The sequence below is a fragment of the Acidocella sp. C78 genome (assembly GCF_907164655.1).
On sequence record NZ_CAJQZK010000082.1, the window covers coordinates 1 to 50,890 of the forward strand.

The following is a 50,890-nucleotide window of genomic DNA, read 5'->3' on the forward strand; positions in this document are numbered from 1 at the left end:
GCGCGCATGTGCTGATCGACCAGTTCACCGCGCGCGGGGCGGATCATGACATGATCCTGCACGACCTGCTGACCCCTGCGGCGCGCCGGCTCGGCGTGTTGTGGGAGGAGGACCGCTGCGATTTCGCCGCCGTCACGCTCGGCATGGTGCGGCTCAACCAGATCCTGATCGAGAGCGGGCCGCCGGCGGACCTGCCGGGCGGAGGCGCGCGGGTGGCCGGGCATGCGCTGTTCGCGGCGGCGCCGGGCGAGCAGCACACATTCGGGATCGCGGTGCTGGCGGATGTGTTCAGCCATGCCGGCTGGCTGGTGAGTGCCGAGCCGCGCAGCACCCGCGCGGTGCTGCTCGGCATCGCGCGGCGCAACTGGTTCGACGTCATCGGCCTGTCGGTGACGACGGACCGCTGGCTGAAGGGCCTGCCCGCCATCATCCGCTCGCTGCGCGCCGTCGCGCCGAACCCCGACCTGCATGTGATGGTCGGCGGCAAGGCCTTTCTCGACTATCCGGAACGCTGCCAGTTCGTGGGCGCGGACTCGATGGCCGCCGACGCGCAGGACGCGCTGCGCCAGGCCGGAAGGCTGACGCTCAACCGCGAGGCGGCGCGGCGCTGAATTTTGCCCTGAACGAGACGCATGTCAGTGCGCATTGACGACCAGGGTAGTTGAAAGTTGACACCAGGGAGGATACTTCAGACGTCTCGAATATATATACAAACGGCTGAAAGAGTGGTCCGAGATGAAAGCCTTCAAATCGCCCGGCAAATGGCTCGTCGGCATGAGTCCGGACATTGTCGGCATGATGATTGCGACGATGGCGGATATTGCGCTGATCGTCGACCGGAAGGGCGTGATCCGTGACATCGCGGTGCAGAACGCCGGACTCGCGCGCGAGTTCGCCGAGATTTCCGACTGGGTCGGGCAGCGCTGGGCGGACACCGTGACGGTGGAAAGCCGTGACAAGGTGGCGGCGATGCTGCGGGCGGCGGGCGATGACCAGGCCGCGCAGCCGCTCGCCTCGGACCGGCACGTGAATTGCCCCGGCCGCGACGGCCGCGACGTTCCGGTGCTGTTTTCGGCGCTCGCTATCGGCGAGAAGGGCAGCGTCGTCGCGTTCGGGCGCGATCTCAGGACCATCGCCGTGTTGCAGCAGCGGCTGATCGACGTGCAGCAATCGCTGGAGCGGGATTATTCGCGGCTGCGCCATGTCGAGACGCGCTATCGCATCCTGTTCCAGAAATCCTCCGAGCCGATGCTGGTGGTCGATGGCGCGACGCAGCGCGTGGTCGAGGCCAATCCGGCGGCGCAGCGGATGTTTCACGGGCAGGGCAAGCTGGTGGGACGGCCCGTCGCCGACCTGGTGGAGCCGGGCAGCCGGGCGGCGCTCGACCAGATGCTGGGTGGGGTGAGCCGGGCCGGCCGCGCCGACGACACGCCGATCCGCCTGCTCGGGCAGGCGGAGCCGGCGCATCTCTCGGCCTTCGTGATCCGTCAGGGCGGCGGGCTGCACTTCCTCATCCGCCTGGCGCCGGCGCCGCGCGCCGTGCGGCAGGACGTGCTGGCGGACAGCCGGGCGGATCTGCTGAAACTGATCGACAACGCGCCGGATGGCTTCGTCGTCGCCGGTCATGACGGGCGGGTGATCGCGGCGAACGCGGCCTTCGCCGAGATGGTGCAGGCGGCGTCCGCCGAGCAGGTCGTCGGGCATTCGCTGGAGCAGTGGCTCGGCCGGCCGGGCGTGGACCTGCCGGTGGTGACCGCCAATCTGCGGCAGAACGGGTCCGTGCGGCTCTATCCCACCACCTTGCGCGACGAGTTCGGCACCGAGATCGAAGTCGAGATTTCGGCGGTGTCGGTCACCAGCGGCGGCAAGCCCTGCTATGGTTTCGCGATCCGCAACGTCGCCGGGCGGGGGACGCCGGAGCTGATGCGCCCGAGCGCGACGCGGGCCGTGCCGCGCTCGCTCGAACAGATCGGCGAGCTGATCGGCCGGGTGTCGCTCAAGGACATCGTCCGCGAGGCGACCGACGTGATCGAGCGGCTGTCGATCGAGGCGGCGCTCGACATCACCGGCGACAACCGGGCCTCGGCGGCCGAGATGCTCGGCCTGTCGCGACAGAGCCTTTACGTGAAGCTGCGGCGCTACGGCATGATGGATGCCGCGCCGGCCAGCCCCGGATAGGCCGAAGGGGGAGCGATGGCGTCAGCGAAAGAGCCGAACCTCACGCTTGCTCCCCTGCGCGTCGCCCCTTCATCCCTGCCCGCGCCGCGGGTCTGTCTCGAACTTCTCAAGCCGGTCACGTGGTTCGCCGCGATCTGGGCGTTCGTGTGCGGTGCGGTGTCCTCCGGCGCGCCGCTGGCCGGGCGCTGGCCGGAGCTTCTGCTCGGCATGGTGCTGGCCGGGCCGATGGTCTGCGGCACCTCGCAGGCGGTGAATGACTGGTTCGACCGCCATGTCGATGCGATCAACGAGCCGGACCGGCCGATCCCCTCGGGGCGGATGCCGGGGCGCTGGGGGCTTTATGTCGCGCTGATCTGGACGGCGCTGTCGCTCGCGGTGGCGGCCCCGCTCGGGCGCTGGGGCGTCGGCGCCGCGGTGTTCGCCCTGCTCGCGGCCTGGGCCTACAGCGCGCCGCCGCTGCGGCTGAAGCGCAATGGCTGGTGGGGCAATGCCGCCGTCGCCCTCTGCTACGAGGGGGTGCCGTGGTTCACCGGGGCGGCGGTGATGCGCGGCGCGCTGCCCTCCGCCCCGGTGCTGTGGCTGGCGCTGCTCTACAGTTTCGGCGCGCATGGCATCATGACGCTGAACGATTTCAAGTCGGTCGAGGGGGATCGGCGGAGCGGCATCAGGTCGCTGCCGGTGCAGCTCGGCGTCGGCCCGGCGGCGCGGCTCGCCTGCGTGGTGATGGCGCTGCCGCAGATCGTGGTGATCGGGCTGATGATCGCCTGGGATCACCCGCTCGCGGCGTTCGCGGTCGGGCTGTTGCTGGCGTGCCAGCTCGGGCTGATGGGAAGGCTGCTGCAGCGCCCGCGCGAGCGCGCCCCCTGGTACAACGCGACCGGGACGACGCTTTATGTGATTGGCATGCTGGTCTGCGCTTTCGCGCTCGCCGGCGGAGGAGCGTGAAATGGCCGCGATAGAGGAATACGACGTGGCGGTGATCGGCGGCGGACCGGCCGGGGCGACGGCCGCCGCCACGCTGGCGCGGGCCGGCCGCGCGGTGCTGCTGCTCGACCGCGCGGGGCGGATCAAGCCCTGCGGCGGCGCGGTGCCGCCGCGGCTCATCCATGAGTTCGACATCCCCGATCATCTGCTGGTGGCCCGCGCGCGGGGGGCGCGCATCGTTTCGCCGCGCGGGCGGCAGGTGTCGATGCCGATTGCCGGGGACGGGTTCGTCGGCATGGTGGACCGCGACGTGTTCGACGAGTTCCTGCGCGCGCGGGCGGCGCGGGCCGGCGCGGTGCGGCGGACCGGGCGGCACGAGCGCATCGAGCGCGCGGCGGACGGGCGGACGCTGGTGCATTACCGCGCCGGCGAAATGCGGCACACGGTGGCGGCGCGGGCGGTGATCGGCGCCGATGGCGCGGCCTCGGCGGTGGCGCGGCAGATGGTGCCGGCGGCGCGCGCGGCGCGGCGGGTGTTCGCCTATCACGAGGTGATCCGCGCGCCGGCGGCGGGTGAGGCGGCGGCCGCGGGCTGGGACGGCAAAAGGTGCGACATCTATTACGATGCGCGGGTTTCGCCCGATTTCTACGCCTGGATTTTCCCGCATGGCGAGACCGCGAGCATCGGCACCGGCAGCGCGGTGAAGGGGTTTTCGCTGCGCGGCGCGGTGGCGGCGCTGCGCGACGAGGCCGGGCTCGGGCAGGCGGAGACGATCCGCGCCGAGGGCGCGCCGCTGCCGCTGAAGCCGCTGGCGCGCTGGGATGACGGGGTGAACGTGCTGCTGGCGGGCGATGCCGCCGGGGTGGTGGCGCCGGCCTCGGGCGAGGGGATCTATTACGCGATGCTCGGCGGGCAGCTCGCCGGCGAGGCGTCCGACGCCTTTTGCGCCAGCGGCGATGCGCGGGCGCTGCGCGAGGCGCGGCGGCGGTTCATGGCGGCGCACGGCATGGTGTTCGCCGTGCTCGGGATGATGCAGGATTTCTGGTATGCCAGCGACCGGCGGCGGGAGCGGTTCGTCGCCATCTGCGGCGACGCCGACGTGCAGTCGATCACCTGGCAGGCCTATATGGAAAAGGCGCTGGTGCGGGCGAAGCCGGCGGCGCATCTGCGTATCTTCGCGAAGAACATCGCGCATCTGACCGGGCTGGCGCGGGCATGAGCGCGCTCGGGGGCGGCTGGGAGCCGGTGCTGGTCGCGGCGGGCGCGGCGGCGGCGACGGCGCTGGCCGGCGGGCTCGCGACGCGGCTGGGCGCGTGGTACCGCCAGCTCCGCAAGCCGTCCTGGCAGCCGCCGGAATGGCTGTTCGGCCCGGTCTGGACGCTGATTTTCGCGCTCGCCGCCGCCGCCGGCGTGATCGGCTGGGAAAGCGCGCCCGCACCCGGCGCGGCCGGGCGGCTCGTGGTGCTGTTCGGGCTCAACGCGGTGCTGAACATCCTGTGGAGCGTGCTGTTCTTCACGCTGAAGCGGCCGGACTGGGCGCTGGCCGAGCTGGTGGCGCTGTTCGCCTCGATCGCGGCGATCATGCTGGCGATGCAGCCTTATGCCGCGGGGGCGAGCCTGTTGCTGCTGCCCTATCTGTTGTGGGTGGGTTTCGCCGGCGTGCTGAACCTGACGATCGTGCGGCTGAACCGCCCGTTCGGCGCCGCTCTGGGGGCGCGCTGACATGGGGCCGTATCCGTTCAGCGCGATCGTCGGCCAGGACGAGATGAAGGAGGCGCTGCTGATCGCGGCGATCGAGCCGGCGCTGGGCGGGGTGCTGGCGCTGGGCGATCGGGGCACCGGCAAGTCGACCGCGGTGCGGGCGCTGGCGGCGTTGCTGCCGGCGGTGAGTGCGGTGGCGGGCTGCCGCTATCGCTGCGATCCGGCGGATCGGCGGCGGCTCTGCCCGGAGTGCCGGGTGCTGCGCGTCGGCGGGCGGTTGCCGCGCGAGCGGGTGCGGGTGCCGGTGGTGGATCTGCCGCTCGGCGCCACCGAGGACAGGGTGGTCGGTGCGCTGGACATCGAGCGGGCGCTGGCCGATGGCGTGAAGGCGTTCGAGCCGGGGCTGCTGGCCCGCGCCAACCGGGGGTTTCTCTATATCGACGAGATCAATCTGCTGGAGGATCATCTGGTGGATCTGCTGCTCGATGTCGCGGCCTCGGGCGAGAACGTGGTGGAGCGCGAGGGGCTGAGCCTGCGCCATCCGGCGCGCTTTGTGCTGATCGGCAGCGGCAACCCCGAGGAGGGCGAGCTGCGGCCGCAGCTGCTCGACCGGTTCGGCCTGTGCGTCGAGGTCCGGACGCCGACGGATATCGACGAGCGGATCGAGGTGGTGCGGCGGCGGGACGCGTTCGAGCAGGACCCGGCCGGCTTCGCGCGGCGCTTCGCGGCGGCGGAGGCCGGGCTGCGCGAGGCGATCGTCGCGGCGCGGCGGCTGCTGCCAATGGTCGCGGTCGCCGACGAGGTGCTGGCGCTCGCCGCCCGGCTGTGCGTGGCGCTCGGCACCGACGGGCTGCGCGGCGAGCTGACGCTGCTGCGCGCGGCACGGGCGAAGGCGGCGCTGAAGGGCGCGGTCGCGGTGACGCCGGCGCATCTGCGGGCGGTGGCCCCCGCGGCGCTGCGCCACCGGCTGCGGCGCGATCCGCTCGATGAATCGATGGCCGGCGCGCGGGTGGATCGCGCGCTGGACGAGGTGTTCGCCGCATGAGCCCGATGCCGCCGCCGCGCCCGGCGCGCAGCGCGGCGGTGGTCGCGGCCCTGTTCAGTCTTGATCCGGCGGGGCTGGGGGGCATCTGGGTCCGCGCGCCGTTCGGCCCGGCGCGGGACGGGTTTGTCGAGCATGTCCGCGCTTTGCTGCCGGCGGGGGCGGCGATGCGGCGGGTTCCCGCCGGGATCGACGACGGACGCTTGCTGGGCGGGATCGACCTCGCGGCGAGCCTCGCCGCCGGGCGCAGGGTGATGGCGGCCGGGCTGCTGGCGGAGGCGGCGGGCGGCGTGCTGGTGCTGCCGATGGCCGAGCGGCTCGACCGCGCCCTGTGCGCGCGGCTGGCGCTGGCGCAGGAGGGGCGGTTCGGCGCCATCGCCCTCGATGAGGGGATCGGGCCGGAGGAACGGCTGGCCCCCGCGCTGGCCGACCGGATGGCCTTCGCGCTCGATGCCGCCGACCTCGCGGCGCCGCGGGCGCGATCGCGCGGGCTTGGCGCGGCGCGGCGGCGGCTGGCGCGGATGCGGATGGGCGATGGCGTGGCCGAGGCGCTCTGCCATGTGGCGGCGCAACTCGGCATCTTTTCGCTGCGGCCGGTGATCCTCGCCATGCGGGCGGCGCGGGCCGCCGCGGCGCTGGCCGGCCGCCGCAGCGCCGGCGAGGAGGATGCGATGCTGGCGGCGCAGCTCGTGCTCGCCCATCGGGCCACCCGCCTGCCGGCGGCGGCCGAAGAGGACGCGCCGCCCGAGCCGCCGCCGCCGGAAGGCCGCGACGAGGAGATGGATTCGGCGGCGCCGGAGACGCCGGGCGAGCAGGCGGCGGACCGGGTTCTCGACGCCGCCCGCAGCGCCCTGCCGCCCGAACTCCTGGCCGCGCTGCTGCTCGGCCAGGGCCGCCGCGGTCAAGCGGGCGGGCGCGCCGCCGCCCCTGCCGCCGCGACGGCGGCGCATGGAAGGCCGCTCGGCGCGCGGCCCGGCCGGCCGGGGCGGGAGCATGGCCTCGCCCTCGTCGAGACGCTGCGGGCCGCCGCCCCGATGCAGGCGCTGCGCCGGCGCGAGCGGCCGGATCATCCGGGGCGGGTGATCGTGCTGGGGGGGGATTTCCGGGTTCGCCGGCATCAGGCGCCGGTCCGCTCGGTGGCGATTTTCGCGGTCGACGCCTCCGGCTCGTCGGCGCTGAACCGGCTGGCGGAAGCGAAGGGCGCGGTGCAACTGCTGCTGGCCGATTGCTATGTGCGGCGCGACCAGGTGGCGCTGCTGGCATTCCGCAACCGTGGCGCGGAGCTGCTGCTGCCGCCCACCGCGGCGCTGGCGCGCGCGCGGCGGAGCCTTGCCGCGCTGCCGGGCGGCGGGGCGACGCCGCTGGCCAGCGGGATCGACGCCGCGCGCGACATCGCTCTCGGCGCGCGGCGGCGGGGCAACCGGCCGCTGCTGGTGCTGCTGACCGATGGCGGGGCGAATATCGGCCGCGACCGCCAGCCGGGCCGCGCGGCGGCGGCGGCGGATGCGCGGGCGGCGGCGTCCGCCTGCGCCGCGGATGGAATTCCCGCCCTGCTGATCGACACCGCGCCGCGGCCGAACGCGTTCGCCGCCGAACTCGCCGGCGCGATGCGGGCGCGCTACCTGCCGCTGCCCTTTGCCGATGCGCGCGCGCTGAGCCGGGCGATCCGCGCGGAGCAGGCCGCATGAGCGCCGCGCTCGCGCTGTGGGACCGGGTGTTCGAGGCCGAGGCGCCCGACTGGGAGACCGATGGCGGGACTGGCCGAACCGCGCGGCGAGCCGCTTCGTGACCGCCGGCGGGTTGCGTTTCCATGTTCAGGTGATGGGGGCGGGGCCGGTTCTGCTGCTGCTGCACGGCACCGGGGCGGCGACCCATTCCTGGCGCGGGCTGGCGCCGCTGCTGGCGCGGGATTTCACGATCGTCGCGCCGGATCTGCCGGGCCACGGTTTCACCGCGGCGCCGTTCTGGCCGCGCATGTCGCTGCCCGGCATGGCCGGCGCGATCGCGGGCCTGCTCGATGCGCTCGGGGCGCGGCCGGCGCTGGTGGCCGGGCATTCGGCGGGGGCGGCGATTCTGGCCGAGATGTGCCTGCAGGGGCGGATCGCGCCGGCGGGCCTGGTCAGCCTCAACGGCGCGCTGCTGCCGCTGAAGGGCGTTGCCGGGCAGGTATTCTCGCCGCTGGCGCGGCTGTTCGCGCTCAACCCGCTGGTGCCGCGCGTGTTCGCCTGGCACGCGGCGGACAAGGCGGTGGTGGCGCGGCTGCTGCGCGGCACCGGATCGCGCATCGATGCGGCGGGGGCGGAATTCTATGCACGGCTGGCGCGGCGCAGCGGCCATGCGGGGGCGGCATTGATGATGATGGCGAACTGGGACCTCGCACCGCTGGCCGCGGCGCTGCCGCGTCTCGCACCCAGCTTGCTGCTGATCGTGGGGACGGCGGACCGCTCGATCCCGCCGGCCGACGCGCGCGAGATCGCGCGGCGTGTGGCCGGGGCGAGGGTGATCGAGCTGCCGCGTCTCGGCCATCTCGCGCATGAGGAGGCGCCCGAGCGCGTGGCCGGCGAGATCGCCGGTTTCGCGCGCGAGATCGGGGTGCTGGCGGCATGAACGTGATCGCCCGTCAGGACGTGGGAGCGGAGGCGATGTCGAGGCGGCCGCATGCGGTGGTGATCGGGGCGGGGTTCGGCGGGCTGGCCGCCGCGATCCGGCTCGGCGCGCGGGGCTGGCGCGTCACCGTGCTGGAACGCTGCGAGCAGCCCGGCGGCCGGGCCTCGGTGTTCCGGCAGGACGGGTTCGTGTTCGATGCCGGCCCGACCATCATCACCGCGCCTTTCCTGCTGGAGGAACTCTGGGCGCTGGCCGGCGGGCGGATGGCCGACGATGTCGATCTGCGGCCGATCGACCCGTTCTATCGCATCCGCTTCGATGACGGCTCGCATGTCGATTGCTCCGGCCATCATGATGCGATGTGCGCCGAGATCGGCCGGCTCGCCCCGGGGGATGTGGCCGGCTACGAGCGCTTCATCGCGATGACCGAGGAGATCTACCGGATCGGGTTCGAGCGGCTCGGCCACGTCCCGTTCGGCCACTGGACCGACATGGCGCGCATCCTGCCCGACCTCGTGCGGCTGTCCGGCCATCGCAGCGTTCATGGGCTGGTGGCGCGGCATGTGCGCGACCCGCGGGTGCGCGCGGCGCTGAGCTTCCATCCGCTGCTGGTCGGCGGCAATCCGTTCCGGGTCAGCGCCATCTACGCGCTGATCCTGCATCTGGAGCGCCGGCACGGCGTGCATTTCGCGATGGGCGGGACCGGGGCGATCGTCGCCGGGCTGGCGCGGCTGATCGGGCGGCAAGGCAATCACATCCGCTGCAACACGCCTGTGGACCGCATTCTCGTGCGCGAGGGGGCGGCGTGCGGCGTCGAACTCGCGGATGGCAGCCGGATCGCGGCGGATATCGTGGTCTCCGACGCCTGCACCGGGTTTACCTATGGCCATCTGCTGCGCGGGGTGGCGCGGCGGCGCTGGACCGACCGCAAGCTCGCCGCGGCGCGCTACTCGATGGGGTTGTTCGTCTGGTATTTCGGCACCGACCGGCAGTTCGGCGAGGTGCCGCACCATACGATCGTGATGGGGCCGCGCTATCGCGGGCTGCTCGACGACATTTTCGAGAAGAAGCGCCTGGCGCCGGACATGAGCCTCTATCTGCATCGCCCGACGGCGACCGATCCGGCGCTGGCGCCCGAAGGATGCGACGCCTTCTACGCGCTCGCGCCGGTGCCGCATCTGGGCGGCGGCCAGGACTGGGAGCGCGAGGCCGAGGCGTTCCGCCAGCGTGTCGAGCGGCGGCTGGCGGAGACGGTGATGCCGGGGCTTGGCGGGCACATCGTCACCTCGCGGGTGATGACGCCGCGGGATTTCGCGACCCGCTACGATTCGACCTGGGGCGCCGGCTTCGGGATGGAGCCGGTGCTGACCCAGAGCGCCTGGTTCCGCCCGCACAATGCGAGCGAGGATGTGCGCAACCTGTTCCTGGTGGGCGCGGGCACCCATCCCGGCGCCGGGGTGCCGGGCGTGCTCTCGACCGCGCGGGTTCTCGATACGGTGGTTCCCGATGCCGATACGTTCGTCTGATCCCGACATCGCCGCCTGCGCCGCGCAATTGCGGCGCGGCTCGGTCAGCTTTCATGCCGCCTCGCTGCTGCTGCCGGCGGCGGCGCGCGCCGCGGCGACCGCGCTCTACGCCTTCTGCCGCGAGGCCGACGACGCGGTGGACCTTGCCGCCGACAAGGCGGCGGGGGTTGCGGCGATATCGGCGCGGCTGGAGGCGATCTGCCGCGGCGCGCGGCTCGATGATCCGGTCGATCGTGCCTTTGCCGCGACCATGGCGGCGCACGGGATTCCGCGGGCGCTGCCGGAGGCGCTGATCGAGGCTCTGGCCTGGGACGCGGCGGGGCGGCGTTATGCGACGCTCGCGGAGTTGCGCGCCTATGCGGCGCGGGTGGCGGGGTCGGTCGGGGTGATGATGGCGATGCTGATGGGCGTGCGGGACGAGGCGAGCCTCGCTGCTGCCTGCGATCTCGGCCTTGGGATGCAGCTGACCAACATCGCCCGCGACGTGGGCGAGGATGCGGCGGAGCGCCGGCTCTATCTGCCGCTGGACTGGCTGGACGAGGCCGGGCTGGAGCCCGAGCGGTTCCTCGCCCGCCCGGAATTCAGCCCGGCGCTGGCGCGGGTGATCGGCCGCCTGCTCGACGAGGCCGAGCGGCGCTATGCGGCCGCGGGAAGCGGCATCGCCGCGCTGCCGCTGGCCTGCCGGCCCGGCATTGCGGCGGCGCGGCGGATCTATCGCGAGATCGGCCGGCGCCTGGCGGCGAACGGGCTCGACTCGGTCACCACGCGCACCCGCGTTTCCGGCCGGCGGAAGCTCGGGCTGGCCGCGCTCTCGCTGGCCGATGCCGCGACCGCGGGGCTGTGGGCGCCGCTTGCCGGGCCATCTTCCCCTTGTCCGGAAGTGCGCTTCCTGATCGATGCGGCGGCGTCGGGCGGCGAGGCGGTGGGGGCGGCGGCGCGGGTGATCCTGCTCATCGACCGGCTGGAACGCGAGGAACGCACGGCGCGGATGAGGGCGGCCGGGGCGCGCCTCCCGCTCGTCTGCGGTGCGGCGGAGCCGGCGTGATGGCGGCCTGGGCCGGGCATTACGCGACCTTTCTGGAGTTTTCGGGCATCGACGCGCTGGTGCTGGCGGCGGCCATCTGGTCGCTCGTGTCGGTGCGGCGGAGCCTGCGGCGGGACCGCGAGCGCGACGGGTCCTAGAGCATCATCTGATCCTTTCGGATCGGCTGCCTCAATCTCAGATGAACCGGCGCGGCATGCGGAAGGGCAGCATGAACTGCACGGCGGGGTGGACCAGACGGTCGCAATCCAGCGTCTCGTGCACGGCCTCGACTTGTTCGCCGCCGAGCGAGGCGGCGATGCGGGCGCGGGCGTAGAAGGGCGTGTCTTCGAGGTTGCCGATCAGGGTGGCGGCGCCATCGCTGCGGGTTTCGCGCGCGAGGCGCCAGCGCGTCGCCGGCAGGGCGGCGATGGGCGGGGGCGTGAAGGCGGTGGCACCGCCGGCGGCGGCGAAGGCGAGGGCGAGCGAGGTCTGCCCGCCGTCGCGCCGCTCCGCGTGGTAGAGGATGGCCGCGCCCTGCCGGGTTGCCGCGCGCGACCAGTGCCAGCGCCGGAAGGCGCGGGCGATCGGCTCGTCGCCCTCGTTGCGGTCGAGATAGGCGTTGCCTTCCCAGGCGAGGTCGGGCTCGGTGAAGGCGACACGGATGCGCGCGCAGGGCGCGAGCGGCTGCCAACGGTGCCGTCCCGCCGCATCGAGCGTGTAGAGGGCGCTCTCCAGCGCGTGGGGGGTGAGGCGGAGCGTGCCGCGCACCCGGCGCGGCAGGGGGTTCGACCATTCCGCGATCTCGGCCGCAAGCCCGCCGGCATCGAAGGTGAGCCGGCTCGGGCCGATGACGAGGCTGGCGGCCTCGGCCCGCAGGCTGTGGCGGCGGCGCTCGGTCATGGTCCAGCGGTTGGCCCGCGGGCCGTAGAGGGCGAGGTTGATGGCAACGAAATCCTCCGGTGCCGCGCCGTCGGGGGCGAGGCGGCGGGCGGCGGCGTAATAGGGTGAGAACACCGAGCCGATGAAGGCGATCAGGGTGAGGGCGTGGCGCCCGTCGTCGCTCAGCGCGTCGACATACCACCAGGCATAGCCGCCGCGCGGGACCGGGCGGTCGAAGCGGATCATTCCGCGTCCGCCAGGATGGCGGCGGCGGCGAAACTGCCGGAGAGGGCGGCCATCGGCAGGCCCGGGCCGGGATGCGCCGAGCCGCCGGCGAGGTAGAGCCCCGGCAGCGCGGTGCGCGCCCGCGGGCGGGCGAAGGGATCGCGCCAGCTGGCGAGATCGCGGCCATAGAGCGCGCCGCCGGCGCCGGGGAACAGCCGTTCGAAGCCGGGCGGGCCGGTGACGGCACTGCCCACGATGTCGAGCGTGAGGCCGGCGGCGGCGAGGCGGGCGCGCACACGGGCCCAGCAGGCGGCGGTCGCGGCATCGTCCGGCATGGCATTGTCGCCGAGCGGCGGGGCGTTGACCAGCACCAGCAGCCGTTCCGCGCCGGCGCCGCGGGGCCGCTCGCCGGGCGCCTGCCCGCCACGGTCCTGGGCGCAGACATAGATGGTCGGGTCCGGCGGCAGGGCGCCGGCGGCGAGGGCGGCGAACTCGGCGGGGTAGTCGCGGCTGAAGAACACGTTGTGGTGGCTGAGCGGGAAGCCGCGCGCATGGGCGACGACCTGCCAGGTCACCGCCGAGAGCGAGCGCGGGGCGGCGGCGGCGCGGCCGAGGGCGGCGCGGGCGGCGGCGCCGAGGCCGCCGGCGCCGATCGCGCCGATCTCGCCGGCGGCGATGACCGTGCGGCCGGCGACCTCCGAGCCATCCGCGAGGCGGACGCCGCTGACGCGGCCGCCATCGGTCAGCACCTCGGCCACAGGCGCGCCGAGGCGGAAGCGCGCGCCGTGGCGGCTGGCGGCGCGCATCAGCGCGGCGGCCAGCATCGTCATGCCGCCCTCGATCGTCCACACGCCGCGCTGTTCCGCGTGGGCGATGAGCATCAGCGTCGCCGGCGCGGCGAAGGGCGAGGCGCCGGAATAGGTCGCGTAGCGGGCGAAGAGCTGGCGCAGCCTGGGATCGGTGAAGCGGCTGCCGAGGACCGACCACAGGCTGGCGAAGGGCGAGGCGCGGCCGAGGGCCAGCAGGCCGGCGAGGCCGGTGCGCCGGCCGAGGGCGAGGAGACCGGGAGACGGGTTGCGCATGAAGGCGGCGTCGAGCGCATCGTAGAGCGCGCCGCTGCGGCGGCAGAAGGCGGCGAATTCGCGGGCGGCGCGCGGGCCGAAGGCGGCGAGGATGGCGGCCTCGCTCGCGGCCGGGGTTTGCCGCAGGTCGAGCCGGGTGCCGTCCTGCCAGTGATGCCGGGCGATGACATCGAGCGGGGCGAGGCGAAGCTCGGCCGCGAGGCTGGTGCCGGCGGCGCGCAGCAGGTCGTCGAACACGTGGCGCATCGTGACCACGGTTGGCCCCGCATCGATCGCGCGGCCGGCGACGGTGACGGCGCGCAGCTTGCCGCCGGGTGCTGCCGCGCGGTCGAACACGGTGACGCGCCGGCCGGCGGCGGCGAGGCGGATGGAAGCGGCGAGGCCGCCCATGCCGGCGCCGATGATCAGGACGGTCGATGGGTCTCGTGCGGGTATCGCGGGGTCCTCCGATAGCGGCCGAGTATCCGAAAATACTTGACGGAGTGTCAACCAGATCGCACAGTTAAAAGCGACAATAAAAAGTGACACACGGCTTAACCATCGGAGGTCCGTCATGGATGCCATGTCGCTCATCGAATCCACCCTCACCACGGCCATGCTGCGGGCCGAAACCGGCGGCGGACCGCCGAAGCTGGCGGCGGCGATGCGGCACGCGGTGTTTCCGCGCGGCGCGCGGGTGCGGCCGCGGCTGTGCCTCGCGGTGGCCTCCGCCTGCGGGGCCGACCGGTTCGACGCGGCGGTGGCGGCGGGGGCGGCGCTGGAATTCCTGCATTGCGCCTCGCTCGTGCATGACGACCTGCCCTGTTTCGACGATGCGGCGACGCGGCGCGGCCGCCCCTCGGTGCATGCCGCGTTCGGCGCGCCGATCGCGGTGCTCGCGGGCGATGCGCTGATCGTGCTGGCGTTCCAGACCCTCGCCCTCGGCTGCGCGGTGCAGCCGGGCCCGGTTGTCGCGCTCAGCGGGATCGTCGCCGAGGCGGTGGGCATGCCGGGCGGCATCGTCGCCGGTCAGGCCTGGGAGAGCGAGGACGAGGTGGATCTCGCGCGCTATCAGCGGGCCAAGACCTCGGCGCTGTTCGCGGCGGCGGCGATGGCCGGGGCGGCGAGCGCGGGCGAGGACCCGCTGCCGTGGCGGGCGCTGGGCGACAATCTGGGCGATGCCTATCAGATCGCCGACGATCTCTGCGATGCTGCCGGGGATGCGGCTTCGTGCGGCAAGCCGGTCGGGCGGGACGACGCGCTGCACCGGCCGAGTGCCGTGCGGCGCTTCGGCATCGAGGGCGCGCTCGATCTGCTGGACGAGGTGGCGGAGCGCGCCGCGGCGTCCATCCCCGATTGTCCGGGGGTGGCGGCGCTGCGTGCGCTGATCGTGCAGGAGGCGAAGCGGCTGGTGCCCAAGGGGCTGGCGCGCGCGGCGGCCTGAGGCGCGCGCGGTGACGGCGAGCGCCGTGCGCGCCGGTGTTCCGCCGGTGTCGGGCTGGCGGCGGCGCTGGCGGGATCTGCGCAACCGGCTGCTTGCGAACGGCACCTTCCAGGATGTTGCGGCGCGTTTTCCGCCGACCCGGTTCGTGGCGCGGCGGGAGGCGCGGGCGCTGTTCGATCTGTGCGCCGGCTTCGTCTATTCGCAGACGCTGGCGGCGTGTGTCGAGCTTGACCTGTTCGCGCTGCTGGCGGCGGGGGCGGAGCCGCTCGACCGGCTGGCCGCGCGCTGCCGCCTCGCGCCCGCGGCGATGCTGCGGCTCGCGCGGGCGGGGGCGGCGCTGCGGCTGCTGGAGACCGATGGCGCGAGCGTGGCGCTCGGGCCGCTGGGTGCCGCGCTGCTGGCCAATCCGGGCATCGCGGCGATGGTCCGGCATCATGCGCTGCTCTATCGCGACCTCGCCGATCCGGTCGGGCTGCTGCGCGGCGAGACGGATGCGACCCTTGCCGGGTTCTGGCCGTATGAGGGCGGCGACGCGCCGCGGGCGGCGGCCTATTCGCAGCTGATGGCGGCCTCGCAGCCGATGGTCGCCGCGGGGATTCTCGCCGCCTGGAATTTCCGCCGGCACCGGCGGATTCTCGATGTCGGCGGCGGCGATGGAAGGTTTCTCGAGGCGGTCGCCGCGCGGGCGCCGGACCTGGAGCTGATGCTGTTCGACCTGCCGGATGTGGCGGCGCTGGCGCGGGCCCGCTTCGCCCGCGCGGGGCTGGCCGGGCGGGCCGGCGCCCCGGCCCGCGCCTATGGCGGCGACATGCGCGCCGACCGGCTGCCGGAGGGGGCGGACATCGCCACCCTCGTCAGGGTGCTGCACGATCATGACGACGCGGATGCGACGGCGATCCTGCGCAATGTCCGCGCCTGCCTGCAACCGGGCGCGACCCTGCTGATCGCCGAGCCGCTGGCCGCCGCGGCGGGGGCGGCGCCGGTGGGCGATGCGTATTTCGGGTTCTATCTGCTGGCGATGGGGCGCGGCCGGGCGCGGCGGGCGGCGGAGCTTGCCGCGATGGCGGAACGCGCCGGCTTTACCGGGGCGCGGCAGATCGCCACGCCGCAGCCGCTGCTGACCGGGCTGATCGCGGCGCGGGCCGGGTGAGCGCGCGCGACAAAAGACGCGTTGACTGTAAGTTTAGATTGACATTTTATTTTGTACTTGTAAGCTGACATTTACAATACGACCGCACGGCTCGCGGCACTCCAGAGGGGACGTGCCTTGCTCGACAGTCTCGCCATCATCATCGAAAGGCCGTTCGACCTGTCGCTCCGGCGGGTGAGGCTCGATCCGCAAGCGGCCACGGATGTGGTGGTCGAGGTGGCGTGGTCGGGGGTGAGCACCGGCACGGAGAAGCTGATTTTCACCGGCGAGATGCCGCCCTTTCCGGGCATGGGCTATCCGCTGGTGCCGGGCTACGAGGCGACGGGCACGATTGTCGCGGCGGGGCGCGAGGCGCGCGGGCGGCTGGGCGAGACGGTGTTCGTGCCGGGGGCGCGCTGCTTTGGCGAACTGCGCGCGCTGTTCGGCGCGGATTCACGACATTTGGTGGTGCCGGCCGAGCGGGCGGTCCGGGTTCCCGCCGCGCTCGGCGAGGACGCGACCCTGCTGGCGCTGGCGGCGACCGCTCGCCATGCGATCAGGGTTGCCGGCGGAGCGCCGGAGCTGATCGTCGGGCATGGCGTTCTCGGCCGGCTGATCGCCCGCCTCGCGACGCTCGATGGCGGCGCGCCGGTGGTCTGGGAAACCAGGGCAGCGCGGTTCGCCGGGGCGCGAGGCTACGAGGTGCGGGCCGCGGCGGACGATCCGCGACGGGATTATCGCACGATCATCGACGCCTCGGGCGATTCCGCAATTCTCGATCTGCTGATCGGCCATCTCGCGCCGGGGGGGATGATCACCCTCGCCGGGTTCTACGCCGCGCCGCTCGGCTTCGCCTTTCCCCCGGCCTTCCTGCGCGAGGCGCGGATTTCGGTTGCCGCGCAGTGGCGGCCGGAGGACCTCGCCGATGTCGCAGCGCTGGTCGCGGCGGGGCGGCTCGACCTGTCCGGTCTGGTGACGCACCGGGTGCCGGCGGGGGACGCGGCGGAGGGATATGCCGCCGCCTTCGACGACGATTCCTGCCTCAAACTGCTCATCGACTGGAGAGACATGACATGAACGCAAGCGCCGGCCGCACGGCTCCCGATACCGAGATTGGCGCGAGCGCGAATCCGGCGAAGAAGACGCAGATCATCGCGATCTACGGCAAGGGGGGGATCGGCAAGAGTTTCACCCTCGCCAACCTGTCGTATTCGATGGCGCAGCTCGGCAAGCGGGTTCTGCTGATCGGGTGCGACCCGAAAAGCGACACGACCTCGCTGCTGTTCGGCGGCAAGTCGTGCCCGACGATCATCGAGACCTCGGCGCGCCGCAAGGCCGCCGGCGAGGCGGTGGAGATCGGCGATGTCTGCTTCAAGCGCGACGGCGTGTTCGCCATGGAGCTGGGCGGCCCGGAAGTGGGGCGCGGCTGCGGCGGGCGCGGGATCATCCACGGGTTCGAGCTGCTCGACAAGCTGGGCTTTCACCAGTGGGATTTCGATTACGTGCTGCTCGACTTCCTGGGCGATGTGGTCTGCGGCGGGTTCGGCCTGCCGATCGCCCGCGATCTGTGCCAGAAGGTGATCGTGGTCGGCTCGAACGACCTGCAATCGCTCTATGTCGCCAACAATGTCTGCTCGGCGGTGGATTATTTCCGCAGGCTCGGCGGCAATGTCGGCGTCGCCGGGCTGGTGATCAACAAGGATGACGGCACCGGCGAGGCGCAGGCCTTCGCCGAGGCGGCGGGGATTCCGGTGCTGGCCGCGATTCCGGCGGATGAGGATATCCGCCGCAAATCGGCGAATTACGAGATCGTCGGGCGGCCCGGCGGGCGCTGGTCGCCGCTGTTCGAGGCGCTCGGCGTGCAGGTGGCCGAGGCGCCGCCGATCCGCCCGACGCCGCTGAGCCAGGACGCGCTGCTCGGCCTGTTCAAGGGCGACGCGGTGGGCCGCGGGGTGGTACTGGACCCCGCCAGCCTCGCGGACATGTGCGGCTCTGACGTGCTGAACCGGCCGTCGCTCGAAGTCGTCTACGAGGGGGCCTGATCATGTCGCCGCCGGAGGGGACGATCGCGCGGCCGCAGGAAACCGGCTGCCATGGCGGGCGGGAGACGATGCGCGAGGCCGCCCGCGCCGCCGGCAAGTCCGCCGTGCTGGAGCGGCTCGCCGCCGATTACCCGCAGGGGCCGCACGACCAGCCGCAATCGATGTGCCCGGCCTTCGGGGCGCTGCGCGTGGGCCTGCGGATGCGGCGGGTGGCGACCATCCTGTCCGGCTCGGCCTGCTGCGTCTATGGGCTGACCTTCACCTCGCATTTCTATGGCGCGCGCCGCAGCGTCGGCTACGTGCCGTTCGACTCCGAGACGCTGGTGACCGGCCAGCTCTTCGAGGATATCCGCGACGCGGTGCGGCGGACGGCGCAGCCCGAGGGGTATGACGCCGTCGTCGTCATCAATCTGTGCGTGCCGACCGCTTCGGGCGTGCCGCTCGACCTGCTGCCGCGGGAGATCGACGGCGTGCGTATCATCGGCATCGACGTGCCGGGCTTCGGCGTGCCGACCCATGCCGAGGCGAAGGACGTGCTGGCCGGGGCGATGCTGCGCTATGCGCGGCGGGAGGCCGAGGCCGGCGCGGTGGCGCGGCCGCGCGCGGGCCTTGCCGAGGAGCGGCGGATCACCCTGCTGGGCGAGCTGTTTCCCGCCGATCCGCCAGGGGTCGCGGCGATGCTGGCGCCGATGGGGCTCGGCGTCGGGCCGGCGGTGCCGGCGCGGGAGTGGCGGGATCTGTATGGCGCGCTCGATTGCGTGGCGGCGGCCGCGGTGCATCCGTTCTACACCGCCAGCGCGCGGGAATTCGAGGCCGCGGGCCGCTCGCTGATCGGCTCGGCGCCGGTGGGTGAGGAGGCGACGGCCGACTGGCTCGACGCCGTCGGCCGCTGCGCCGGGATCGAGGCGGCGCGGATCGACCGGGCGAAGGCCGCGGCGATCGCGCCGGTGCGCGCCGCCCTCGCCGCCAATCCGGTTTCGGCGCGGATGCTGGTTTCCGGCTATGAGGGATCGGAGCTGCTGGTCGCGCGGCTGCTGATCGAGGCGGGGGCGGAGATCCCCTATGTCGGCACCGCGCTGCCGGCGACGCCGTGGAGCGAGGCGGACCGCGCCTGGCTCGCCCAGCAGGGCACGCATGTGCAGTTCCGCGCCTCGCTCGAACAGGATTGCGCGGCGCTGCGCGACATCCGCCCCGATCTCGCCTTCGGCACCACGCCGCTGGTGCAGGCGGCGAAGGAGGCGGGTGTGCCGGCGGTCTATTTCACCAACATCGTGTCATCGCGGCCGATCTTCGGCGCATCGGGCGCCGCGGCGCTCGCCGCCATCGTCGCGGCGCAGACGCGCGGGCGCGAGCGGTTCGGCCGGATGATCGGGTTCTTCGCCGGCGATGCGGCGCAGGCGGAGGAGGTTTCCTGATGCTGGTGCAGGATCATGACCGGGCGGGCGGGTATTGGGGCGCGGTGTATGCCTTCGCCGCGATCAAGGGGTTGCGCGTCGTCATCGACGGGCCGGTGGGCTGCGAGAACCTGCCGGTGACGGCGGTGCTGCACTATACCGACGCGCTGCCGCCGCACGAGCTGCCCATCGTGGTGACGGGGCTCGACGAGGAGTCGCTCTCGATGAGCGGCACCGAGGGGCCGATGAAGCGCGCCGCCGGGATCGGCGACCAGAAGGTTCCCGCGGTCGTCGTCACCGGGTCGATCGCCGAGATGATCGGCGGCGGGGTGACGCCAGAGGGCTCGAACCTGCGGCGCTTCCTGCCGCGCACGATCGACGAGGACCAGTGGCAGTCCGCCGACCGGGCGATGGTGTGGCTGTGGAACGAGTTCGGCCACGCGAAGGCGAAGCGCGCCGAGCGGAAGGAGGGCAAGCCGCGCGTCAACATTATCGGGCCGATCTATGGCACGTTCAACATGCCCTCCGATCTCGCCGAGATCCGCCGCCTCGTCGAGGGGATCGGCTGCGAGGTCAACCTGACCTTCCCGCTCGGCGCCGATCTGAAGGACACGCCGAGACTCGCCGATGCGGACGTGAATGTCTGCCTCTATCGCGAATTCGGCCGCAAGCTCTGCGAGGCGCTGGGCAAGCCCTATCTGATGGCGCCGATGGGGATTTTCGCGACGACGAATTTCCTGCGCACGCTCGGCGAGCTGACGGGCGTGGACCCCGAACCCTTCATCGCCCGCGAGAAGGAGACCACGATCAAGCCGATCTGGGATCTGTGGCGGAGCGTGACTCAGGATTTCTTCGCGACATCGTCGTTCGCCGTGGTCGCGACCGAGACCTATGCCCGCGGCCTGCGCCGCCTGCTTGAGGAGGATCTCGGTGTGGCGTGCAGCTTCGCGATCGCCCGCCGCCCCGGGGTGAAGCCGGACAATGACGCGGTGCGCGCGGCGATGGCGGCGAACCCGCCGCTGGTGCTGTTCGGCTCGTATAACGAGCGGATGTATGCGGCCGAGCGCGGCGGCCGCTCGGTCTATATTCCGGCGTCGTTTCCGGGCGCGATCATCCGCCGCGCGACCGGCACGCCGTTCATGGGGTATGCGGGTGCGACCTACGTCGTTCAGGAATATTGCAACGCGCTGTTTGACGCGCTGTTCAACATTCTGCCGCTCGGCGCCGATCTCGACCGGATCGAGCCGACGCCGGTGCGCGCCGATGCGGGCGAGGCCTGGGCGCCGGATGCGGCCGCGGCGCTGGACCGGCATCTTGCCCATGAGCCGTTCCTGATCAGGATTTCCGCGGCCAAGCGGCTGCGCGACCGCGCCGAGCGGTGCGCGCGCGAGGCGGGTGCCGCGCGCGTCGAGGCGGCGCATGTCGCCGTGGCGCTGCGCGAGACGGTGCCGGCGTGATCGCTTCAGCCGACAGAGCCGCATCTGGGCCGAGCCCGGTGCTGCCCCTCCTGCTTGCCCCAGCGGCGAGGCTCCCCCATCGGCCGCCCGCCGCACGGCGCCGGCCGTCCCCCCGCGCGGGGTTCGCGCGGAACTGGCAGGCTCGGGCAACCGCGCCGGCCACAACGAGGATAACAGTCTGATGTCCATGACAACGCATGATCGGGAAGGGTCGTTATCCGGCCTGACCGAACGGGAGGCGAAGGAGTTCCACTCGATCTTCATCGCCAGTTTCATCGGCTTCACCGTCATCGCGATCATTGCCCACTTCCTGGTGTGGCAGTGGCGCCCGTGGATCCCGGGTCCGCACGGCTATGTCACCGGGTTCCTGGATAACGCGCATATCGGGGTGAAGATGCTCACCTCGCATATCGGATAAGGGAGGACAGACCATGTGGCGCATGTGGCTTCTTTTCGATCCGCGCAGGGTGCTGACGGCGCTTGGCGTGTTCCTGTTCGCGCTGGCGATCCTGATTCACTTCATCCTGCTGAGCACCCCGCGTTTCGACTGGCTCGGCGGCGCGCCGGCGATGACGACGATGCAGCAGCAGTCGGCCATGCCGGCAAACAAGTAACGGGGGCGGCAAAACCCTTCAGATGATCCCGGCGCCGGTCGGCTCGTGCCGACCGCGCCGGGGGAGGGGCCCCAACCGAATGGTGAGGAACTGCCCGATGGCACTGCTCAGTTTTGAAAGAAAATACCGCGTCCGCGGCGGTACCCTGATCGGCGGGGACCTGTTCGATTTCTGGGTCGGGCCGTTCTATGTCGGCTTCTTCGGTGTGACCGCCGCCTTCTTCATCATGCTCGGCACGGCGCTGATCATCTGGGGTGCTGCGCTCGGGCCGACCTGGAACATCTGGCAGATCAGCATCGCGCCGCCCGACCTTTCCTATGGGCTCGGCCTGGCGCCGCTGGCCAAGGGCGGGCTCTGGCAGATCATTACCGTCTGCGCGATTGGCGCCTTCGGCTCATGGGCGCTGCGCGAGGTGGAGATCAGCCGCAAGCTCGGGATCGGGCTGCATGTGCCGGCGGCGTTCAGCGTCGCGATTTTCGCGTATGTCACGCTCGAGGTCATCCGCCCGCTGCTGATGGGCGCCTGGGGCAATGGCTTTCCCTACGGCATCATGAGCCATCTCGACTGGGTGTCGAACACCGGATACGCCTATCTCAATTTCGAATACAACCCGATGCACATGGTCGCCGTGACGCTGTTCTTCACGACGACGCTCGCCCTCGCGCTGCATGGATCGCTGGTTCTGGCCGCGATCAACCCGCCGGCGGGCGAGACGGTGAAGTTCGCCGAGCACGAGGACACGTTCTTCCGCGATTTCATCGGCTACTCGATCGGCACGCTGGGCATTCACCGGCTCGGCCTGTTCCTTGCCCTCGGGGCGGGGTTCGCCAGCGCCACCTGCATCCTGCTCTCCGGCCCGTTCTGGACCCAGGGCTGGCCCTCGTGGTGGGGGTGGTGGCTGCATCTGCCGATCTGGCAGTTCGGCGGTCATTGAGGTGCGCCATGCAAGTTCGCACCGTTCATAACCTTCAAGCAGTCCGGGGGCTCGGATGATCGAATATCAGAACATCTTCACGCGGGTGCAGATCCGTGGGCCGCTGCATGACGGCGTTCCGGCGCCGGCGGGTGTGTGGGGCCGGCAGGGCAAGCCTTTCTTCAGCTACCTGCTCGGCCAGATCGGCAACGCCCAGGTCGGCCCGATCTATCTCGGCTCGCTCGGCGTCGCCTCCATCGCCTGCGGCCTGATCGCCTTCGAGATCATCGGGCTGAACATGATGGCCTCGGTGAACTGGAACCCGATCCGCTTCGTGCGCGACCTGCCGTGGCTCGCGCTCGAACCGCCGCCGCCGGCCTACGGGCTGCGGCTGCCGCCGATGGACCAGGGCGGGTGGTGGCTGCTGGCCGGATTCTTCCTCACCACCTCGCTGCTGCTCTGGTGGCTGCGGGTCTACCGGCGCTCGAAGCAGCTCGGCCTCGGCACCCATACCGCCTGGGCCTTCGCCTCGGCCATCTGGCTGTTCCTCGTGCTCGGCTTCATCCGCCCGCTGCTGATGGGCAGCTGGGGCGAGGCGCCGCCCTTCGGCATCTTTCCGCATCTCGACTGGACCGTCGCGTTCTCGTTGCGGTATGGCAACCTGTATTACGATCCGTTCCATATGCTCTCGATCGTGTTTCTCTATGGTTCGGTGCTGCTGTTCGCGATGCATGGCGCGACCATTCTCGCCGTCAGCCGGTTCGGCGGCGAGCGCGAGGTGGAGCAGACGGTCGATCGCGGCACCGCATCGGAGCGCGCCGCGCTGTTCTGGCGCTGGACCATGGGGTTCAATGCGACGATGGAGAGCATCCATCGCTGGGCCTGGTGGTTCGCGGTGCTGACCACGCTGACCGGCGGGATCGGGATTCTGCTGACCGGCACCGTCGTCGACAACTGGTTCCTGTGGGCGGTGAAGCACCATGTCGCGCCGGCCTATCCGCACATCTACGGCCACATCGCCGATCCGGCGCAGGGTGCGGCAGCGGGCAAGGGGACACTGCCATGAAAGTCACGATCACCCTGCTCGCCCTGATCGGCGGCATGACGGCGATGGTCCTCGGCGTGCTGACCTTGCAGCCGCCCACGGTGCGCTCGGTACAGCGCGGCTATCGCGGCACCGGCCAGCAGCTCGAATACAGCCCCGCGGTGATCGCCGCCGCCTTTGCCGCCAACCAGGCGCCCTCGGCCCTGCCGCAGAACAATGCCGGGCCGCCGGCCGGCACGATCTACAAGAACGTCCAGGTGCTCAAGAACGTTCCGGCCGGCGCCTTCGCGCGGATCATGGTCTCGATGGTGCAGTGGGTCGCGCCGAAACAGGGCTGCGGCTACTGCCACGTCGCCGGCAATTTCGCGTCCGACGCCAAGTATCAGAAGCGGGTCGCGCGGCGGATGCTGGAGATGACGATCTTCGTCAATGCCGACTGGCAGACGCATGTGAAGAAGGTCGGCGTCACCTGCTATACCTGCCATCGGGGCAACAACGTGCCGAGCCGGGTCTGGTTCGAGGGCGTCGCCCCGCCGCACGCCGGCGGGCTGATGGCGACGCATAGCGGCGAGGCGCGGCCCTCGGCGGTGGCGGATGGCTCGGCGCTGCCGGCCGACCCGCTCACGCCCTTCCTGCTCGGGCATGAGCCGATCCGCGTGACCGGGACGACCGCGCTGCCCGCCGGCAACCGCCACTCGATCCAGCAGACCCAGTGGACCTATGCGCTGATGATGCACTACGCGACGGCGTTGGGGGTGAATTGCGATTTCTGCCACCAGACCCGCGCCTTCGCCGACTGGTCGGAAAGCACACCGCAGCGGGTGACCGCCTATTACGGCCTGCACATGGTCCGCGCGCTGAACAACGACTACCTGCTGCCGCTGACCGGCACCTTCCCAAGGGCCATGCTCGGCCCGGCCGGCGATGTGGCGAAGGTGGACTGCGCGACCTGCCACCAGGGTGTGTTCAAGCCGCTCTATGGCGCGCCGATGGCGGGCCAGTTTCCTTATCTGCGCGGCCCCGCCGCGCTCGCCCAGCCCGATCCGAAGGCAGCGGCGGCGCATGGCGAGGACAACCCCGCGATGATCACCATGGCGTCCGCCCCGGCTGCGGGCGGCGCCAAACCCACAGCGTCCCCCGCCCCGACCGGGGCGGGTGCACCGGGCCAATAACGCCGCGGCTCCCCGGCGTTCGCCCGACACTCGGCGTGGGTCGAAAGGCCCACGCCTTTTTCTTTGGCCCGGGTTTCGATTGCGCGGGGGGCCAGCGCGGCGGATGGGCAGCATGGTGCGCCGGGCAGGACTTGAACCCGCAACCAAACCGTTATGAGCGGTCCGCTCTAACCATTGAGCTACCGGCGCCCAGCGCCTGTATGGCGTCGGGGCGGGGCAATTGGCAATATCCCTCCGGACGGCTAGAACGCGCGCGACATTATTCAGGAGGTTCCGCCATGGACGTTTCCAAGATCCCGGCCGGCAAGGCGCCGCCGTCCGACATTCATGTGGTGATCGAGATTCCGCAGGGCTCGGCGGTGAAATACGAGGTCGACAAGGAGAGCGGGGCGGTGATGGTGGACCGTTTCCTGTTCACCCCGATGGCCTACCCGGCGGCCTATGGGTTCATTCCGAACACGCTCGCCGACGACGGCGACCCGGCGGACGCGCTGGTGCTGGTGCCGGCGGCGGTGGTGCCGGGTGCGGTGATCCGGGCGCGGCCGATCGGGGTGCTGCGGATGGAGGACGAGGCGGGGCAGGACGAGAAGATCGTCTGCGTGCCGCATGACAAGATCCACCCGCAATTCTCGGGCGTGACCGAGGTGGACCAGCTGCCGGCGATCACGCGCGACGCGATCGAGCATTTCTTCACCCATTACAAGGACCTGGAGAAGGGCAAGTGGGTGAAGGTGACCGGCTGGGAAGGCCGCGAATCCGCCGAGGCGGCGATCAGCCAGAGCCTCGCCCGCGCCGCGAAGTGATTCTGCTCCTCCCGTCCTGGTGAGGGACGGGAGGCTTTCCTGCCCAGGTGAGGGCGGAGCGGCCTTTGAGGCCGTCAGGCCCCGGTTTCCGCCGCGAGGATGGCTTCGAGGCCCTCGCGGTAGGAGGGAAAACGCCAGGGGCGGCGCAGCGCCGCCCTGGTGCCCTCGCTCCGCACGATGCGGTTTTCCGACCAGAAGGACAGCGCCATCGGCGACATCTCCCGCCGCGCCTCGTCGAAGGGGATCGGCGGCGGCGGGGCGATGCCGAGCAGGGACGCGGCATGGGCGATGACATCGGCGCTCGGGGCCGGTTCGTGATCGGCGAAGTGAGGATGCGGACGCCGCCGGTGGCGGTGGCGATGGCGGCAAGGGTGCCGCCGGCGATGTCGTCCACATGGATGCGGCTGAATTTCTGCGCCGGCCGGTCGATCCGGCGGGCGGTGCCGGCGCGCAGGTCGTCGAAGGCGGAGCGGCCGGGGCCGTAGATGCCGGCGAGGCGGATGATGTCGACGGCGCGGTGGTCGTTCGCCAATGCCGCCCAGCTCTGCTCCGCCTCGATGCGGCGGCGCGTGCGCGGCGAGCCGGGGGCGGGCGGCGTGGCTTCGTCGACGGTGCCGCCCTGGCGGTCGCCATAGACGCCGGTGGTGGAGAAATAGCCGATCCAGCGCAGCGCCGGGGCGGCGGCGATGGCCTCGGCGCAGAGGGCGAGGAGCGGGTCGCCGGCCTCGCCGGGGGCGGCGGTGAGCAGGAGGTGGGTCGCTTCCGGCAGGGCGGCGGCGGCGGCGGCGAAGGGGATGAGGGCGACGCCCTCGGGCGCGGATCTACCCGCCGGGTCGCGGGCGGTGGCGATGACGGCGAAGCCCGCCTCGCGGGCGGCGATGGCGACGGCGCGGCCGGTATAGCCGAGTCCGGCGATGAGCAATGTGGCGGTCATCTCTTGTGCGGAAGGTGCTCGGGGAGGGAGGCGCGGTCGGCGGCGGCGCGTTCGAGGCGGTCGCCGTGGCGGCGGGCGAGGACGACCATCGCAAAGCCGATGGCGACGATGACGACCGCCGCGGCGGCGCCGAGCGGGCCGGCGAAGCGGTTGATCTGCTTGCCGAAAATATAGGCCACGCCGCCATAGACGCTGGCCCAGACGAGGCAGGCGAGGATCTGGAAGGCGATGAAGCGGCGCCATTCCATGACCGTGACGCCGGCGAGCAGGGCGGCGAGGGCGCGCATCACCGCGAAGAAGCGGCCGAAGACGACGATCTTGCCGCCGTGGTTCTCGAACAGCCAGTGGCCGGCGCGCAGGCGGCGCTCGGTCAGGCCGATATGGCGGCCATGGCGGAGCAGCATCGGGTAGCCGGCGTTGCGGCCGATCCAGTAGCCGGCGGCGCCACCGGCGATCGCGCCCGCGGCGGCGGCGAGGATGAGGACCGAAATGTCGATCCGGTGGGTGGTGCCGGCATAGATCGCGGCGGAGACCAGCGCGGTTTCGCCGGGCAGCGGCAGGCCGAGGCTTTCCAGCATGATCAGCGCGGCGACGGCGACGCTGCCATAGGCGGCGATCCAGGGGGCCAGTGCGTGGTTGAGGGCGGCGATCATCGGGTGCTGCGGGCCTGTGTGGCGGTTCGGGTTAGAGCGCTGTCCGATCCATCCGGATCGGATGTGGCGCTCCATGATATTGATAATTAGAGCATCTTTGTCCGATCAGACGACTCCATCTGATCGGATGATGCTCTAATCGGCTTTCATTGTAACGCAAAATCCGCGATAAGCATCGCATGGTGGAGCAGGAAACCGAAATTCAGGCGATCGAGAGGCTCGAAGTGGCGCTGGCGCGCATTGCCGCCCATGTGGCGAGGCCCGCCGAGGCGGATCGGCGCGGCGACATCAAGGATGCGCTCGACCGCATGATCGCGCAGCTGCGCGCGGCGCTCGACGAGGCCGAACGGGTGGAACAGGGTTGATATGGCGAACGTGAACATCCGGATCAACGGATTTTCCTATTCGGTGAGCTGCGAGGACGGGCAGGAACGGCATCTGCAGGCGATGGCCGCCGAGATCGACCGCCGGGTGAGCAGCATCAAGGCGATCGGCGAGCAGACCGGCGAGGCGCGGCTGCTGGTGCTGGCCGCACTGCTGCTGGCCGACGAGTTGCACGACCTGCGGGCGACGCATGAGGCCATGCAGGCGGCGAAGCCCACGGGCGTGTCCCCCGAGCATGTCGCAAGGCTGCGGCGCGTCGCCGCGCGCGCCGAGGAGATTGCGGCGGACCTCGCGGAGTCCTAAGTTGAGGGGGCGAGGCTGCCCGGTGCGTCAGGCAAGCACATCCCCGGGGCCAGTAAGTATCTCCCAGGGAGCTGGCTCTGTCGGAACCGTGGTTCCGGTATTTCCGGCGCCCACCTGCTCACGCAGGCTCTGGGAGGATGTCAACGCCAACGGCCAGGGCGGCTTCGCACTTTTGCTCCTCTCCCCGACAGCATGACGGATAGCGACCTTATCGCGCGCAAGGCTGCGGCGCGGCAGGCGGCACTCGACCGGCGCGACGGGCTCGACCCCGCGCTTGGCGCGCGTCTCGCTTCCGTGGTGCTGGAGCAATGCCCGCCGCCTGCCGGCGCGGTGGTTTCGGGGTTCTGGCCGATCGGTGCGGAAATCGATATCAGGCCGCTGCTGGCGGCGTTGGAGGCGCGGGGGCACGCGATCGGCCTGCCGGTGACGCCGAAGCGCGGCCTGCCGCTTATGTTCCGGCGCTGGCGGCGCGGTGCGGCACTGGTGCCGGGGCGGTTCGGCACCTCGCACCCCGACGGCGAGGAGATCGTGCCCGATTTCGTGCTGGTGCCGCTGCTGGCCTTCGACCGGCGGGGCAACCGGCTCGGCTATGGCGCGGGGTATTACGACCGGACCCTGGCCGGCCTGCCCGATGCGTTCCGGCTGGGGTGCGCCTATGCATCGCAGGAGGTGGACGAGGTGCCGGTGGGGCCGCAGGATGCGCGCCTTCATGCGGTGGCGACCGAACGCGGCGTGGTGCGCGCGGGCTGACGCCTCCTTTCAGGGTGCTCAATGGATATCATTCGGATTCCGCGATCGAAGATCGGCGATATCGGGCGGCTGGCCTTTGCCGACCCGGATGTGGACAATCTCGCCTTCGGCGAGTCTGATCGGACGCCGCCGGAGGCTGCGCGGGCGGCGCTGATCCGCGCCGTCGAGGCCGGGGACACGCATTACGTGGACAGCCGGGGGCGGCTGTCGCTCCGCCTCGCGCTGGCGGATTATCTGAGCCGGGTGCACGCGCAGCCGGTGGCGGAGACGCGGATCGCGGTGACGGCCTCGGGCATGGCGGCGATCGGCGTCGCGTTCACCGCGATCTTGCGGCAGGGCGACAAGGTGGTGATTCACGAGCCGGAATGGCCGAACCTCGCTGGCGCGGCGCTGGCGCGGCGGGCCGAGGTGGTGCGGCTGAAGCTGGACGAGGACGGGGCGGGCGGATTCCGCCTCGATCTCGACCGGCTGGACGCGGCCCTCGACGGTGCGCGGGTGTTCTGCCTCAACTCGCCGAACAACCCGACCGGGTGGATGGCGAGCGATGCGGAAATCGTTGCGATCCTGGAGATCTGCCGGCGGCGGGGCGTGTGGCTGCTGTCGGACGAGGTGTATTCGCGGCTGAGTTTCGACGGCCGGCCGGCGGCGCCCTCGGCGCTGGACCATGCGGGGCCGCAGGATCGGGTGATCGTCGTCAATTCGGTGTCGAAGACCTGGGCGATGACGGGATTCCGCGTCGGCTGGCTGGTGCTGCCGGAGGGCGAGCGGGACGCGGTGGGCGAGTTGATCGAGGCGACGCATTCCGGCGTGGCGCCCTTCGCGCAGGAGGCGGCGCGCGCGGCGCTGGAGTGCGAGGACTATGTCGCCGGGTTCCGGGCGTTCTGCGCCGAGGGGCGGGCGATCGTCGGCGCCGGGCTCGCCGGGCTCAACCGCGTGCGCTACAGCGCGCCGCCGGCCGGGCTCTACGCCTTCGCGCGGATCGAGGGGGTGGCGGACAGCCTGGAGCTGGCACGGCATCTCGCGATCGCGCACAAGGTGGCGGTGGCGCCGGGGATCGCGTTCGGCGCGGCGGGCGAGGGGCATTTGCGGATCTGCTTTGCGCAGAGCCCGGAAAAGCTGGAGCGGGCGATGGCCAAATTGCGCGCGGGGCTCGTTTCTTTGATCTGATATTAACCAGTTCACGTTATGTTCGAGTTATGGTTCTGGACATGAGATGGATCGGCCTGGTCGCGGCAGCCTGGGTACTGGCCGGCGGGATGGCGGCAGCGCGGGCGGCTTCGCCACTGCCCGATCCGGCGCTGACGCCGGGGGCGATCAACCCCGCGGTGAGCGGGGCGACGATCGGTGCGACGATCTGCCGGCGCGGCTGGACGCGGACGGTGCGGCCGCCGGTGTCCTATACCGAGCCGCTGAAGGCGGCGCAGATCCGGCGCTATGGCTATGAGGATTCGCGGCCCTGGAAATACGAGGAGGATCACCTGATCCCGCTCGCGCTCGGCGGCTCGCCGACCAGCCCGGCGAATCTCTGGCCGGAGCCGCATCTCGGGCCGGGGCAGTGGGGCTCCTATGCGAAGGACCGGCTGGAGGCGCGGCTGGCGCGGCTGGTCTGCGCGCACCGGCTGGGGCTGGACGAGGCGCGGCGGATGATCGCGCGGGACTGGATTTCCGCCTATCGGCGCTTCATCGGCGCGCGGCCGGACAATGCGCCGTTGCATGGGCGCGGCGCGGGATATGATGGCGGATATCGGCCGTATGACCACTGGCATCGCTGGCACCACTGGCATCGCCGCGACTGGTGAGGCGGAGCGGCGCGAGCCGTCACGTTACGGCAGTTCGCCATTTGGTGTCAGCAAATCGCCGCTGAAATTCAGCAATGCGCGGGTCGTCGGGTTTCGGGATGATCCCTGACGGCGCAAGGCTTCAGGCGGGGCGGTCGGCGTCGGCGCCGGTGAGGGCGCGGGCGAAGTCGGTCGCGTCGAAGGGGCGGAGATCGGCCGCCTGTTCGCCGACGCCGACGGCATGGATCGGCAGGGCGGCGGTTTCGGCCAGGGCGACGACGACGCCGGCGCGGGCCGAGCCGTCGAGCTTGGTGACGATCAGGCCGGTGAGATCGACCATCTGCTTGAAGGTGGCGACCTGGGCGATGGCGTTCTGGCCGGTGGTGGCGTCGAGCGTCAGCAGCACGGCGTGGGGGGCGGTTTCGTCCTGCTTGCGGATGACGCGGATGATCTTGCGCAACTCCTCCATCAGCGCCGCCTTGTTGTGCAGGCGGCCGGCGGTGTCGATCAGCACGATGTCGTGCCCGTCGTGCCGGGCGCGGGCGATCGCGTCGAAGGCGAGGCCGGCGGGGTCGGCGTTGGCGGGGCCGGTCATCACCGGCGCGCCGGTGCGCTCGCCCCAGACCTGGAGCTGTTCGACCGCGGCGGCGCGGAACGTGTCGCCGGCGACGAGCAGGGGTTTGGCGCCGGCCTCGGCATAGGACTGGGCGAGCTTGCCGATCGTGGTGGTCTTGCCGGTGCCGTTGACGCCGACCATCAGGATGACGAACGGGTTTTTGCGCCGGTCGATATCGAGCGGCTGCGCGACGGGGGCGAGGATTTTCGCAACCTCCTCGGCCAGCGACGCGCGGATTTCCGGCGGCGAAACGTCCTGGCCGAAGCGGGTGCGGCGGAAGGCGCGGATGACGCGGGCGGCGACGGCGGGGCCGAGATCGGCGGTGATCAGGAGGTCTTCGAGTTCTTCGAGCGCCGCGTCGTCGAGCTTGCGCTTGGTGAAGGTGTCGGTGATGCCGGCGGCGAGCTTCTGGGTGCTGCGGGTCAGGCCGGATTTGAGCCGCGAGAGAAAGCCGAGCGCCATTATTCCGCTCCTGCGGTCACGCCGGTGGCATCCGCGCCGGTGATCCTTGTGGTGACGAGCGCGCCCGGGGTGACGGGGAGCGAAAAGCGGATCGGCGCGAAGGTTTCGGTGTGGCCGGTGGTTTCGGTTTCGGCCAGCGCGGTGACGGTGGTGCCGGTCATGGCGCGGAAGCGGGCCTCGGCGCGCCGGGCGCCGGCCTCGCGCAGACGGGCGGCGCGGGCGCGGCGCTCGGCCATCGGCAAAGCGGGGATGCGGGCGGCGGGCGTGCCCTTGCGGGCGGAGAAGGGGAAGACGTGGAGATAGTCGAGCCCGGCATCGTCGACCAGCGCGAGGGTTTCGGCGAAATGCGCCTCGGTTTCAGTGGGGAAACCGGCGATGAGGTCGGCGCCGAGGGCGATGCCGGGGCGGAGCGCGCGGGCGCGGGCGGCGGATTCGATGACGTGGTGGCGGAGATGGCGGCGCTTCATGCGCTTGAGGATGAGGTCCGATCCGGCCTGCACCGAGAGGTGCAGATGCGGCATCAGCCGGGGTTCGGTTTCGATCAGGCGCCAGAGATCGTCGTCGATCTCGGCGGGGTCGATCGAGGAGAGGCGCAGGCGCGGCAGGTCCGGCACGGCGGCGAGCAGGCGGCGGCAGAGCTGGCCGAGTTTCGGCGCGCCCGGCAGGTCGGCGCCGTAGGAGGTGAGGTCGACGCCGGTGAGCACGACCTCGTTGTAGCCGTTGGCGACGAGGGTGCGGACCTGTTCGACCACGGCGCCGAGCGGGATCGAGCGCGAGGGGCCGCGGCCATAGGGGATGATACAGAAGGTGCAGCGGTGATCGCAGCCCTGCTGCACCTCGATGAAGGCGCGCGCGCGGGTGCCGAAGCCCTCGATCAGGTGGGCGGCGGTCTGGCGGAGCTGCATGATGTCTGCGACGAGGACCGGCGCTTCGGACCGCCAGGCCTCGGGCGTGAGCTTCTCGGCGTTGCCGAGGACGCGGGCGACACCCTCGATGCTCGACCACGAGGCGGGGTCGATCTGCGCGGCGCAGCCGGTGACGATGATTTTCGCGCTGGGCGCGGCGCGGTGGGCGCGGCGGATGGCCTGGCGGGCCTGGCGCTCGGCCTCGGCGGTGACGGCGCAGGTGTTGACGATGACGGCGTCGCCGAGCCCGGCGGCCTCGGCATGGCTGCGCATCACCTCGCTCTCGAAGGCGTTGAGGCGGCAGCCGAAGGTGAGGATGTCGAGGCTCATGGCGCGAGCATCCCGGCGTCCAGCTCGCCCTCGAAGACCAGGGCGACGGGGCCTTCCATCAGGACGTGGCCGTCCTCGCGCCAGGTGAGGGTGAGGGTTCCGCCGTCCATCTCGATCTCGGCGCGGCGGGCGGCGAGGCCGCGGCGATGGGCGTTGACCAGGGCGGCGCAGGCGCCGGAGCCGCAGGCCAGGGTGAGGCCGGCGCCGCGTTCCCAGACGCGCAGGCGGATGCGGTCCGGCGCGTCGATCCGGGCGAAGCCGATATTGGCGCGCGCGGGGAAGAGGCGGGCGCGTTCGAGCTTCGGGCCGATCGTCTCGATCGGCAGGTGGGTCAGGTCGTCGACGAAGAAGGTGGCGTGGGGGTTGCCCATCGAGCAGGCGGCGGGGTTCTGCACCGGGCCGAGGGCGAGGCGGAGCGAGAGCGTGTCCGCCGGCTCTGCCAGGGGGATGTCTTCCCAGCCGAGTTTCGGCGCGCCCATGTCGACCTCGACCAGGGTGGGGCCCTTGATGTCGGCGGGCAGCAGGCCGGCATTGGTGCGGATGACGAGGCGGCGGGCGCCGGTTTCGGCGGCGAGCAGGGCGGCGACGCAGCGTGTGGCGTTGCCGCAGGCGCCGGATTCCGAGCCATCGGCGTTGAGGATGCGCATGAAGGCGGCGGCGTCGTCGTCAGGCTCGATCAGGATGATCTGGTCGCAGCCGACGCCGCGGTGACGGTCGGCGATGCGGGCGGCGGCGGCGGGAGCGAGGTCGAGCGGGTGCGCGCGGGCATCGAGAACGACGAAATCGTTCCCGGCGCCGTGCATTTTCAGAAATTGTCGGACCGCTGCCATGCGGTTCGTATATGGCGTTGCGGCGCGGCGCGGAAGGGGGCGCTATTCGAGGGGGAGCGTTGCGGTGATGGCGGCGAGGCCGGGGGCGACGCTGCGGGCGCGGAGATAGAGCGCCGTGCCGATCAGCGCCATCACCCCGCCCTGGAACAGCGGCTGGACGTAGAAGGGCGCGTGGGGCAGCACCAGCACCGAGCGGATCAGCGCGATGGTGACGACGATCGAGAGCAGGGCGACCGGCACGACCATGACGCCGCGGCGGAAGGGTTCCGACCAGCCATGGCTGGCATGGCGGGGGTTGTAGCGCAGGTTGAGCGCGGCGCAGGCGACGGCGAGCCAGACCAGCAGGATGGTGACCGAGCGGGCGACGATGCCGAAGGCCCAGCCGATATAGGTCGCTTGCACGAGGAAGAGCGATGCGAGCACGACGGTGAGGGTGAGGGCGGCGACCGGCGCGCGGCGGCGCGAGGTTTCGGCGAAACGGGCGGGGATCAGCCCGTCCTCGGCCCAGGCGAAGAGCATGCGCGAGGTGACGACCATCTGCGGCGCCAGCGTCTTGCCGACGATGAGCGCGATCACGAGGTCGAGTGCTGCGGCGAGGGGGCGCGGGGCGGCGAGGCCGATGATGCCGGGGGCGGTGACGAGGGAGGCGTGCTTGTGGCGGATGAGGTCCAGCGCCGCCCACCAGGGCACGGCGTGCAGCAGTGCCGCGGCGACCAGCGAGAACAGCACGACCGAGGTGAGCCAGGCGATGACGATGCCGCGCGGCATCACGGTTTCGGCGTGCTCGGTCTCGCCCGACAGGGCGGGCGCGCCGGACAGCCCGCCATAGGCGAAGATGAACAGGGTGCAGACGGCGAGGAAGGCGTGCGGGTCGAAGGGTGGGGTGGCGGCCGGGCGGGTGAAGGCGATGCCGGTGCGCGCCGCGGCGGTGTGCAGCAGGGCGGCGGGGTCGGCGGCGAAGCCGATGATGCCGACGGTCAGGGCGGTGACCACGACGAGGGCGAGCAGGATGATGACGAGGCGGCCGTAATCGCGGATGCCGGCGACATGGATGCCGTAGATGATCCAGAGCGCGGCAAGGCCGAGGGCGAGATGGCCGGGTTTCGAGAGCAGCATGTGGCCGGCGGCGAAGCCGGCATTGACCATCGCGTTGCCGAGGAAATTGCCGAAGGCAAAGGCGATGAAGCCCATCGCCGCGGTGATGCTGGCCCACCAGACGAAATGCAGGATGAAGCCGAGCGGCAGGTTGAGGGCGCGCACCGTCCAGACATAGGAGGAGCCCGCGCGCGGCATGGCGCGGGAGAACCGGGCGTAGAGAAAGACCTTCAGGAAGATCACCAGGCCGGTCGCGAACATCGCCAGCGGCACCAGCGCGCCGATGCCGGGATAGACGCCGAGGCTCTGGGGGACCACGAAGTTGATTCCGGCGCCGTATTCCTGGGTGACGGCGGAGGCGACGACGGCGGCGAGGCCGAGGGTTTTGGCGAGGCGGAAGCCGGTCGACGCGCTCATGTCCGGCGGCTCCTGGCGGGTGTTGCTGGTTTGGGGGTGAAGACGCACCATTGCGCGCCGGGGCAGCGCCAGCATTCGGGCTGGCGGGCCTTGCAGACATAGCGCCCGTGCAGGATCAGCCAGTGATGGGCGCGGCGCAGCAGGTCGGGCGGGATGCGCTTGACCAGGCCATCCTCGACTTCGCGCACGGTCTTGCCGGGGGCGAGGCCGGTGCGGTTGCCGAGGCGGAAGATATGGGTGTCCACCGCCATGGTGGGCTGGCCGAAGATTTCGTTGAGCACGACATTCGCGGTCTTGCGGCCGACGCCGGGCAGGGCTTCGAGCGCCTCGCGCTCGGCCGGGACCGCGCCGCCATGCCGCTCGACGAGGAGCTGGGCGAGGGCGGCGACGTTCTTCGCCTTGGACTGCCAGAGGCCGATCGAGCGGATATGCGGGCCGATGCCCTCGGCGCCGAGGGCCGCCATCGCCGCCGGGGTGGGGGCGGCGGCGAACAGGAAGGGGGTCGCCTTGTTCACCGCTGCGTCGGTCGTCTGCGCGGAGAGGACGACGGCGACGAGGAGGGTGAAGGGGTCGGAATACTGCAGTTCGGTGCGGGGATCGGGGTTGCCGGCGGCGATGGCGTTGAGGAAGGGGCGGATATCCGCCGTCTTCATTTTGCGCGCGGTGCTGCGGGTGGTGCGGCGCTGCGGCGGCTGTGCGGCTTCGGACGGCATTGGCGATTAGTGCGGTTCGGGCGGGATTTTGGCAAGCGCCGGCGCTTGCGGAACCGTGATTCGATGCGAAGATAGGGTGATGTCGGAAATTGCGAGCATGGCCGTGGCGACGCCAGGGCGGCCGATCTTTCAGGCGATGCTGACGCCGCACCGGAGCATGAGCCGGCGGGGCATGTTCATCGTGTTCGCGTTGATGGCGGCCGGATCGTTGCTGGTGACCAGCCTGATGTGGCGGCTGGGGGCGGTCATGGTGATCGGGTTCAACGGCGCGGATCTGCTGCTGGCGGTCACGCTCTATGCGATGAACATGCGTGCGGCGAAGGCATCGGAGGCGATCGTGCTGACCGACGAGGCGCTGACCATCACCAGAACCACGCCGGGCGGCCGGCGGAGCGAGGTGCGGCTGGCGCCGGGATGGCTGCGCGTCGAGATCGAGGAGCAGCCGGGGAGCAATCCGCTCGTCTGGGTCGCGAATCGGGAAGCGCGGCACATCGTCGGGCTTGCGCTCGGGGATGCGGCGCGGCGGGATCTGGCGGGCGCGCTGCGCGAGGCGATCCAGCGGATGCGCTCGCCACGGTTCGACAACCCGCAGACACGCGACTGATGCCCGCGGGCCGGGCCGGGCGGTGGCTGCTCGTGCTCGGCTTCATGGCGGTTTGCCTGTATCCGGCGGCACGCTACGGGGCGATGACCTGGCGGAATTTCCCGGCCAGCCTGACCGCGCCGAACGGCGCCGTGGTGGTGCGCGATTTCGTCGATTTCTGGGGCGCGGCGCGGGCGGTTCGGGAGGGGCACGCGGCGCTGCCCTTCGACCCGGCGGCGTTCCACCGCTGGCTTCAGGCGCGGTTCGCGCCAGCGCAGGACGTGAACACCTGGAGCTATCCGCCATCCTTCCTGCTCCTGCTGCTGCCGCTCGGTTTTCTGGGGCTGTTGCCGGCTTTCGGACTGTGGCTTGGCGGAACGCTGGCGCTGTTGTTCGGCGTGTTGCGGCGGCTCGGGATCGGCGCGGTGCCGGCGCTGGCCGTGCTGGTGAGCCCGGCGGCGGCGGAGACGCTGCTCGATGGGCAGAACGGCGCGTTGACCGCCAGCCTGCTGGCGGGCGGGTTCGGGCTGCTGGACCGCGCGCCGGTGGCGGCGGGGGTGATGTTCGGCGTGCTGACGATCAAGCCGCAGCTCGGGCTGCTGGTGCCGGTGGCGCTGCTCGCGGCGCGGCAGTATCGGGCGGTTGTCGCGGCGGTGGTGACGGCGGCGGCGCTGGCGGGGCTGAGCGCGCTTGTGCTGGGCGCGGGAAGCTGGAGCGGATTTTTCGCCGCGACCCGGCCTTACATGACGCATCTGCTGCTGCTGTCCGGCCATCGTCAGCTCTATCAGTTGATGATGCCAACGATGTTCATGGCGGCGCGGGTGAGTGGGGCGGGTGTTGCGCTCGCGACCGGGCTGCAAGGGGTGGCAACGGCGCTGGCCGCCGGGGCGATGTGGTGGCTGTGGTCGCGGCCGGCGCCGCCGGCGCTGCGCCTCGCGCTCAGCCTGACGCTGGTGCTGCTCGCGACGCCGTTTGCCTATGATTATGACATGGTTCCAGTCGCGATCGCGGCCATGCTGCTGGCGCGCGAGGGATCAGGGACGGGTTTCTGCCGGGCGAGGGCGCGGTGCTGGCGGCGTGGCTGCTGCCGGGGATCGTGGTTTCGCTCGGATTTCTGGGGGTATCGATGGCCGGGCCGGCGATCGTCGCGTGGCTGGCGATCGTGCTGGTGCGGCGGATTCGCCGCAGCGTTAGAGCATCTTTATCCGATCGGATGGGATCATCTGATCGGATAAAGATGCTTTAATTATCAACAAGATAGAGCACGACATCCGATCCTGATGGAGCGGAACGTGCTCTAAAAGCGCGCCGGAAGACTGGCCGCGCGCAAGAGAAAAGCCGTGAGGTTGCCCCCACGGCTTTCCTTGTTCCGGGCCGGAGCCTGGAGCGGTGGATCAGAAATCCATGCCGCCCATGCCGCCCATGCCGCCCATTCCGGCGTCGCCACCGGCGGGGCCTTCTTTTCCGGACGCTCGGCGACCATCGCTTCGGTCGTGATGAGCAGGCCGGCGACCGAGGCGGCGTCCTGCAGCGCGGTGCGGACGACCTTGGTCGGGTCGATGATGCCGGCCTTCACCATGTCCTTGAACTCGCCGGACTGGGCATCGAAGCCGAAGCTGTAGTCGTCGTTGTCGAGCACCTTGCCGGAGATCACGGCGCCGTCTTCACCGGCGTTCTCGGCGATCTGGCGCATCGGCGCGAGCACCGCCTTGCGGATGATGTCGATGCCGAAGCGCTGGTCGTCGTTATCGGCCTTGAGCTTGTTGATCGCGAGCGAGGCGCGGGCGAGGGCCACACCGCCACCCGGGACGATGCCTTCCTCGACGGCGGCGCGGGTCGCGTGCAGCGCGTCGTCCACACGGTCCTTGCGCTCCTTCACCTCGGTCTCCGAGGCGCCGCCGACGCGGATGACGGCAACGCCGCCGGCCAGCTTCGCCAGACGCTCCTGCAGCTTCTCACGGTCGTAGTCCGAGGTGGTCTCCTCGATCTGCGCGCGGATCTGGTTGCAGCGGCCGGTGATGTCGGACTTCTTGCCGGCACCTTCGACGATCGTGGTATTTTCCTTCTCGATCAGCACCTTCTTCGCGCGGCCGAGCATGTTCAGCGTGACGGTCTCGAGCTTGATGCCGAGATCTTCGCTGATGACCTGGCCGCCGGTGAGGATCGCGATGTCTTCCAGCATGGCCTTGCGGCGGTCACCGAAGCCGGGCGCCTTGACGGCGGCGATCTTGAGGCCGCCACGCAGCTTGTTGACGACCAGGGTGGCGAGCGCCTCGCCCTCGACGTCTTCGGCGATGATCAGCAGCGGCTTGCCGGACTGGACGATGCTTTCGAGCAGCGGCAGCATCGGCTGCAGGCCGGAGAGCTTCTTCTCGTGGATCAGGATGTACGGGCTGTCGAGATCCGCGACCATCTTTTCCGGGTTGGTGATGAAGTAGGGCGAGACGTAGCCGCGGTCGAACTGCATGCCCTCGACGACGTCGAGCTCGGTCTGGATGCCCTTGGCTTCCTCGACCGTGATGACGCCCTCGTTGCCGACCTTCTGCATCGCCTCGGAGATCATCTTGCCGATCTCGGCTTCGCCGTTGGCGGAGATGGTGCCGACCTGGGCGGTTTCGCTCGGGGTCGTGATCTTCTTGGTGCGCTTCTTGAGCTCCTCGACGATGGCGTTGACCGCCTTGTCGATGCCGCGCTTCAGATCCATCGGGTTCATGCCGGCGGCAACCGCCTTCGCACCCTCGCGGACGATCGCCTGGGCGAGGACGGTCGCGGTGGTGGTGCCGTCACCGGCGAGGTCGTTGGTCTTCGAGGCCACTTCGCGCACCATCTGCGCGCCCATGTTCTCGAACTTGTCAGCGAGCTCGATTTCCTTCGCGACCGTCACACCGTCCTTGGTGATGCGGGGCGAACCGAAGCTCTTCTCGATGACGACGTTGCGGCCCTTCGGGCCGAGGGTGACCTTCACCGCGTTGGCGAGCAGGTCGACACCGCGGATGAGGCGTTCGCGGGCGTCGGCCGAGAAGCGGACGTCTTTAGCAGCCATGTGTAACTTCCTTTATACGATATCGGAGGGGAAACCGGGGGTGATCAGGCGGCCTTCTTCTTCGAAGCCGTACCCTCGATGATGCCCATGATGTCGGATTCCTTCATGATCAGCAGCTCTTCGCCGTCGATCTTGACCTCGGTGCCCGACCACTTGCCGAACAGGATACGGTCGCCGGCCTTGACGTCGAGCGCGACGACGGCGCCGGTTTCGTTGCGGGCACCCGGGCCGACGGCGATGACTTCGCCTTCCATCGGCTTTTCCTTGGCGGTGTCGGGGATGATGATGCCGCCGGCGGTCTTTTCCTCGGCGTTCAGCCGGCGAACGACCACGCGGTCGTGCAGGGGACGGAATTTCATGTGGCTCGCTCCTGACTTCAGAAGTCTGTTGCAACAGTTTCGGGCTCAGCAGCGCCGGCCCTCTCGATAGGCACCGGATGCTTGCTAGCACTCTCTCCGGGAGAGTGCCAAAGGATAAGGTTGCGGGCCATGGATGTCAAGCCCGGCAGCACTTGCGGGTGACGAGTGCTAAAGTATTGATAAAAAAGATTTTTCTTGCCAAACACCGGGGTGTCATGGCATCGTCATGGTCAGGAGGAGCGGACTGGCACGGCCCGCCGATGACAGCGCGACGGAGACAGACCATGATGATGAGCCGACAGCTCGAAGGATACCGGCTGACGACAGCCGAAATTCTCTACCACCTGCCCGACCATCCGGGCGTGTTGCAGAGTTACGTGTGGCAGGATCTCGACATCGCGCCGCGCTATCCGGTGCTGCACCGGTTTCTCGATTTCTGGAGCAGGCAGATCGAGGGCAGGCTGCATTCGGTGCGGGTGGGCACGGCCGCGCTGATCACGCCAGGGGAGATGCGCAGCCCGCATATGTTCCAGCTTCACTGAGCGATGCGCGGGAGCGGCTGGCGGCGAGCGTGGCGCCGAGGTGACACACTTACCCGAATTGCAGCCCTGCGGCGCGGTTAAGGATACGTTCAGTCATCCATGCGATAAGATGTATTGCGCAGGGGTGACTGAAATGGCGGGCGTGACGCGACAATTCCTTCTCGTGCTGGGTGTGGCGCTTGGTGTTGCGCCGCCATTCGCCGTCGCCCGCGCCCAGGGCGTGAACCCCGCGATCGCGGCGAGCGAGACAAGAGTGTCGCTCGGGGTGACGGCGAGCGGATATACGTATCGCGAGAGCGGCGGAGTTGACCGGGAAAGCGGCGTGCTGCCCGGCTTCAGCGCCGGTGTCTCGCGGCTGGGGCCGGCGCTCGGGATGCGCGACATCTATACCGGCGTCGTCTACGATTTCGCGGGCGGGGCGCTCGGCTATCAGGGATATCTGCAGGGTGGCGCCGGTGCGCCGCGACCCTATGACCAGTCGGACAGCGCGCGGTTCAATCATGTCGAGGTGCAGCTCGGCGCGGCGGTGCCGCTCGGTCGGGCGATCAGTGTGCTGCCCTTCGTCGCGATCGGGTATCAGAGCTGGTCGCGCAATGTCGGCGGCGGCAGCGGGTATGGCAGTTTTTATCACGCGGTGCTGGCCGGGGTTGGAGCAAAGCTCGACTATGCGGCGTCGGGGCGGCTGGTGCTTTCGGCGGCGGCAGAGGGGCTGGCGGTGCTGGGCGGCGGGGTATCCGCGCCGGCGCTTGGCCTTTCGGGCGGGTTCGGCACCAGCGGCGAGGAAGAGGTGCGGCTGGGCGCGGACTGGCGGCTCGACAATGTCTGGCACGTTTTCGCCGGGCTGGAGATGCGGCATTTCAACTATGCCGGGTCGAAACCGTCCAACGGGGTGTACGAGCCGACGAGCGGAACCTTCGCCGCGCGCGGCGAAATGGGCGTGACGTTCGGCTTCCGATAAGCCGGCGGCGCGGCTGGCAATGCCGTTGGGAATAAAAAATCTAACATAACGTTTTTATCTCTTTCCCACCCGCCCCGCTTTGGGCTATCCCTGCGGTCATGATGCGGTTCTGTGCGCGGCGCGGCGAATGAGGCGCGGCGGCGGGACGGATGCGGAAGCGGAACCGGCTTCGGATTTCTGGCGGTTCTGCATGACCATGCTGGCGCCGCGAGGGCAGCGGCCGGAACGGCATCACCTCGCGCTGATCGACGCGCTGGAGCGCGTCACGAGCGGCGAGGTGGACCGGCTGATGGTGCAGATGCCGCCGGGGGCGGCGAAATCGACCTATGCCTCGGTGCTGTTTCCGGCATTCTGGTTCACCCGCCATCCGGCGAGCGAGGTGATCGCGGCGTGTCACACGGCGTCGCTCGCCGGGCATTTCGGCCGCCGCCTGCGCATGCTGATCGCCGAGCAGGGCGATGAGTTCGGCCTGTGTCTCGACCCGACCAACCGGGCGGCGGGGCGGTTTTCGTTGCAGGGTGGCGCGCAGTATTTCGCCGCCGGCGTGCGCGGGCCGATCACCGGGCGGCGGGCGGATCTGATCCTGATCGACGACCCTGTGAAATCCTGGGCCGAGGCGGACAGCCGGGCGGCGCGGGATGCGCTGTATGACTGGTACCGCGCCGAACTGCTCTCGCGGCTGAAGCCGGGCGGGCGGGTCGTGCTGGTGATGACGCGCTGGCATGAGGACGATCTTGCCGGGCGGCTGATGGCCAGGGATGGCGGCTGGACGGTGCTGCGGCTGCCGGCACTGGCGGAGGCCGACGATCCGCTCGGGCGGGCGCCGGGCGAGGCGCTCTGGCCCGACTGGGAGGATGAGCGGGAGATCGCGCGGCGGCGGGCGACGGTGGGCGAGCGCGTGTTCGCCGCCCTGTATCAGCAGCGGCCGATGCGCGATGGCGGGTCGTTGTTCGAGCTTGACCGGATCGGCTTCGTCGATGCGGCGGGCCGTGCGCGCCTGGGACCTGGCGGCGACGGCGGCATCCGCCGGCGGCAATCCGGACTGGACCGTGGGGCTGAAGCTCGGGCTGGCCGCCGATGGCACGCATGTCGTGCTGGATGTGGTGCGGGTACGGGCGGGGCCGGCGGCGGTCGAGGCCTTGTTGCGGGCGACCGCCGAGGCGGACGGGCCGGGGACGGCGATCGCGCTGCCGCAGGACCCGGGGCAGGCCGGTGTGGCGCAGGTGGCGCATCTGCGCCGGGTTCTGGAAGGGTTCACGGTGATTGCGAGCCCGGAATCCGGATCGAAACAGACGCGGGCCTTGCCGGCGGCGGCGCGGATCGGCGCCGGCAGGACGCGGGTGCTGCGCGCCGCCTGGACCGACGCCTTCGTGGCCGAGCTGCGGACCTTTCCGAACGGCGAGAAGGACGACCAGGTGGATGCGCTGGCACGCGCCGAGGCGATGCTCGGGCAGGCGCCAGCGGCGGCGCGGATGACGAAGATTTCCATGATGGGACGCTGAATTCATGTTCGAGACGATCTGCCAGACGATTCCGGCCGATCCGCACCTCGCGCCGCGGGCGCGGCGGCTGGAGATCTATCGCCGGGTGCTGGAGGGGACGATCTATGACGCGCTGCCCTACGCGTTCCAGGAGGAGCGCAACGGGGCGGGCGAGTATGTTCCGCTGCGGGCGCGGCGGCCTTCGGTGCGCTACGGCCTGTGCCGGATCGTGGTGGAGGATTCGGTTTCGCTGCTGTTCAGCGCGGGCATTTCCCTGCGGTCGAGTGCGCGGACCCGGCGACCGAGACGCTGCTGGCCGACATTCTGGGTGAATGCCGGCTCAATGAGGTGATGATCGACGCGGCGTTGCGCGGCTCGGTCGGCTCGGTGGCGATTTTGCTGCGGGTGCTGAAGGGGCGGTTCTTCTGCTCGGTGATGGAGACGCAATACCTGACGCCGCGCTGGCGGGAGGATGCGCCAGACACGCTCGAACAGGTGACCGAACTCTACAAGGTGCGCGGCGCCGAGCTGATTGGCCAGGGCTATGAGGGGGTCGATCCCGCTCAGACCTACTGGTTCCAGCGGCGCTGGGACGCGCAAGCCGAGATCTGGTTCGAGCCGGTGCCGGTGGGCGCCGGCCTGCCCGCCGAGCCGGACCGGGCACGGAGCGTGCGGCATGGCCTCGGATTCGTGCCGATCGTGTGGATCCGCAACCTGCCGGGTGGCGAGGGGGTCGACGGCGCCTGCACGTTCCGCGCCGCGATCGAGACGTCCATCGAGATCGACTATCAGCTGTCGCAGGCCGGGCGCGGGCTGAAATATGCCTCCGATCCGACGCTGCTGATCAAGGAGCCGGCGACGACCGACCGCGAGATGGTCAAGGGTGCGGGGAATGCGCTGATCGTTTCGGAAAAGGGCGATGCGAAGCTGCTGGAGATCGGCGGCACCGCCTCGGCCGCAGTGATCGATTATGTCCGCACGCTGCGCGAGTTCGCGCTGGAGAGCGTGCATGGCAATCGCGCCAGCGCCGATCGGCTGACAGCGCCGCAATCGGGTCGGGCGCTGGAGCTGATGAACCAGGGACTGATCTGGCTCGCCGACAATCTGCGGATTGCCTATGGCGAGGGTGGGTTGCTGCCGCTGCTGCGGATGGCGTTGCGGGCGGCGGCGCGGTTCGATGTGAGGGTGATGGGCCGGACGGTGCCGCGGGTCGATCCCGACCTGCGGCTGAGTCTGCGCTGGCCGCGCTGGTATGCCGCCTCGGCCGATGACCGGCTGAAGGAGGCGCAGGCGATCGCGACGCTGGTCAATGCGGGTCAGATGTCGCGCGAGACGGCGGTGAAGAGTCTCGCCGCCAGTCATGTGATCGGGGATGCGGCGGCGGAACTCGCGCGCATCGCCGATGAGGGGGACCAACTGGAACGGAACGAGGCATGAGCGACGAATTCGCGGAGCACGAGGGCCGCCTGACGAGCCGCAGGCGGAGCCTGAGAGCCCGAATCTGAATGGTAGTGCGACTATCGGTGACGGGCGATTTTTCGTGTGAGCAGGCGGATATGGGCGAGGAAGAGCCATGCGGTGGCGCTGGTAACGGTGGCCTCGAAATCCCTTGCGAGACGTCGGCATCTGCCGAGCCAGGCGAAGGTTCTTTCTACCACCCAGCGCCGCGGCAGGAGTTCAAACCCGCTCGCGGCGTCGGAGCGCTTTACGATCTGTATGGTCCATTTGCCGATTTTGGCGAGGCGTCCATTGAGTTTAGGACCGGCATAACCGCCGTCAGCGAATATGTGCCGCAACCAGGGATACAGGGATTTGACGGATTTGAGCACGTCGGGCGCCCCGTCGCGGTCCTGAATACCGGCATGATGAACGACGGCACCGACGAGGTGGCCGATTGTATCTGTGATGATGTGGCGCTTGCGGCCCTTGATCTTCTTTCCGGCATCGAACCCGCGCGGCCCGCCGGCTTCGGTGGTCTTGACCGACTGACTGTCGATCACACCGGCTGTGGGCGAAGCCTCGCGTCCGGCCATTTCCCGCGCCTGCATGACTAGGACGTGATTGATGCGATCGAACGTGCCGTCACGACAGAAGCGGTAGAAATACCCCTGCACGGTGGTGAACGGAGCGAATTCCTTCGGGATCTGGCGCCACTGACAGCCGGTTGCCAGCATGTAGAAGATGGCCTCCACAATCCTTCGAAGCGCCACCCTTCGGGGTCGGCCTCGATGCTGCGGAGCGGGCATGAACGGCTCGATCATGGCCCATTCAGCGTCGGTGAGGTCGCTTGCGTAGCGCAATCCGGCCCGGCAATATCGTCGCCGAGCGATTTCAGTCCAGGTCATCGTGTCTCCGTCCGTCTTCGCAAACGAACTGAATCACAACTTACTGAAATCGCTCAACTATCTTTTTCGGTCCGGCTCTGAGGACTGGCAGGCCAGGGCGATGGCGGCCGAGCAGGCGATGGAGGCGCTGCGGCGCGAACACGCCGAGCGGCTGAGGCGGGCGGAACTCAGGATCGAGGCGGTGAGGGCCGGCATGATCGATCTTGACGGGCTGAGACTGATCGATCCGGCTGTTGTAACGCCAGCCGAGGGCGGCGTGGCGCCGGATGCGGCGGCGCTGATGGCACAGCTGAAGCGGGACAAGCCCTGGCTGTTCGCCGCGCCGTCGTCATCCTCGACGGCGTCGGTGCCGCGGGCGGAGCCGCCGCGGGCGCGTCATGCGACCGAGCTGAGCGAGGCCGAGTGGCGCACGGCGCGCGCCGAACTGCTGCGCCGGGCCGGGGCCTGAGCCGGCCGCGAGCCGCTTTCAAAATATTAACGCGTTGTCAGACAACCGTGCTCCGCGCGTCGGAGTGCGGCGAATTGCGTTATCCAGAAGGAACACGACATGGGTATTTCCAATTTTCCCGCCGCGCTGCAGCCGATCATCCAGCAGGGCTTCCTCGAGCGCGAATTCGAGCAGGCGCTGCGCTCGCGGCTCGGCTACCGGATGGTGGCTGATCGCGAGAACTTCGCGGTCGGCATCGGCGAGACGCTGACCAAGACCCGCGCCGGGCTGAAGCCTTCGGTCACCACGCCGCTGGCCGCCGCGACAAACACCAATCTCGACAACGGGCTGACGCCGCAGGGCTGGGGTGTCGAGCAGTATACCGTGACGCTGAATTTCTATGCCGCGACGCAGGACCTGAACATGGTCACCAGCCGGGTCGGCATCGCCTCGCAGTTTCTGCAGAATGCCGCGACCAATGGCGAGCAGGCGGCGCGCAGCCTTGACGAGCTGGCGCGCAACGCGCTGTTCGCCCCGTATTTCGGTGGCAACACGCGGGTGAGCGCCACGCTGGCGAGTGCGGCGCCGACCATCGATGTCGATGATATTCGCGGCTTCACCACCGTGTTCGTCAACGGCGCACAGACGGCGGTTTCGGCGAGCTATCCGCTGACCGTGTCGGTCGGGGCGAATACGTATTCACTGATCGGCGTGACGCCGGATGTGAATAACGCGTCGTCAGCGCCGGGGGTATTTCGGGAACCCTGACGTTTTCGGCCGATGTCAGCGTGAGTGACGGTGCTGCCGGCAATGCGGTGCGCGCCGCGACGGCGAGCGCGATCGTCCGGCCGCAGGGGGCGGCGACGACCAGCGCGCTGCAGGCGACCGACACGCTGACGATGTCCGCCCTGCTCGATGCGGTGGCGACGCTGCGGCAGAACGCGGTGCCGGAAATCGATGGCGTCTACAACTGTTATCTCGATCCGGTCTCGGCCCGGCAGCTGTTCGCCGATCCTGACTTCCGGCAGTTGTTCCAGGGGGCGACGTCGAGCAACGCGGTGTTCCGCCAGGGCATGATCAACGATTTTCTCGGGTTGCGGTTCATCACCACCACCGAGGCCTATGTGCAGTCGCATCCCACGCTGGCGGGGCTGTATGTCCGCCGGCCGATCGTCTGCGGCAAGGGTGCGCTGATCGAGGCGGATTTTGCCGGCATCGGCGCGGAAGACGTCGCGCCGAAGGATGCGCTGGTGAACATCATCGACGGTGTCGCCATGGTCACGCGCGAGCCGATCGACCGGTTGCAGCAGATCATCGCCCAGTCCTGGTACTGGATCGGCGGGTTCTGCGCGCCGTCCGACACCACGACGACGCCGAACACCGTGCCCACCGCGACCAATTCCAACTTCAAGCGCGCGGTGATGATCGAGCATATCGGCTGAGGAGGGTGCGCACATGTCAATCGGGTCCTCGCTTCCCTTCAGGCCATCGGGCACCGCGGCCGTCGCCGCCTCGACCAGCGCGGCCTCGACCCCGCTTGCCGGCGGCGGGTCGAGCCTGCTCGTCTACAACGCCGCGGGCGCGGTCGCGTTCGTGCGGCTCGGCACCGGGGGAATGAGCCCGGCAAGCACGGCCGATACGCCGCTGCCGCCGGGCGGGCGGATGCTGATCGACGCCGGGCGGCTGGTGAGCGAGGCGAGCGCCGTGCTCGCCTCGGGCACCGGCACGGTCTATTTCACCCGCGGCGACGGATCGGTCTACTGACATGTCGGGCAGTGTTTCGAGCGCGCCCGGCACGCTGAGCGAGGCGCAGAAGGTCGATGTGCGGCGGTTCTGCGGCTATCCGGCCTATGGCGCCGGGGCGGAGGGATTCCAGTCCTGGCGGTTCTTCCAGGCTTACGGCACGCTCGAATACCGGATGAACAACCTGGCGCCGGCAGAGGTGGCGGTGGTGGCGAACTACCTCGCCACGCTCGCCGCGCTGGAGGTCGCGATTCCGGAGGCGAGCGGCAATCTCGACACCGAGGCGGCCGCGGGCTGGCAGCACAACGCCAACGAGGTCCGCGACCGCGCCGCGCTGTTCGACCAGTGGCGGCGGCGGCTGTGCGGGTTTCTCGGCCTGCCGCCGGGGCCGGCGCTTGGCCCCTCGGATGGCATCACCCTGATCGTTTGAGGTCTTCATGGATGGAACGCGGCTGGCGGACCGGATCGCCTTCGGCGGCGGCATGGCCGCGCGCAAGGCGGGTCTGATCTGCGACGCCTATCGGCCGCGCGACGGGGCGTGCCCGATCGTCGCGGCGAACCGGTTGATACGGCTTGGCGTGATGGTGCTGCCGGTATCGGGCTCGGCGCGTGGGCCGGCGCCGCTCGGCCTGCCCTACCGGCAGCTGGTGCTGGACCAGGCCTATGTGCGCGCCGGGGATTATGTCGTCGGGCCCGCCGGGACGTTCCTGGTGGTGAGCAACGAGCCGCCGGCGCCAGTGCTGGGGGCGCGCTGCAACGAGACGCTGTCGGTCTGGCGGCCGGCGGCGCCGGCGGCGCCGGGGATCAACCCCTATGGGGCGGTTCTCGGCGCCGGGGCGCGCGGCGTGCTGGCCGGATTTCCGGCGGCGCTGCTGCCGGCGCGGGGCGGCAGGCATGGCGAGGCCGGGTTGCCGGACGATACGCGCGCGCCGGGCTACATCGCCGCCGTTGCGGCGGTCGGCGGGCTGGCGCCGGCGGTGGCGGATATCGTGCGCGATGCGCGCGGGCGGCAGTTCGTGATCGAGCAGGCGGAGCTGTTCGGCGGGGTCTGGCGGCTCGCGCTTTCGGCGAGCATCGTCTGATGGCGGGGCAGCAGGATGTCGAGACCGCGATCGTCGCGCTGATCGCGACGGCTGCCTATCCGGCGGGGACGGCGGCGGCGTCTTCCATTGCGGGGCCGGACGGGATGGTGACGTGCCGGGTCTATCGCGGCATGCCGAACGCGCCGGCGCTGGAGGCGGATCTGGCGCGCGGTGTGATGCACGCCACCGTGTTCGCCGAGCCGGGGGGTGTGCGCAACGTGACGCGCTACCCGCGCGAATGGATCGAGGTGGCGCCGGTGCCGGCGACGCTGTCGGTCAGTGTCGCGGGGATGACGGCGACGTTCGCGGGGCAGTGCGTGGCGGGGCAGCTCGCCGGCATCGCTGTCGATGGCGCGATCTTTCCCTATGCGGTCCAGGCGCGCGACACGCCGGCGAGTGTGGCGAGCAACCTCGCCGCCCTGTTGCGCGCGGCGGGGTGGCTGGTGAATTACGCGGGGACGACGCTGAGCGTGCCGGCGGCGCGCGGGTTGATCGGCCGCGTCGTGGCCGGGGGCGTCGCGCTGCGGGAGATCAAGCGCCAGGTGCAGCCGTTCCGGATTTCGTTGTGGTGCCCGGACCCGCTGACGCGGGATGCGGCGGCGGCGGTGATCGACCCCGCGCTGGCGGCGCCGCAGTTCATCGGCCTCGCCGATGGCGCGACGGCGCGGCTGCGCTTCGTGGGCGCCGATACCACGGACAAGTCGATCGATGCCGGGCTGTACCGGCGGGACCTCATTTACGACGCGGAATATCCGACGACCGAGGCGATGACGACGCCGGCCATGCTGTTCGGGGTCGGCGGGATCGCGGCGGATGGCGCGTTCATCGCCGGCATGACCGGCTGAAGGAGAGACGATGAAGATCAAACTGGTGGTGCTGAAGCCGTTCGAGGGCTTCAGGCGGGGCGACACGATTGTCGACGAGGCGAAGATCGCCGCCGTGCTGGCGTCCGCCCGGGCGGGGTCGGTCGTGCGGGTTGCGGCGGAGGGCTGAGGCATGCCGATATCGCAGGCGGGCGCGCTGAACACGACGGCGCTGATCGTCCCCGACCTTTATGTGCAGATCGTGCCGCCGCAGACGCTGCTGCTCAATGGCGTGCCGACCGATGTGCTTGGCGTGGTCGGTTCGGCATCCTGGGGGCCGGTGGGCGAGCCGATGATTGTCGGTTCGATGGGGGAGTATGCCGCGTCCTTCGGGCCGGTGATGGCGCGGCAATACGACATGGGCACGGCGGTGGCCGTGGCGGTGCAGCAGGGGGCGTCGAATTTCCGCTGCGTGCGGGTGAGCGACGGCACCGACACCGCGGCCGCGGTTTCCATTCTGGGCGCGCTGACGCTGACGGCGCTGTATACCGGATCGCTCGGCAACGCGATCACGGTGACGGTTTCGGCCGGGGCGGCGGCCAATAGCTGGCGGCTGACCGTGGCGCTGCCGGGGCGCACGCCGGAAGTGTTCGACAACATCACCGGCACCGGGGCGGCGTTCTGGCAGGCGGCGGCGAATGCGGTGAACGCGGGGACGGGGCCGCTGCGCGGCGCCTCGGAGCTGGTGGTGGCGAGCGCGGGCACGTCGTCGTTCCCGCCGGCGCCCGGTGTCTATCCGTTCTCGGCGGGCACGCCGGGCAGCGATGGCGCGGGAGGGCTCACCGCGGCGTCGCTGGTAGGCCAGGACACGCTGCCGCGGAGCGGGATGTATGCGCTGCGCGGGCAGGGTTGCGGACTCGCGGTGCTCGCCGATCTCGACGATCCGACGCAGTGGAGCCCGACGATCGCCTTCGGCCTTGAGGAAGGCTGTTACATGATCCTCGCCGGTCCGCCGGGCGACACGATCGCCAATGCCGTCGCGGCGAAACAGGCGGCGGGGATCGATTCCTATGCCGCCAAGGTGATGTTCGGCGACTGGATCTGGTGGTACGATCAGGCGAACGGACTGACCCGCCTGGTCTCGCCGCAGGGTTTTGCGGCCGGGCGGCTCGCCAATCTCTCGCCCGAGCAGAGTTCGCTGAACAAGCCGCTCTATGGCGTCGTCGGCAGCCAGAAATCGGGGCGCGCCGTATCGGGGACCACAAGCACCTATTCCTCGGCCGATCTTTCGGCACTGATGTCGGCCGGGATCGACGTGATCGCCAATCCGCAGCCGGGCGGGGCGTTCTGGGGCGTGCGCGGCGGGTTCAACGCCTCGTCCGACAGCGCCACCAACGGCGACAACTACACCCGCATGACCAATTACATCGCGGCCACCCTGTCGGCGGGGATGGGTCAGTATGTCGGCCAACTGGTCAACGAGACGCTGTTCCGCCGGATTCGCGGCACGCTGCTGGCCTTCCTGAACACGATGCTCGGCCAGGGCATGCTGGGAACCACCAACGGGTCGCTGCCTTTCGCGGTGGTGTGCGATGCCTCGAACAACCCGCCATCGCGCACCGGGCTGGGGTATGTGCAGGCGGATGTGCAGGTGCAGTACCAGGCGATCAACGAGCGGTTCATCGTCAATGTCGAGGGCGGGCAGACCGTGCAGGTCAGCCAGCAGACCCTGCCCCAGGGCACGGTGTGAGGTAGCAGATGCCATATAACACGTTTACCGTTGGCAATGATTGCCAGCTCGTCGTCATGGGGCCCGTTCGGCCGGGTCGACCTTGCGCATGTGACCGGATTCGAGGTGAGCCAGGTGACGCAGAGCGTGCGCGTCGACCGGCTCGACGGGGTGCAGCTCGGCGCCGAACTGCCGCGGGGCTGGCAGGGAAGTTTCCTGCTCGACCGCGGCACCCTCGGCGGCCGACGATTTCATGGCGCAGATCGAGCAGGCCTATCTGTCGGGGCAGGCGATTCCGCCGGGAACGCTCTATCAATATGTGAATGAAACTGACGGATCGACCTCGACCTACCAGTTCGAGGGCGTCGTGTTCAAGCTCAGCTCGGCGGGCGTGTATCGCGGTGACATGCCGGTGGCGCAGAAGCTCGACTTCTTCGCCTCGACC

Annotated in this window: 54 protein-coding genes, 1 tRNA gene, 1 other RNA gene and 4 pseudogenes; 46 read left to right on the forward strand and 14 right to left on the reverse strand. The window is 70.4% G+C overall.

All coding sequences use genetic code 11. The features are described 5' to 3' along the window. The 11 genes from ACIDOCELLA78_RS92925 to ACIDOCELLA78_RS92975 all read left to right on the forward strand — a co-directional run. Window positions 1-611: B12-binding domain-containing protein (locus tag ACIDOCELLA78_RS92925; RefSeq protein WP_201729336.1), on the forward strand; the 611-nt coding region annotated here is incomplete at its 5' end. Between the two features lie 163 nt (window positions 612-774). Beyond that, a complete protein-coding gene (gene ppsR, locus ACIDOCELLA78_RS92930) occupies window positions 775-2,178 on the forward strand; it encodes a transcriptional regulator PpsR (protein WP_249676357.1) in 1,404 nt (467 codons plus the stop codon). Window positions 2,179-2,193: 15 nt separating this feature from the next. After that, complete coding sequence (chlG, locus tag ACIDOCELLA78_RS92935) at window positions 2,194-3,123, forward strand: chlorophyll synthase ChlG (RefSeq protein WP_201729338.1); 930 nt, start codon at window positions 2,194-2,196, stop codon at window positions 3,121-3,123. A 1-nt stretch (window position 3,124) separates the two neighbouring features. Then, a complete protein-coding gene (locus ACIDOCELLA78_RS92940) occupies window positions 3,125-4,321 on the forward strand; it encodes a geranylgeranyl diphosphate reductase (RefSeq protein WP_201729339.1) in 1,197 nt (398 codons plus the stop codon). Further along, window positions 4,318-4,824, forward strand: a complete 507-nt coding sequence (locus ACIDOCELLA78_RS92945; RefSeq protein ID WP_201729340.1) for a TspO/MBR family protein — start codon at window positions 4,318-4,320, stop codon at window positions 4,822-4,824. Before ACIDOCELLA78_RS92940 ends, ACIDOCELLA78_RS92945 begins: the two co-directional genes overlap by 4 nt. Window position 4,825: 1 nt before the next feature. Further along, window positions 4,826-5,848: a magnesium chelatase ATPase subunit I gene (gene bchI, locus ACIDOCELLA78_RS92950; RefSeq protein ID WP_201729341.1), complete on the forward strand. Its 1,023-nt coding sequence runs from the start codon at window positions 4,826-4,828 to the stop codon at window positions 5,846-5,848. After that, entirely contained in the window at window positions 5,845-7,533 is a 1,689-nt protein-coding gene (locus ACIDOCELLA78_RS92955; RefSeq protein WP_201729342.1) for a magnesium chelatase subunit D, read from the forward strand. The genes bchI and ACIDOCELLA78_RS92955 overlap by 4 nt, the downstream gene beginning before the upstream one ends. Window positions 7,534-7,630: 97 nt before the next feature. Further along, on the forward strand, window positions 7,631-8,452 hold the full coding sequence (gene bchO / locus ACIDOCELLA78_RS92960) for an alpha/beta fold hydrolase BchO (protein ID WP_249676361.1): 822 nt from the start codon (window positions 7,631-7,633) through the stop codon (window positions 8,450-8,452). Then, window positions 8,449-9,978: a phytoene desaturase family protein gene (crtI, locus tag ACIDOCELLA78_RS92965; protein ID WP_201729343.1), complete on the forward strand. Its 1,530-nt coding sequence runs from the start codon at window positions 8,449-8,451 to the stop codon at window positions 9,976-9,978. Before bchO ends, crtI begins: the two co-directional genes overlap by 4 nt. Further along, window positions 9,959-11,023: a phytoene/squalene synthase family protein gene (locus ACIDOCELLA78_RS92970; protein ID WP_249676363.1), complete on the forward strand. Its 1,065-nt coding sequence runs from the start codon at window positions 9,959-9,961 to the stop codon at window positions 11,021-11,023. Before crtI ends, ACIDOCELLA78_RS92970 begins: the two co-directional genes overlap by 20 nt. After that, a complete protein-coding gene (locus tag ACIDOCELLA78_RS92975; RefSeq protein WP_201729344.1) occupies window positions 11,020-11,160 on the forward strand; it encodes a hypothetical protein in 141 nt (46 codons plus the stop codon). The genes ACIDOCELLA78_RS92970 and ACIDOCELLA78_RS92975 overlap by 4 nt, the downstream gene beginning before the upstream one ends. Before the next feature lie 37 nt (window positions 11,161-11,197). Here ACIDOCELLA78_RS92975 and ACIDOCELLA78_RS92980 read toward each other — a convergent pair whose 3' ends face one another. Together ACIDOCELLA78_RS92980 and crtD are read right to left on the reverse strand one after the other, a co-directional pair. Then, window positions 11,198-12,127, reverse strand: coding sequence for a carotenoid 1,2-hydratase (locus tag ACIDOCELLA78_RS92980; protein WP_201729345.1), 930 nt, complete (start codon window positions 12,125-12,127; stop codon window positions 11,198-11,200). Further along, window positions 12,124-13,623 carry a 1-hydroxycarotenoid 3,4-desaturase CrtD gene (gene crtD / locus ACIDOCELLA78_RS92985; protein WP_201729376.1) on the reverse strand — a complete coding sequence of 500 codons (1,500 nt, stop codon included), beginning with the start codon at window positions 13,621-13,623 and terminating at the stop codon, window positions 12,124-12,126. The genes ACIDOCELLA78_RS92980 and crtD overlap by 4 nt, the downstream gene beginning before the upstream one ends. 118 nt (window positions 13,624-13,741) lie before the next feature. On the opposite strand from crtD, the gene ACIDOCELLA78_RS92990 reads away from it, so the two are divergent. The 11 genes from ACIDOCELLA78_RS92990 to pufC all read left to right on the forward strand — a co-directional run bounded on the left by ACIDOCELLA78_RS92990 (window position 13,742) and on the right by pufC (window position 24,377). After that, entirely contained in the window at window positions 13,742-14,611 is an 870-nt protein-coding gene (locus ACIDOCELLA78_RS92990) for a polyprenyl synthetase family protein (protein ID WP_201729346.1), read from the forward strand. Window positions 14,612-14,621: 10 nt separating this feature from the next. Continuing rightward, on the forward strand, window positions 14,622-15,761 hold the full coding sequence (locus tag ACIDOCELLA78_RS92995; RefSeq protein WP_249676368.1) for an acetylserotonin O-methyltransferase: 1,140 nt from the start codon (window positions 14,622-14,624) through the stop codon (window positions 15,759-15,761). 117 nt (window positions 15,762-15,878) lie between these two features. Next, complete coding sequence (gene bchC, locus ACIDOCELLA78_RS93000; protein ID WP_201729347.1) at window positions 15,879-16,817, forward strand: chlorophyll synthesis pathway protein BchC; 939 nt, start codon at window positions 15,879-15,881, stop codon at window positions 16,815-16,817. Beyond that, window positions 16,814-17,782 carry a chlorophyllide a reductase iron protein subunit X gene (locus ACIDOCELLA78_RS93005; protein WP_201729348.1) on the forward strand — a complete coding sequence of 323 codons (969 nt, stop codon included), beginning with the start codon at window positions 16,814-16,816 and terminating at the stop codon, window positions 17,780-17,782. Before bchC ends, ACIDOCELLA78_RS93005 begins: the two co-directional genes overlap by 4 nt. A 2-nt stretch (window positions 17,783-17,784) precedes the next feature. After that, window positions 17,785-19,197 carry a chlorophyllide a reductase subunit Y gene (gene bchY / locus ACIDOCELLA78_RS93010; protein WP_201729349.1) on the forward strand — a complete coding sequence of 471 codons (1,413 nt, stop codon included), beginning with the start codon at window positions 17,785-17,787 and terminating at the stop codon, window positions 19,195-19,197. Further along, window positions 19,197-20,633, forward strand: a complete 1,437-nt coding sequence (bchZ, locus tag ACIDOCELLA78_RS93015; protein ID WP_201729350.1) for a chlorophyllide a reductase subunit Z — start codon at window positions 19,197-19,199, stop codon at window positions 20,631-20,633. Before bchY ends, bchZ begins: the two co-directional genes overlap by 1 nt. Before the next feature lie 181 nt (window positions 20,634-20,814). Continuing rightward, window positions 20,815-21,051: a light-harvesting antenna LH1, beta subunit gene (gene pufB, locus ACIDOCELLA78_RS93020; RefSeq protein ID WP_007421832.1), complete on the forward strand. Its 237-nt coding sequence runs from the start codon at window positions 20,815-20,817 to the stop codon at window positions 21,049-21,051. 13 nt (window positions 21,052-21,064) lie between these two features. Next, window positions 21,065-21,247 carry a light-harvesting antenna LH1, alpha subunit gene (pufA, locus tag ACIDOCELLA78_RS93025; protein WP_007421831.1) on the forward strand — a complete coding sequence of 61 codons (183 nt, stop codon included), beginning with the start codon at window positions 21,065-21,067 and terminating at the stop codon, window positions 21,245-21,247. A gap of 97 nt (window positions 21,248-21,344) precedes the next feature. After that, complete coding sequence (gene pufL / locus ACIDOCELLA78_RS93030) at window positions 21,345-22,181, forward strand: photosynthetic reaction center subunit L (protein ID WP_007421830.1); 837 nt, start codon at window positions 21,345-21,347, stop codon at window positions 22,179-22,181. Between the two features lie 55 nt (window positions 22,182-22,236). After that, the gene (pufM, locus tag ACIDOCELLA78_RS93035) at window positions 22,237-23,226 is read left to right on the forward strand and encodes a photosynthetic reaction center subunit M (RefSeq protein ID WP_201729351.1); all 990 of its coding nucleotides are present in this window, start codon (window positions 22,237-22,239) and stop codon (window positions 23,224-23,226) included. After that, window positions 23,223-24,377 carry a photosynthetic reaction center cytochrome PufC gene (pufC, locus tag ACIDOCELLA78_RS93040; protein WP_201729352.1) on the forward strand — a complete coding sequence of 385 codons (1,155 nt, stop codon included), beginning with the start codon at window positions 23,223-23,225 and terminating at the stop codon, window positions 24,375-24,377. Before pufM ends, pufC begins: the two co-directional genes overlap by 4 nt. A gap of 113 nt (window positions 24,378-24,490) precedes the next feature. On the opposite strand, the gene ACIDOCELLA78_RS93045 is transcribed toward pufC, so the two are convergent. After that, window positions 24,491-24,566: transfer RNA gene (locus ACIDOCELLA78_RS93045), tRNA-Ile, on the reverse strand. Between the two features lie 89 nt (window positions 24,567-24,655). On the opposite strand from ACIDOCELLA78_RS93045, the gene ppa reads away from it, so the two are divergent. After that, entirely contained in the window at window positions 24,656-25,180 is a 525-nt protein-coding gene (gene ppa / locus ACIDOCELLA78_RS93050) for an inorganic diphosphatase (protein ID WP_007422764.1), read from the forward strand. Here the strand turns inward: ppa and ACIDOCELLA78_RS93055 are convergent. After that, entirely contained in the window at window positions 25,149-26,114 is a 966-nt protein-coding gene (locus tag ACIDOCELLA78_RS93055) for an SDR family NAD(P)-dependent oxidoreductase (protein WP_249676371.1), read from the reverse strand. The genes ppa and ACIDOCELLA78_RS93055 overlap by 32 nt on opposite strands. Beyond that, a complete protein-coding gene (locus ACIDOCELLA78_RS93060) occupies window positions 26,111-26,767 on the reverse strand; it encodes a DedA family protein (RefSeq protein WP_201729353.1) in 657 nt (218 codons plus the stop codon). The genes ACIDOCELLA78_RS93055 and ACIDOCELLA78_RS93060 overlap by 4 nt, the downstream gene beginning before the upstream one ends. A gap of 179 nt (window positions 26,768-26,946) precedes the next feature. Here ACIDOCELLA78_RS93060 and ACIDOCELLA78_RS93065 point away from each other — a divergent pair, with 179 nt between their 5' ends. The 6 genes from ACIDOCELLA78_RS93065 (at window position 26,947) to ACIDOCELLA78_RS93090 (ending at window position 30,003) form a co-directional block, all read left to right on the forward strand. Continuing rightward, entirely contained in the window at window positions 26,947-27,132 is a 186-nt protein-coding gene (locus ACIDOCELLA78_RS93065) for a hypothetical protein (RefSeq protein WP_201729354.1), read from the forward strand. Window position 27,133: 1 nt separating this feature from the next. After that, window positions 27,134-27,454, forward strand: a complete 321-nt coding sequence (gene zapA, locus ACIDOCELLA78_RS93070) for a cell division protein ZapA (protein WP_201729355.1) — start codon at window positions 27,134-27,136, stop codon at window positions 27,452-27,454. Window positions 27,455-27,463: 9 nt separating this feature from the next. Next, a non-coding RNA gene (gene ssrS / locus ACIDOCELLA78_RS93075) (6S RNA) lies at window positions 27,464-27,623 on the forward strand. A gap of 23 nt (window positions 27,624-27,646) precedes the next feature. Then, window positions 27,647-28,204 carry a 5-formyltetrahydrofolate cyclo-ligase gene (locus ACIDOCELLA78_RS93080; protein ID WP_201729356.1) on the forward strand — a complete coding sequence of 186 codons (558 nt, stop codon included), beginning with the start codon at window positions 27,647-27,649 and terminating at the stop codon, window positions 28,202-28,204. A gap of 21 nt (window positions 28,205-28,225) precedes the next feature. Next, complete coding sequence (locus ACIDOCELLA78_RS93085) at window positions 28,226-29,371, forward strand: aminotransferase class I/II-fold pyridoxal phosphate-dependent enzyme (protein WP_201729357.1); 1,146 nt, start codon at window positions 28,226-28,228, stop codon at window positions 29,369-29,371. 41 nt (window positions 29,372-29,412) lie between these two features. Beyond that, a complete protein-coding gene (locus ACIDOCELLA78_RS93090; protein WP_201729358.1) occupies window positions 29,413-30,003 on the forward strand; it encodes a hypothetical protein in 591 nt (196 codons plus the stop codon). 121 nt (window positions 30,004-30,124) lie between these two features. Here ACIDOCELLA78_RS93090 and ftsY read toward each other — a convergent pair whose 3' ends face one another. From ftsY to nth, 5 genes are read right to left on the reverse strand one after another with little or no spacing between them, the layout of a single operon-like run. After that, a complete protein-coding gene (gene ftsY, locus ACIDOCELLA78_RS93095; protein WP_201729359.1) occupies window positions 30,125-31,060 on the reverse strand; it encodes a signal recognition particle-docking protein FtsY in 936 nt (311 codons plus the stop codon). After that, window positions 31,060-32,295: a tRNA (N(6)-L-threonylcarbamoyladenosine(37)-C(2))-methylthiotransferase MtaB gene (gene mtaB, locus ACIDOCELLA78_RS93100; protein WP_201729360.1), complete on the reverse strand. Its 1,236-nt coding sequence runs from the start codon at window positions 32,293-32,295 to the stop codon at window positions 31,060-31,062. The genes ftsY and mtaB overlap by 1 nt, the downstream gene beginning before the upstream one ends. After that, the gene (gene dapF / locus ACIDOCELLA78_RS93105; protein ID WP_201729361.1) at window positions 32,292-33,125 is read right to left on the reverse strand and encodes a diaminopimelate epimerase; all 834 of its coding nucleotides are present in this window, start codon (window positions 33,123-33,125) and stop codon (window positions 32,292-32,294) included. The genes mtaB and dapF overlap by 4 nt, the downstream gene beginning before the upstream one ends. Window positions 33,126-33,167: 42 nt before the next feature. Further along, window positions 33,168-34,637, reverse strand: a complete 1,470-nt coding sequence (locus ACIDOCELLA78_RS93110) for an APC family permease (RefSeq protein ID WP_201729362.1) — start codon at window positions 34,635-34,637, stop codon at window positions 33,168-33,170. Then, window positions 34,634-35,350, reverse strand: a complete 717-nt coding sequence (gene nth / locus ACIDOCELLA78_RS93115; protein ID WP_374223262.1) for an endonuclease III — start codon at window positions 35,348-35,350, stop codon at window positions 34,634-34,636. The genes ACIDOCELLA78_RS93110 and nth overlap by 4 nt, the downstream gene beginning before the upstream one ends. 97 nt (window positions 35,351-35,447) lie before the next feature. Here nth and ACIDOCELLA78_RS93120 point away from each other — a divergent pair, with 97 nt between their 5' ends. Together ACIDOCELLA78_RS93120 and ACIDOCELLA78_RS93125 are read left to right on the forward strand one after the other, a co-directional pair. Then, a complete protein-coding gene (locus tag ACIDOCELLA78_RS93120) occupies window positions 35,448-35,954 on the forward strand; it encodes a DUF2244 domain-containing protein (RefSeq protein ID WP_249676374.1) in 507 nt (168 codons plus the stop codon). After that, on the forward strand, window positions 35,954-37,168 hold the full coding sequence (locus ACIDOCELLA78_RS93125; RefSeq protein ID WP_201729364.1) for a glycosyltransferase family 87 protein: 1,215 nt from the start codon (window positions 35,954-35,956) through the stop codon (window positions 37,166-37,168). The genes ACIDOCELLA78_RS93120 and ACIDOCELLA78_RS93125 overlap by 1 nt, the downstream gene beginning before the upstream one ends. 159 nt (window positions 37,169-37,327) lie before the next feature. Here ACIDOCELLA78_RS93125 and groL read toward each other — a convergent pair. Further along, window positions 37,328-38,976, reverse strand: a pseudogene (gene groL / locus ACIDOCELLA78_RS93130) (chaperonin GroEL). Window positions 38,977-39,020: 44 nt separating this feature from the next. After that, window positions 39,021-39,335, reverse strand: a complete 315-nt coding sequence (groES, locus tag ACIDOCELLA78_RS93135) for a co-chaperone GroES (protein ID WP_201729366.1) — start codon at window positions 39,333-39,335, stop codon at window positions 39,021-39,023. Window positions 39,336-39,550: 215 nt separating this feature from the next. Here groES and ACIDOCELLA78_RS93140 point away from each other — a divergent pair, with 215 nt between their 5' ends. The 6 genes and pseudogenes from ACIDOCELLA78_RS93140 to ACIDOCELLA78_RS93165 all read left to right on the forward strand — a co-directional run bounded on the left by ACIDOCELLA78_RS93140 (window position 39,551) and on the right by ACIDOCELLA78_RS93165 (window position 43,753). Further along, on the forward strand, window positions 39,551-39,877 hold the full coding sequence (locus tag ACIDOCELLA78_RS93140) for an usg protein (RefSeq protein WP_374223263.1): 327 nt from the start codon (window positions 39,551-39,553) through the stop codon (window positions 39,875-39,877). Between the two features lie 133 nt (window positions 39,878-40,010). Then, window positions 40,011-40,835: a hypothetical protein gene (locus ACIDOCELLA78_RS93145; RefSeq protein ID WP_201729379.1), complete on the forward strand. Its 825-nt coding sequence runs from the start codon at window positions 40,011-40,013 to the stop codon at window positions 40,833-40,835. Between the two features lie 298 nt (window positions 40,836-41,133). Next, window positions 41,134-41,742 (forward strand): annotated as a pseudogene (locus ACIDOCELLA78_RS93150) (terminase large subunit domain-containing protein); the annotation flags it as partial. Window positions 41,743-41,824: 82 nt separating this feature from the next. After that, window positions 41,825-42,337: a phage terminase large subunit gene (gene terL / locus ACIDOCELLA78_RS93155; protein WP_249676377.1), complete on the forward strand. Its 513-nt coding sequence runs from the start codon at window positions 41,825-41,827 to the stop codon at window positions 42,335-42,337. A gap of 4 nt (window positions 42,338-42,341) precedes the next feature. Further along, window positions 42,342-42,668 (forward strand): hypothetical protein, encoded by a 327-nt coding sequence (locus tag ACIDOCELLA78_RS93160; protein WP_249676379.1) that lies wholly within the window; start codon window positions 42,342-42,344, stop codon window positions 42,666-42,668. Continuing rightward, window positions 42,668-43,753 carry a phage portal protein gene (locus ACIDOCELLA78_RS93165; protein ID WP_249676382.1) on the forward strand — a complete coding sequence of 362 codons (1,086 nt, stop codon included), beginning with the start codon at window positions 42,668-42,670 and terminating at the stop codon, window positions 43,751-43,753. The genes ACIDOCELLA78_RS93160 and ACIDOCELLA78_RS93165 overlap by 1 nt, the downstream gene beginning before the upstream one ends. A gap of 80 nt (window positions 43,754-43,833) precedes the next feature. Here ACIDOCELLA78_RS93165 and ACIDOCELLA78_RS93170 read toward each other — a convergent pair whose 3' ends face one another. Beyond that, on the reverse strand, window positions 43,834-44,661 hold the full coding sequence (locus ACIDOCELLA78_RS93170) for an IS5 family transposase (RefSeq protein ID WP_201727504.1): 828 nt from the start codon (window positions 44,659-44,661) through the stop codon (window positions 43,834-43,836). A gap of 100 nt (window positions 44,662-44,761) precedes the next feature. Here ACIDOCELLA78_RS93170 and ACIDOCELLA78_RS93175 point away from each other — a divergent pair, with 100 nt between their 5' ends. From ACIDOCELLA78_RS93175 to ACIDOCELLA78_RS93210, 8 genes and pseudogenes are all read left to right on the forward strand, one after another. After that, window positions 44,762-45,109, forward strand: a complete 348-nt coding sequence (locus tag ACIDOCELLA78_RS93175) for a hypothetical protein (protein WP_249676395.1) — start codon at window positions 44,762-44,764, stop codon at window positions 45,107-45,109. A 99-nt stretch (window positions 45,110-45,208) separates the two neighbouring features. After that, a pseudogene (locus tag ACIDOCELLA78_RS93180) lies at window positions 45,209-46,530 on the forward strand (DUF4043 domain-containing protein). A 13-nt stretch (window positions 46,531-46,543) separates the two neighbouring features. Then, on the forward strand, window positions 46,544-46,852 hold the full coding sequence (locus ACIDOCELLA78_RS93185) for a hypothetical protein (RefSeq protein WP_201729368.1): 309 nt from the start codon (window positions 46,544-46,546) through the stop codon (window positions 46,850-46,852). A 1-nt stretch (window position 46,853) separates the two neighbouring features. Then, the gene (locus ACIDOCELLA78_RS93190; RefSeq protein WP_201729369.1) at window positions 46,854-47,261 is read left to right on the forward strand and encodes a hypothetical protein; all 408 of its coding nucleotides are present in this window, start codon (window positions 46,854-46,856) and stop codon (window positions 47,259-47,261) included. Window positions 47,262-47,268: 7 nt separating this feature from the next. Continuing rightward, complete coding sequence (locus ACIDOCELLA78_RS93195; RefSeq protein WP_201729370.1) at window positions 47,269-47,913, forward strand: hypothetical protein; 645 nt, start codon at window positions 47,269-47,271, stop codon at window positions 47,911-47,913. Next, window positions 47,913-48,758 carry a hypothetical protein gene (locus tag ACIDOCELLA78_RS93200; protein ID WP_201729371.1) on the forward strand — a complete coding sequence of 282 codons (846 nt, stop codon included), beginning with the start codon at window positions 47,913-47,915 and terminating at the stop codon, window positions 48,756-48,758. The genes ACIDOCELLA78_RS93195 and ACIDOCELLA78_RS93200 overlap by 1 nt, the downstream gene beginning before the upstream one ends. Window positions 48,759-48,768: 10 nt before the next feature. Continuing rightward, entirely contained in the window at window positions 48,769-48,906 is a 138-nt protein-coding gene (locus tag ACIDOCELLA78_RS93205) for a hypothetical protein (RefSeq protein ID WP_201729372.1), read from the forward strand. 3 nt (window positions 48,907-48,909) lie between these two features. Next, window positions 48,910-50,466: a phage tail protein gene (locus ACIDOCELLA78_RS93210; protein ID WP_201729373.1), complete on the forward strand. Its 1,557-nt coding sequence runs from the start codon at window positions 48,910-48,912 to the stop codon at window positions 50,464-50,466. Between the two features lie 54 nt (window positions 50,467-50,520). Here ACIDOCELLA78_RS93210 and ACIDOCELLA78_RS93215 read toward each other — a convergent pair whose 3' ends face one another. Further along, window positions 50,521-50,700 carry a hypothetical protein gene (locus ACIDOCELLA78_RS93215; protein WP_249676397.1) on the reverse strand — a complete coding sequence of 60 codons (180 nt, stop codon included), beginning with the start codon at window positions 50,698-50,700 and terminating at the stop codon, window positions 50,521-50,523. Here ACIDOCELLA78_RS93215 and ACIDOCELLA78_RS93220 point away from each other — a divergent pair. Further along, window positions 50,699-50,890, forward strand: a pseudogene (locus ACIDOCELLA78_RS93220) (hypothetical protein); the annotation flags it as partial. The gene ACIDOCELLA78_RS93215 and the pseudogene ACIDOCELLA78_RS93220 sit on opposite strands and share 2 nt — an antisense overlap.

Coding starts and splice junctions, on each gene's coding strand:
- ftsY (WP_201729359.1), bottom strand. CDS start 31,060: ATGGCGCTCGGCTTTCTCTCGCGGCTCAAATCCGGCCTGACCCGCAGC.
- pufL (WP_007421830.1), top strand. CDS start 21,345: ATGGCACTGCTCAGTTTTGAAAGAAAATACCGCGTCCGCGGCGGTACC.
- ACIDOCELLA78_RS93160 (WP_249676379.1), top strand. CDS start 42,342: ATGTTCGAGACGATCTGCCAGACGATTCCGGCCGATCCGCACCTCGCG.
- ACIDOCELLA78_RS93190 (WP_201729369.1), top strand. CDS start 46,854: ATGTCGGGCAGTGTTTCGAGCGCGCCCGGCACGCTGAGCGAGGCGCAG.
- pufM (WP_201729351.1), top strand. CDS start 22,237: ATGATCGAATATCAGAACATCTTCACGCGGGTGCAGATCCGTGGGCCG.
- ACIDOCELLA78_RS92940 (WP_201729339.1), top strand. CDS start 3,125: ATGGCCGCGATAGAGGAATACGACGTGGCGGTGATCGGCGGCGGACCG.
- ACIDOCELLA78_RS92980 (WP_201729345.1), bottom strand. CDS start 12,127: ATGATCCGCTTCGACCGCCCGGTCCCGCGCGGCGGCTATGCCTGGTGG.
- groES (WP_201729366.1), bottom strand. CDS start 39,335: ATGAAATTCCGTCCCCTGCACGACCGCGTGGTCGTTCGCCGGCTGAAC.
- nth (WP_374223262.1), bottom strand. CDS start 35,350: ATGCCGTCCGAAGCCGCACAGCCGCCGCAGCGCCGCACCACCCGCAGC.
- ACIDOCELLA78_RS93110 (WP_201729362.1), bottom strand. CDS start 34,637: ATGAGCGCGTCGACCGGCTTCCGCCTCGCCAAAACCCTCGGCCTCGCC.
- ACIDOCELLA78_RS93165 (WP_249676382.1), top strand. CDS start 42,668: ATGATCGACGCGGCGTTGCGCGGCTCGGTCGGCTCGGTGGCGATTTTG.
- ACIDOCELLA78_RS92970 (WP_249676363.1), top strand. CDS start 9,959: ATGCCGATACGTTCGTCTGATCCCGACATCGCCGCCTGCGCCGCGCAA.
- ACIDOCELLA78_RS93090 (WP_201729358.1), top strand. CDS start 29,413: ATGAGATGGATCGGCCTGGTCGCGGCAGCCTGGGTACTGGCCGGCGGG.
- bchY (WP_201729349.1), top strand. CDS start 17,785: ATGTCGCCGCCGGAGGGGACGATCGCGCGGCCGCAGGAAACCGGCTGC.
- ACIDOCELLA78_RS92955 (WP_201729342.1), top strand. CDS start 5,845: ATGAGCCCGATGCCGCCGCCGCGCCCGGCGCGCAGCGCGGCGGTGGTC.
- pufC (WP_201729352.1), top strand. CDS start 23,223: ATGAAAGTCACGATCACCCTGCTCGCCCTGATCGGCGGCATGACGGCG.
- ACIDOCELLA78_RS93195 (WP_201729370.1), top strand. CDS start 47,269: ATGGATGGAACGCGGCTGGCGGACCGGATCGCCTTCGGCGGCGGCATG.
- ACIDOCELLA78_RS92945 (WP_201729340.1), top strand. CDS start 4,318: ATGAGCGCGCTCGGGGGCGGCTGGGAGCCGGTGCTGGTCGCGGCGGGC.
- bchZ (WP_201729350.1), top strand. CDS start 19,197: ATGCTGGTGCAGGATCATGACCGGGCGGGCGGGTATTGGGGCGCGGTG.
- ppa (WP_007422764.1), top strand. CDS start 24,656: ATGGACGTTTCCAAGATCCCGGCCGGCAAGGCGCCGCCGTCCGACATT.
- ACIDOCELLA78_RS93175 (WP_249676395.1), top strand. CDS start 44,762: ATGGCGGCCGAGCAGGCGATGGAGGCGCTGCGGCGCGAACACGCCGAG.
- ACIDOCELLA78_RS93005 (WP_201729348.1), top strand. CDS start 16,814: ATGAACGCAAGCGCCGGCCGCACGGCTCCCGATACCGAGATTGGCGCG.
- ACIDOCELLA78_RS93210 (WP_201729373.1), top strand. CDS start 48,910: ATGCCGATATCGCAGGCGGGCGCGCTGAACACGACGGCGCTGATCGTC.
- ACIDOCELLA78_RS93170 (WP_201727504.1), bottom strand. CDS start 44,661: ATGACCTGGACTGAAATCGCTCGGCGACGATATTGCCGGGCCGGATTG.
- ACIDOCELLA78_RS93060 (WP_201729353.1), bottom strand. CDS start 26,767: ATGATCGCCGCCCTCAACCACGCACTGGCCCCCTGGATCGCCGCCTAT.
- crtI (WP_201729343.1), top strand. CDS start 8,449: ATGAACGTGATCGCCCGTCAGGACGTGGGAGCGGAGGCGATGTCGAGG.
- ACIDOCELLA78_RS92990 (WP_201729346.1), top strand. CDS start 13,742: ATGGATGCCATGTCGCTCATCGAATCCACCCTCACCACGGCCATGCTG.
- mtaB (WP_201729360.1), bottom strand. CDS start 32,295: ATGAGCCTCGACATCCTCACCTTCGGCTGCCGCCTCAACGCCTTCGAG.
- ACIDOCELLA78_RS93120 (WP_249676374.1), top strand. CDS start 35,448: ATGGCCGTGGCGACGCCAGGGCGGCCGATCTTTCAGGCGATGCTGACG.
- ACIDOCELLA78_RS93185 (WP_201729368.1), top strand. CDS start 46,544: ATGTCAATCGGGTCCTCGCTTCCCTTCAGGCCATCGGGCACCGCGGCC.
- ACIDOCELLA78_RS93125 (WP_201729364.1), top strand. CDS start 35,954: ATGCCCGCGGGCCGGGCCGGGCGGTGGCTGCTCGTGCTCGGCTTCATG.
- ACIDOCELLA78_RS93085 (WP_201729357.1), top strand. CDS start 28,226: ATGGATATCATTCGGATTCCGCGATCGAAGATCGGCGATATCGGGCGG.
- ACIDOCELLA78_RS93145 (WP_201729379.1), top strand. CDS start 40,011: ATGGCGGGCGTGACGCGACAATTCCTTCTCGTGCTGGGTGTGGCGCTT.
- ACIDOCELLA78_RS93205 (WP_201729372.1), top strand. CDS start 48,769: ATGAAGATCAAACTGGTGGTGCTGAAGCCGTTCGAGGGCTTCAGGCGG.
- pufB (WP_007421832.1), top strand. CDS start 20,815: ATGTCCATGACAACGCATGATCGGGAAGGGTCGTTATCCGGCCTGACC.
- ACIDOCELLA78_RS93215 (WP_249676397.1), bottom strand. CDS start 50,700: ATGAAATCGTCGGCCGCCGAGGGTGCCGCGGTCGAGCAGGAAACTTCC.
- pufA (WP_007421831.1), top strand. CDS start 21,065: ATGTGGCGCATGTGGCTTCTTTTCGATCCGCGCAGGGTGCTGACGGCG.
- ACIDOCELLA78_RS93200 (WP_201729371.1), top strand. CDS start 47,913: ATGGCGGGGCAGCAGGATGTCGAGACCGCGATCGTCGCGCTGATCGCG.
- ACIDOCELLA78_RS93055 (WP_249676371.1), bottom strand. CDS start 26,114: ATGACCGCCACATTGCTCATCGCCGGACTCGGCTATACCGGCCGCGCC.
- chlG (WP_201729338.1), top strand. CDS start 2,194: ATGGCGTCAGCGAAAGAGCCGAACCTCACGCTTGCTCCCCTGCGCGTC.
- dapF (WP_201729361.1), bottom strand. CDS start 33,125: ATGGCAGCGGTCCGACAATTTCTGAAAATGCACGGCGCCGGGAACGAT.
- ACIDOCELLA78_RS93065 (WP_201729354.1), top strand. CDS start 26,947: ATGGTGGAGCAGGAAACCGAAATTCAGGCGATCGAGAGGCTCGAAGTG.
- zapA (WP_201729355.1), top strand. CDS start 27,134: ATGGCGAACGTGAACATCCGGATCAACGGATTTTCCTATTCGGTGAGC.
- ACIDOCELLA78_RS93080 (WP_201729356.1), top strand. CDS start 27,647: ATGACGGATAGCGACCTTATCGCGCGCAAGGCTGCGGCGCGGCAGGCG.
- ppsR (WP_249676357.1), top strand. CDS start 775: ATGAGTCCGGACATTGTCGGCATGATGATTGCGACGATGGCGGATATT.
- ACIDOCELLA78_RS93140 (WP_374223263.1), top strand. CDS start 39,551: ATGGCATCGTCATGGTCAGGAGGAGCGGACTGGCACGGCCCGCCGATG.
- bchI (WP_201729341.1), top strand. CDS start 4,826: ATGGGGCCGTATCCGTTCAGCGCGATCGTCGGCCAGGACGAGATGAAG.